Genomic DNA, 57,671 nt, shown 5'->3' with positions numbered 1-57,671 from the left:
GTTGCATCCGAACAACAAGCAGTACGTGCAGAAGTAATTGCTAAATCTGATGCTTTTATTGGCGGCGTAGATATCGATACTTGGATTGTGGAACATTATTTACATAGAATCGGTTCCTCTCGTAGCGAAGTGGGAGAAATCGGTTTTATGAATTTATTGGAAGTAGCAGAAAGGGTGAAAATTCAACTTTCGACAACCAATGAAGCGAAAGAATCTTGGTTTGATGATGAAAATTTTATGTCCCATGAATTGCATTTACATCGGGACGAGTTAGGCGAGATATTAGAAAATCAACAATTATTAGAACAGTTAAGAGAAACACTAGATGAAGTATTAGCGATCGCACTTTCCAAAGGAATCGGTAAATCTGCTATTGAACAGGTTTTATTAGTCGGCGGTACTTGTCAGATTCCCGCAATTCAACAACTAGTAATTTCCTATTTTGGACGACAAAAAGTAAAGTTAGATAAACCTTTTGAAGCCGTCGCACATGGCGCATTAGCTTTAGGCGAAATGACAGCAGTCGATGATTACCTGCGCCACAGTTACGCAATTCGGCTTTGGGAACCCCACAGTAAAAGTTATTCTTTTTTAACTTTGATTGCCAAAGGAGCAAAATATCCAGGGGCGCGTTCAGAAGCTTTAACTTTGCAAGTAGCCAGCGATGGACAGCGAGAAATTCGCCTCGATATTGGCGAAGTTGCAGAAGTTTCCCAAGCAGAAGTTGCTTATGATGCGCAAGGAAGAATGACGAGTAGCCAATTAGTAAAACAAGATAGCTATCGTTCTTTAGAAACCCATCATCAACAAGTATGTGTTGCCCATCTCGAACCCCCTGGACAAACAGGCATAGACCGAATTCAAGCACAATTTGAAGTCAACGAACAACGGGTATTAGTAGTCACAGTCAAAGATTTACTAACGGGGAAGATGTTAGTAAATAAAAGTGCGATCGCTAAACTCAAATAATCTTTTCTTTGCGGACTCTGCGTCTTCTCTGCGAGACGCTGCGCGAAGGCGGTTTATTTAAAAAACAAGCGTAAAAAAAGTGGAAATACTACTATTAGTAGATTGGTAAAAATCCAATGGCAAAGAAACAGAACAAACCTAAACAATATGATGTTGTTTTAGGAACGCAAAATTCTGCCCCAATTGGCAGCGTAATTTTAGGGGGACTGGAAGGTGTTAAAAGCCGCTTGAAAAGCGTAGATTTCTACGCAGCCTATCAGATTCATCTGGCGCTTACTCCGTTGTCTTCAGCCCTGATGCGCAAACAATTGTTAGTGGTTGCTATGACAAAACTATCAAAGTATGGGATTTAAATACAGGATTTAAAAAAACTCTCAAAGGGCATACATCTTGTGTTTTTTGTGTAGCCATTAGCCCAGATGGTAAGAGGATTGTTAGTTGTAGTCAAGACACGACTGTTAAAGTTTGGGGATTACCCGATCCAGAGTAAAATCAGTTCTAAAAGTAGTAGTTCTTAAATTAAGTGATTACAGCGATCGCACTACATTTATACATTCACTTAAAGTATGCGATTGGGAATACTAAGTAGTAGGCTCAAAAGTAAAAACCTGATGAAAGAAAATACCAATCGCCCCAGAGTTTATGATGCTGTCCTTGGTGGTCAAGAAAAAGCCCCTCCCGGTAGCTGTAGTCTTAGGAGGGCTGGAAGGTGTTAAAAGACGCTTGGCAAATCCGGTAGTTGAACAAAAAATCGCTGCTTTAGAAGAAGCGCTGAAGTATGGCGAAGCTGGTTTGGAATTGCTAATCTGGGCGTTAGAAGATAAATTATGGAAAGTACGCCAAGCAGCTTATGCACTATTAGCTACTCGACAAGAACCTATAGTACAAGAAATACTTCAGGAGTATGGTAATAAAATTGACAGATATGATGCTTTCGTGGCGATGGCGCGTACTGGCGGAGTGTCCGATGTTGATACACTGATGGATAATTTGGAAAGCGATCGCACTAGTGCCACTTGTAAGTTAGTTGACTATACACTGGGTTTAGTCAATACTCATGAAGGTAAAGACCGAATTCGATATTACCTATTCAACGGCACGCAGATACAACGTAATTATGCAGGACTTTACTTTAAACGAAGAGGTGAAAAATCTATTTTAATCGAAGCAGTAAAGCAGGGCTGTATTGATAAATTGCAAGCATTTTCCAAATAAAAACAGCAATGTCAGAAAATTTCAATCAACCGCGAGAATATGATGCAGTACTTGGTGGACAAGTACCGCCGCCAAAAGATGGTGTGGTTTTAGGTGGTATTGCAGGTGTTAAACGGCGGTTGATTAGCGCCACATCTGTAGAACAACAAATTTTCGCTGTTGCAGAAGCCTTAAAGTATGGTGAAGCTGGTACAAAGTTGGTGTTTGAGATTGTCAATCCCGAATCTGAAAAGGTGCAATTAACAGTATCATCACTGCTGGGACAACAAGCATTAGCAAAAGTACAATCCCATCTACACAGCGATCGCCCATTAATCTCTGCGGTTGGTGTAGACTACAGTCATTTGCAGAATTTACTCGCATCTGAAAACTGGCAAGATGCAGACAAAGAAACTGCAACGATTATGCTACAGGTATGCGATCGCGCACAAGCAGGATTTTTAGATCCATCAAACATTGAACAATTCCCCTGTGCAGACTTAAGCACCATTGAAACTCTCTGGCAAAAATATAGCAACGGGCGCTTTGGCTTTGTTGTCCAAACCCATATCTGGCAAAATGTTGGCGGTACATCCAATCCTGATTGGGAAGCTTGGTGTCGCTTTGGTAAAGGTGTGGGATGGTTTTCTCAAGGTGCTTGGCGATATTGGAATGATTTAAAATTCGATTTGAGTGCTAACGTCGGACACTTACCCCGTGGTGGTGCATTTATGGGTTGGGGATTAGGTGACTTTTGGACAGGTTGCAGAACCCTGTCTGCGATCGCCGAGAAATTAGCCAGCTGCAAAATAGCCTAAATTTGGGAACACTGATATTAGCCCCAGGTAAAAAGCGATGCCAGAAAATACCAATCAACCCAGAGAATATGATGCAGTACTTGGTGGACAAAATTCTCCGCCAGTTGATGGTTTAGTTTTAGGCGGATTGGAAGGTGCAAAACAGCGTTTCGCTAGCAGTGATGAAAATGGCCGCATTTTAGGACTTTCCCAACTCATTCACCATAGACAGGAAGGATGGGATTTAGTAATTCAGGCTTTAAAAGATCCATCGCAACGGGTACAACTAGCAGCATATAAATTATTGCGAGATATCCCAGAATTAAAAGTAAAACAAGCAATATTAGAATTTAATCCCTATCGTTTTTTTGAGTGTATTTATACAATTGAACTTAATAGGAATGATGCTGCGATCGCCATTCATCCCGATGGCAAAACCCTAGTGTGTTGCGATACTGGTGGTAGTTCTTATGAAGAACCTCAAAGCGATGGCAGTATTATCGGTGGGACTTATATAGACTTTAAAAAATGGGATTTGAAAACAGGAAAAAAGCTTCGCGCTGTCTATAAAAAGTTTGGTACGAGAATGAATGACCACCCAACACATTTAACTTTCAGTTTCGATGCTCAAACTTTAGCGATAGGTGGTTCTCAGCATGATAGTACTATTAGAACTGAAATTTGGAATCTTAATACTGAGCAATTAACTCATGTTATTAGCGGACAAGCAGTATGGGAGAACAGAAAGCGAAATATTATTACTGCTATTGCTCTGAGTTCTGATGGCAAAATCTTAGCTAGCGGTAATGAAGCTGGTAATATTCTCATCTGGGATTTAGACACAGCACAAAATATTTACATTCTCAAAGGGCATTTAAAATATATAACTTCCGTCGCTGTTCATGCAGATACAAAAATATTAGCAAGTGCTAGTTATTATGAAAATATTAAAGTGTGGGATTTAAGAAATGGAACTGAAATTTACACATTAAAAGGGTATGATGGGAGTGGCTATGATGCTAATATTGTATCGTTATCTATTAGTCCTGATGGAAAAACTTTAATAACTGGCGATGATAATTTGCCAAGATGCGTCAGAATATGGGATTTGAGAAATGGTGAAGAAACTTATAAATCATTTCTTCCTAATGGAAACTTGAGCTTTTTAACTTTCAACGCAGATGGAAAAATCTTTGTTAATTGTGGCGGTGGTATTAAAATCTGGAATTTCCAGACAAAAGAATTACTTGCTGAACTTCCTTATGATGCAACCAGTGTTGCTATTAGCCCAGATGGACAGACTATTGTCAGTTACACTAGGAAATTAATTCAAGTATGGCGGGTTCCATAGAATAAGATATAGATGTGATTCTAAATAAGTGCGATCGCATTTCCTCAATTGGGAACACTGGTATTAGTATCGAGGAAGAAAATGATACCAAATAATCCCAATCAATTTTTAGTTACTCCTCCCTCTCCTTGTAGGAGAGGGAGGCTGGGTGGGTGAGGTTTTTATTCAGTCTAAATTATGCCCACCTTGCTACCACAACCCTAACTGTTCCATCTTCCATGATTTCATCTTCTTCAATCGTAAACCCTTGTTCCTGTGCTGATGCCATCAAAGTGTGATAACCATAGCGCTGCATCAATTTATTTAACCACGGTTGATCGTATTTTCTTCGATCATACTCGGAGATAATCGCTTTAAATTCGCCATTGTCTTGACGCTGAAAGCCGATATCATTACTCATAGAACCAATATATTTTTTGCGAATAATCACTTCCGCACTCTCAGGACGCACATCACCTTGATAACCATATAGGTGCTGGGCTGTTTCGTGATATTCAACATTTTTAAAGCCGATATCTGCCAAAGCTTTTATTAATGCGTCTGTATTCTTAATTTGAGTTTTGATGCTGGTAAAGTGTGACATATTTTGGTAATGAATAACTTAATATCTAGGCTGGGCAAGATGCCCAGCACACACAATTTTTTATACCCAACGCCCTACAACTACTCGGACTGTTCCATCTGCTAATACTTCTTCATCCTCAACATTAAAGCCTTGTTCTTGCACTGTTGCCATCAAGGTTTTATGAGCATATTTTTGACTGATGGAGTTAACAAACTGCTGTTGATTAATTTTCGCTCCCCAAAAGTCTGCAACTATTTCGTAATTTTCACCACTGCGGCGAAAACCCAAGTCATAACCGTTTTTCTGCCGAATTACATACTCAGCTTGAGTTGTATTACCTTGATAGCCGCGTACATTGGTGTTGCACTCAACTTTATAGCCCAATTCTTGCAAAACTTCATGGAGAATTTCACCGCGTTTGATTTGAACTTTGATAGTTGTGAAATGTGACATAAATGATTTTGTGTTTGAGATTTTGGATAAAAAAAGAACCGCAAAGTTTTTCTATTTTAATCAACTTCTAAAGGCCCTATGTCTTGTTGGTTTGAGTATTGTTTTAATTCCTCTACTAATTGGATATCATTAGAAGCCGCCCTGGCGCCTGCTTCAGCAGCCCATTGCTTTAAGGCTTCAATTTGATCGCGGGCGATCGCAGCTAAGGGCACTGTCTGCCCAACAGCCTGTAAAATATCTTCTGTATTGAAGTCTCGCCGCTGTCCTTCAATCCTTGTGGAAAATGCTTGGTGCATGGCATCAACTATTACTTGCTCAATTTCCGCACCGCTGAAGTTAGCAGTTTTTTGCGCTAACAAAGCTAAGTTGAATTCTCGCAGGCGATTGGGGCGTAACCGTTGCAAATGTACTTTAAATATCTCTTTGCGTTCGACTTCGTTAGGTAAATTCAAAAAGAATATCTCATCAAATCTTCCTTTACGTAACAACTCGGCTGGTAATATTTGCACATTATTGGCGGTGGCGACAATAAATACTGGACTAGTTTTCTCTTGCATCCAGGTAATTAAACTGCCAAACACCCGGCGCGATGTTCCCGAATCCCCATCAATCCCACTGGTAATATTACCAAAGGCTTTGTCAATTTCATCAATCCACAATACGCAAGGTGCCATTGCTTCGGTTAGCTGAATCATTTGGCGTACCCGGCTTTCGCTTTCCCCAACAATCCCACCAAATAACCGCCCGGAATCTAATCTCAACAAAGGTAAGCGCCATTCATGGGCTATGGTTTTGGCGGAGAGGGATTTACCTGTTCCCTGTATCCCCACCAGCAACATCCCTTTGGGGTTAGGAATACCGTAGCGTCTGGCTTCTTCGGTAAAAGCATCCTGTCGCATCAGTACCCACTGTTTGAGTTGATCTAATCCCCCAACTCGTTTGAGTGATTCTTGGGGTGTGAAAAATTCTAAAATCCCGGTTTGGCGGATTGCTTGCTTCTTTTCTGCTAACACACCGTCAATGTCAGACTCGTTTACCTGCTGTTTAGCTGCTAAGGCTTTGGCTAACACCCGAGAAATCCGAGTGCGGCTTAAACCTTGGCAGGCTTTAACTAACTGTTCCCGCGCCAAGCCGGCTACATTTAATTTATCTGGTACTACTAACTGTGCAATCAAATGATTGATTTCGCTCACACTAGGTAAGGGAAAATCAACCACTGTCACCTCTTGCAGTAACTCGTCGGGAAGTTCTAAAGTATGACTGGTGGTAATGATAACTTTCCGCGATCGCTTTAACTCCCGCGTCAAGTTGCGTAACTCCCTAACTATAGGTGCGTTCCTGTCGTTAGTCGGATTTTTGATAAATGGATGCAAATCCCGCAGTACAAACATTGCAGGTGTTTGTCCATCAGCTTTGCCAATCCGTGCTAATGCAGCCATCACCGAACCCTTATCTGCACCATTGTCACTCCAACCCCGCACAATATCCCAAAATAATACCTGTCGTTGGGGCGCAGAACGGGATGCAACTTGCCGCAGCACTTCTTCTACAGGTTCTTCTTCTACGGAAATCACATATAATAATGGATACCTTGCCCGAATCATCAAATCTAATTCCTCTATCAACGAGGCGTATTGCTGATTCTGGCTGCTATCGGTTGCATCTCCTGTTCCATGTTGATGAAAATTGCTCATCTCTATTCAAAATGGGTGTAAGGGTAGAGGAGAAATAATTTTTACTGTTGCTGAATTGAAATCTGAAATGCCCAAATGAACAAGGGAAAAGTCAGTGAGTATAGGAAGATAACATTAGATACAAATACATTTGTTCTATATTATTGTAGCGCATTCAAGCGATAGATACCAGCGATCGCGCTCAACAATTTCGGGTAAGATTCAAAGATGCGATCGCCCTTGGTTTCAAAAGTACAGTAATGTTGGCACAGTTAAAAGCATTTGCTGCGATCGGCTGCTGGTAGAGGATCGGGGGCGATCGCAAATCGTGCCAGATACAGCGGATTTCATTTGAGTAAGCTACACTCGTAGCGGGCTAGAGAGCCATCACCACAAGGCATCTGGTGTAGAAAGTACAGTAACTTTGGTCAAGGGTGCGATGTCTACGACAAGCCATCCATAGAGAACGTTAACGCATTTGTGACCAACGCTTTAAGGTTTGTTATTAACGTTACCTCATCCATAGAGAACGTTAACGCATTTGTGACCAACGCTTTAAGGTTTGTTATTAACGTTACCTCATCCATAGAGAACGTTAACGCATTTGTGACCAACGTGTTAACGTTCCTTATTGATATCTGACGCTAGTAAAGGTTGGCGTAAATCAATGCAGGTTCTATGGCTGCTGTTTAGAGTTAGGTTCGCCAACTTCGCCGCCGACTTCTCTAGCAAAGGCTTCTGCTTTTTGGCGATCGCTAAAACTAGCAATTTGTACACAAGACTTACTCTAGCTTAACTGAACTTTTTACTGAGCCATAAGTGAGCTTTTTTGTGAGCAATTATGAGTCTTATTTGCAGCTTGCAAACTACTTCTTGTTTTCGCTACTCTACCAACATAGAGGTTTCCTAATCTTGCTGGTAACAAATAGCAGTTTATTAGTTTTGCTTGAACTACACAGGACATTGCAGACATAGAATTTTGTTGCAATAAAAATCTACACAATTCAGACAGCAAAGGAGAAGAAGTGATGCAACTTAACAAGATGCTACCTACTCTGATTAATCTTATCATGTTTGTCGCCATACCTGTAGGAATACAGAACTCAGCAACAGCGCTAGATAGCAATCAAAAATATCCAGATAATTTAACGTTGCTGAATAAAAATCAGATTGCTCTCAATGATACTTACATCGGACCAAATCGCGATTTTGAAATTATGATGCCAGGAATCATCACCAAAAATGAAATTTATGAATTGACATCTGTAAGCTCCAATAAAACTGTTTACACGATGATTAATACAGATTTTCCCGAAGCCTCCAGAATCCCGATTCCACAGATTCGGCAAATCTTGCAAAGTGCAATGCGAGAAACCATTGGTTTGACCGGCAAGGTGATTAAAAGTACCAATCTTGAAATTGATAATTATCCAGGATTAGAGCTACTAATGCAACACTCTGACGGTAGTTTAGGACAATATCGCGCATTTGTCGTCAACCAACGCCTTTACTTTATGGGAGCTTTAACACCAGATGAGTTAACCACCGAATCTGTTAATTTCTTTGATTCTTTCCGCGTTTATCCAGAGTAAATTGGTTACTCAAATTGAAGTAATTTATTAATTGCTCAACCAATAAGTCTCACTCCAAAAAATTTTGATAAACTTAAGAATTTTGCACCTCCAAGTGAGACTTATTAAAACTTTGAAGCCATGAGAGTAGGAGAATTGCCTGAAATTACCATATTGAAAATATATTTTTTGGACTTGATGCTACTCCTCACTCTTAAAGAATAGACCTCTTGCACAAGTGTTAATTTTCGTGTTCTTCTTTGCGTCTTTGTGTGAAGCTCTTAACGCCAATACTAAACAACACGAAAAGATTTATGCAAGAAGTCTAATACTCCAATCTAGTGCAATACCAAATAGAGGATTATTATTATGTCATCTCCAACAAAGCAAAAATTTATTCGCAAAACTTTAGTTATTAGCGCCAGCCTCCTGTCATTATTTACATACCCAAGTCTTGTATTGAGCGCACCACCAACAGCAACCCAGACTCAAAGCTCATCTGAATCAGATCAAGAAGTAATTGCCGATGAAAAGTCGATTTATCCAATCGCCGAAAGAATTATTCGGGCTAATGGACTTGATGAATATCCCTGGCGAATTAAAATAGAAGAAGACTATGATGATAATGCTTTTGCTAGGGATCTTAACCAAATTATCATTCTCAAAGGTTTGCTCGACAAAGTAGCTGGTGATCAAGCCGCTATTGCTTTCATTATTGGTCATGAAATAGCTCACCACACACAACTTCATACTTACAATCTCACTGCTTTTGAAGAGAAGTTGGCGAAAAGATTGCAAGCAGAAGCAGATACGGAAGTGCAAAATTTAATCGCCACAGAAACGAAAAAATTCCATGCTTATCAAAATACCAATCGTCGCAGAAAATCATTGTGTAAAAAAGAAGATAATGCACAAAATACATCCTTAGCTAGCTCAGAATATCGTGTTCTCAACTGCCAAGGAAAGCCAGATGCTGATAAACTTGAGCTAATCAAACAAGAAATCTTGACTGAAAAACGAGAACAACTTGAAAGCGCAGTTAAAAAATTGAGTCGCCAGCAAGAGTTGGAAGCTGATAAATTTGGCTATATGTATATGGTACGGGCTGGCTACGATCCAAAAGGTGCATTGCGAATTTTCAATCTCATGGCACGTGGACCTTATGTTGATGATAATAATAGTAGTCATCCATCTTTCATGGAGAGAATTAGTGCTGTCAAAGAGTTAATGAAAAAATATCCTGCATCAAATCTAGCAGATGAAGGCGCAATTCGCTTGCGTCAAAATCCCACACCTCTGACATTTGATGTTTCCAGAGATGGGGAATCTTTGCGAATTAACTCTCGGTTTAGTTCGCAGCCCAATTCCAGTCAAACTGATAATTAGCAGCCCAGATACCCGACTTCTCTTAGAAGTCGGGTATCTAAATCCGCTTTAAATAAAAGTTTATTAGCCAGCAGAAATTAGGTGAGAAATATTTCGGTGTCCGTACCCAAAAGACAATTTTTTATCTTCTAATAGGGACAGAACATTCCTGAGTTTATCTTCCAGTTGTTGCTGACTAAGCCACTCAGCCAAAAGCATTTTTTTAATAGGTTGTACAATCCGCCGCATTTGCTGTTGATTGAGTTCCTCATCTTCTGGTTGTTCTGTGATAAAATTATGAGTAATAAACAGTTCTGAACCCTGAATATCTTGATTTACAACTACTTGGTTAATCTCTTGAAAACTGCTTTCCACAAATTTATTAGTAGTATACTTTAAAATCACTGGTTCTAGTATATAGCGTATGGGGATATCTTCGGAATTTATAGTTAGTAAAGAACGCCTTTCCAGTAAATCCTTTAATGTTTGAAATAGCTGATTGTAGGATAAAAATTGCTCATGATCTTGTACTAATTGATGCCATGAAGCTAAATTGCGTCTGATAGCTACCCAATAAATCAGATTTATTTCTGCTTTTTTGAGTTTTTCAAATTGCCTATCTAAAAAGTTAGTAATTTCATCATTCACAAGAATTGAGTTAGCCATAAATGGCGATATATCACCAGCAAATACAGTACGAACGTCCGGTGCAATTTTCTCCAGTATCCACGGATTGCTATAACGCCTGCTAAATTCCTCAAGCTCACTATCTTGTCCAGAAAGACCTTCTGCTATTAAAATTTGTTTTGCTTCTTCATAAGTTAAAGCTCCCAATCTTTGGCAGCGAACTAATTTTCCTTCTAATAATGCAATATTTTGAGGTTTTTCTCTACTAAGTAATAATAAACTGCTTTTGTGTGCTTCTTTCGCAATTTTTTCTCCAAATACCTTATAATTTGTATAATCTTCGCTGCGATCGCCAATTATTTCTTGCCAACCATCCAGCACTATTAAACATCTTTGAGCCTTTAAATACTGCATGAGTTCAGAAATATTACCTTCTTCTTTCTCACCTTTAGATAAAAATTGCACCAGCCTGATGAGGATTTGTGTAAATGGCGGTGCTGATTCCAAAGAAAGCCAGATGATGTAATCATATTTGTCAGCAATTTTGTCTACTAAATTGCGAACTAAGGCGCTTTTCCCAATTCCCGCCATTCCATAAACAACAACTAACCGACAGCGTTCTTTAATTAGCCATTGCTGAAGTTCAGTTAACTGTTGGATGCGACCAAAAAAATTAGCAACATTTGGTGCTTCCCTCAAATTCCTCTTAGCATCTACTTCATTTTCTGCTACATCTTCCCAGTTCAAGCCCAATACTTGGCAACACACTATAAATTTCTGAGCGTTGATATATTCTTTACCATCCTTGAAACGCTTCCACATCGCTGGACTAAGTGCATATTGTTGCAGTGATTCGACCTTATCCCAATTTTTATCCCGTTCTAAAATTTCACTTGCTTTCCTCAGAAATATTTCATCAATATACTCATCCTTTTCAATCGGTTCTTTTGCCTCAATTCTTTCCCTTGTGGCTTTTTTAATTTCGTTATTCCTAGCATCCTTGATAAGTTTTTTTCCCAGTTCAGAAGCTTTGAGAGATAAGCGGTTTCTTTTACGCATAAGTTCAAGGGTTTAAAAAAATTAGATTGTTATAGCAGGGGTTTAGCACATTCCTTGACACCTACCACTTACAAACACTCTGCTTTGTGGATGGAATTTTTTATTCTTGACGTTGTGGTATGGGTCGCACAAGAGTAAAGTTATATTCATCGCTATTATTCTCATTATTTCTATCAACTTGCACTAAAACACCAACCTTTGTGATTAGTTTGCGATCGCCGTACTCAAATCTTACTTTCGTAGTAGCACCTGTAGCAGAAAAATTATTATTCTTTAACCGCTCGTATACAAGTTGGCGAGTTGGATCGAGATTTTTTTCCCGAATATCAGTCACAGCTGTAACAAATGCTTGTGCTGCATCATAGGAAGTAAGTGTTCTCCAACTCACCTTTGTTGTCCACCAAAGTTCTTGGGCTTTCTTAGTAAACTCTTGGCTAGCAAGATTTGCGTGGGAAGACACAGCAACCACCATGCCATTAGCATAGTTTTCAAGCTTCTCCAGCGTCTTTCTGCTATAAAAAACATCTCCTCCTAAGAGGAGTGGTAACTGTTGATTTCTCAATTCATGATTTTGCTTTGCAAACTTAGCAATTTTTAGTGCTTCATCCAGGTTTTTACGACTGGTAGCCAACATCAAAGCCTTTGCTGTTCGTGCTTTTTCAGAGCAAATTCCTTGGTTTTCTGGCAGCGATAAATTACACTCTTCAATATATTGCCGATTTACCCTTCGCTCATGTATCAGCGTGTTTTTAAATTGTTCTTTCAAAGATTTGCTATACTCATCTTCGTCAAAAAGTATCAGTACTTTTTCTCCTTGAAGCTTATCCGCTACGTAGTTCGCTAAGTCCCCAGCTGCAATAAAGTCATCAGAAGCTGTGCGGAAAACATATTCGTAACCGTTCCTAACAGCAGTACTTGTGGGTGAAATTAAAACAAGTTGTTTTTTTTCATAAATACTTCCTGCTAACCATGTATTGCTACTTGTGATGTGACCAATAACTCCTAATATTTTACTATTTTCAAAATACTTAAAATCTCCAGGAATTTCGTTGATTTCACTATAAATAAAATTAGCTATTTTTTTAACTTCTTCTTTGTCGTCACTATTCTCCTTTGCTATTAGCACTTGGAATGGCATATCTTGATTTTGTTCAATAACTTGGGCAACACCACGCAGCATTTCTAGAGCAATATCCCTATGTTCTTCTAAGCTGGGAATCACAACTGCAATAGTTGGAAGGCTAATCTTGGATGTAGTTATAGCTGCTTTGGAGTTGTAGTAATAAATCCATGTTTCTGGATCGACTTCACACTTATTATTAGGAGGAGAATTTCTAAAAGCGCTTCTAAATTCATTTGTAGCTTGCTTGAAATATTTTTCAGCTTCTCTGAATTTATCTGGAGACTTTGAAGAACTAGCTTGTTTAAAAGCATCTATCCCGGTTTGCTTTGAATTATAAGCTTTTCTACATTCGTTAAGGGATAAAGTTTCTTTTTTTTGCTGAATTAGAGCTTCTTCTCCCCTGCTAAAGTATTCTGCAAAAGGTGGTGGTGGCGTTGAAGTTTGTGTTTGTGTTGGTGTTGCTGTCGATTTTGGGTCTAGTGATCTTGGGTATTTAAGATGTGGAAGAATTGCGATCGCCGCTACGAACAAAGCCAAAAAGCCAAAACTTATCCAACGCCAGCGTTTAGGAATTTTTGTAAGCGATTTCAGCCCATCAAAAAATTTCTGCCAAAAAGGTTGTTGTGCAGTAGAAAGAGCATCCAGAACTTCTTGAGCAGACTGAGGTCTGTCTTCTTGTCTGTATTTGAGCATCCAGTCTAAAACGGTTGCAAAACGCTCGTTTCTCACAGTCGTATGATTCTTCCAATTTGAATTCCAGATCAGCGAACTGGGATTGCTACCTGTCAGCAAACGCAGACAGGTAGCGGCTAAGGCGAATAAATCTGATGCTGGAGATACCATTTCGCCAGCGGATTGCTCAGGTGGCGCAAACCCTGGAGTTATAACTTTAGATGATGTCTCAGTGGGCGCTCTTTCAATTACTACCTGTTTAACTGCACCAAAATCTATCAGATATAGCCTGCCATCGCTACTACGGCGCATTATATTGGCAGGTTTAATATCCCTATGTATAGTTGTTGAATTGTCATCGTAATGATGAACATACCTGAGTATTGTCAGAATTTCTTTGAGAATATTGATAACTTCATCTTCTGAAAATTGTTTTCCAGCCTGGACTCGCTCCTTTAGTTCCTGCTCTAAATTTTGACCTTCGATATAATCCTGGACTAAGTAAAAAAATCTTTGTTGATGGCTGATTTGGTGTTCAACTTCCACTACAAAAAATGCCCAAGCCCTGGGAATTTGTTGATGACTTAGTTCTGCTAAAATCATCGCTTCCCGGTGAAACAATTCTTCTATCTTTCCCAGAACTGATGAATCGAGTTTATTTCCAGGAGTATTTTTAGGGTACAACTGTTTGATTACGCGCCGTGGTCTTTGGGGAAAGTTAATATCCTGTGCTAGGAAAGTTCTACCAAATCCGCCTCTTTCTTCATCTGGAACTAATAACCTTAGCGGTAAGAAATGACCATCTAAAATCAAAGGCATTTCACAATTAGCACAACGTATTTCTGTTCTAGCACTTGAATTAAGAGATGCTTCTGAAATAGAATTTATAGGGCGATCGCAACTTGGACGAGTGCAGTAAACTTGAATAGAGGGAGTGCTACTAACCATTTATTAACCTTGAGAGTTACTTTAGATACACACTGGATCATAAAAAAAGAAATAATTATTAGATTTTTATAGATATATTTATCTTCAGCACATACAAGCCTGAGAATTAGCCCAGTTCTAATTTCTACACTTCTTTGAGCAAACGTCAGGTCAAATAACTCTCAGACCATCTAGACTGTAAACTTGTCCGGTTTCAGCCCTATATGCGATCGCACACCGTAAATTAACTAACCAATAATTACTTTGTTAATAAAAGTACATTTGCTTTATGAAATTCTTATCTCAGTAAATATTCTTAAATAAAAACGTGATTTTTGCAATATCATTAAAGTAAAGTTTTTGTAATGAAGTTGCACTCTCCCCAAAAATTAGGGAAGAGTGTAGGCGATTAATATGCACAGTACTGTCTGCTCGAATTACAGCATATTTCAGTTAAAAGAGTTAGACAGGTAGGGGAACAACATTGTTGTACCCCTAGAATTATCTGTACCTCACCAAGCAATCTGCTGTATTTTTTAAAACTCCAAGGTAGTCCTAACTACTCCTAAAAAAATGTCACCATTTTGCTCGTTATGATTTGGTGCTGTCAGCCAAATAAAACCAGGAGTAATGCTGATGTTATCGTTGATTTTATACCGATAAAACCCTTCAATGTGAAATCCAGTATCGGGATCGCGACGAGGTAAGCCTGATAGAGGTGCTGAAGTACCAGTCAATTTAGGCTGCATCCCGATGATAATCCCTCCTAAATTACGCACTTTACCGTCTTTGTCTAAATCAGGGAAGGCTAGAGTGACAGCCCAACTCCAGATATCAGCATCGCCTCTGACTTCTCCAGTCAGCGCCCGCGCATTGGTATAGCTTACCCATCCACCCAGTTGAAAACCATTGCTAATATTTACATTTGTTTCAATTCCAAACGAATCAGAGTCAACTTTTCTCCCTCCCAAATTGGATGCTAAACTGCCAGTATTATGTCCTAAACCGTTGTCGTTATAGGCTTTGACATAGGAGAAGGCAATCTTAGTAACTTTGTCTTCATCAATTTTGCAATTGTTATTTTGGTCTTTTATACACATACCATCGGGATAGTATATAATCTGCCCCAATGCACCATAGTTACCGTTCAACAAGCCGCTAGCAGGATTGTTGGCACTTTTTGCCAGATAAGCCATCTGTATTTTGATATTTTCATTCGGCTTATAAGTCACACCTGCACCCGTATCTCCACCCAAACGAAATATTAGACTGTATCGACCAAAGCGGGAAATGGCAGCTTTTGAATCGCTTTGTAGAGGGTTAACAACATCCCAATCATCGAAGTAAGTGTTAAAGCCTGTAGCAACTAGAACAGTCACTTGCTCGCCTATAGGAAAACGATATTGCAGCTTACTAAGCAAAATATCATTAGTTGTATTACTACCAGATGCGAAACTGAAGCGAGCCTCATTACCAGGTGCAATTGGATTAATCACACTGCTTGCTTGAAAGCGTACAAGTAGCTCATCCTTGTCAAAAAAGCAGGTTTTGATGTTGAGGCGTAGGCGATCGGAAACTGTAAGATTGCTATTATCTCCATTCCCGCTACGGTTAGCATCTCCAAAGCCATCTGTAACTGCAATTATTAGCTGACCGTCTAGTTTCGGTGTTTTAGAGCATTTCGGTTTTTCTTTCTCTAGCTTTTCGATATGTGCTTCCAAAGCACCAACTCTTCCTCGTAAGGTAGCGAGTTCTGTTTTGAATTCCTCTTGCAGCTTTTGCAAAGTTGCCACATTTTCTCTAGTAACTATGTCTGTGGTATCAGCACTAATTCGTTGGTTAACTTTGTCTAAGCAGGCGTTTAATGCAGCTGCAAACTCAAAGCGACTCATAGCGCGATTTCCTTTGAAACTAGCATCAGGGTATCCAGCAATACAGCCATAGCGCTCAACTAGAGATTGCAGCGCTTGAAATGCCCAATCATTCGGTTGCACATCAGAAAGCTGAGAAACTGAAGTGATTGACGCAGAATCTGGTTGAACATCTTGACTAACTTGTTCAAGCAAATCAGTGCTGTTGTCTGTTATCGAAACTCCTGGAGAATTATTACTAGATTTTAAATCTTCAGCCTTAACTATGGCATTGGGAGTTATCATCAAAATCGAAATTAATCCAGCAGTAACTAATCCCAGAGAATCTCTAAGAGAGCTAAACATATCTTGCTCCTGACGATAGGTTTTTTCAAAAAATTTAATGAGAATTCACTTAATTCTTATTATTGATGTGTATTTCTCAATAAGAATTGATTGTGTATTTCAAAAGTTAATTAGCAAAAATTAAAATTAATACCCAAGGAATCAATGAAACAATATATTGTTTCATTGATTAATAACTCAATAAAATTAATGAATGAATACGTCAGGATAAACCCGCTAGAAACTCAAATAAGTTAACAGCTTTTGTATTTATAACTCATTCTATGTGTTAAATTTATATATTTATGTTGAACTACAATTAAAGATTTACCACTAAAGCAAATATGAGTCCAATCTCAGTTTTAGCTCAGAGAATGGTTCAGAAAAAAGTTCATTTAATGCTCAGAGAAAAGTTCAGTTAACGTGAATTATCAAGACCTCACCCACCCAGCCTCCCTCTCCTAATAGGAGAATGAGGAGTAAGAAAAATTAAGCTTTTCACTCCCCCCACAGCGAGGGGCTGGGGGTCTAAGATTCCTAACGCGGTCAATTATCCGCTAGTAGCGATCGCCTGTGCCAGTTGGGTAAGTCCTGTTTTATTGAGGGCTTTCAAAATCAGCTTTCGTTACCAACACAAAGCCATCCATAGAAAACATCAAGGTATTTGTGACCAATATCTTGATGTTTCGTATTAACGTGAACTTATTTATATAGCAATTCATGTATGAGTTACGAACAAAAAGATACCCGACTTCTTCAAGAAGTCGGGTATCTGAGCTTTCCTAACATAGTTTGAATTATTAGCGCCAACTTACTTATAGTCACAGAAAATCATCAAAATTAAACAGACAGACCACTACCAACTCTAGCGATTCTTTAAGCAGCAATATTTACAAAAAAACAAAGCCTGCTTTTGCAGGCTGCAACTTAAACTTATTGGAAGGATTGACGTAAAATTGCAGAATGTCTTAGGATTAAAAGTTAGAACGTGAAGAACCTACTACATCACGGTTGCTATAAGCGGTGTCATCATGTCTGCGGCTTTTGCGGCCAAATAGACCAAACAAACCGAGTAAACCGAGCAAACCCCAATCACCATCTGCATAATTGCCGTCGGTAAGAGGGCGGTCTGTAGTGGTAGTATCTGTAGTCGTGCCATCAGGACTAGTATTCGTTTGGGCAGAAGCCGGTAATACTGTAGGCACAATAGCTAAACTCAGCGCTAGAACAGTACTCCCGACAATTTTGGATACATTAAAGCGTTTCATAATTAAGTCCCCACTTGAATTTCTGTAAGCAATAGTTACAGTTTATGAAGTTCTACAGGAACTAGAATCATTCGTTAGCTGGAGATGCATATCTTCTGGAAGTCGCATTTTTGATTACGCTTTGGTGTCAGTTGTTAGTAGTGAGCAAGTGGCGTTGCGGTTTTTACATATAGAAAGCCAATATACTTATTTCTCTCTAGCACTTCCTCATAAAAGTACCGATTTGCTTCTTCACTCAAACCATCTTCATTACGTGCTGACAAAAATCTCGCTCCAGCGATCGCTAATGCTTTAGCGTCTTTAGTCAAAGCAGCCTATCACGACCTTTCTCAAAAAGATGGCGAATAGAAGCAAGAATTATAACTATGTCATTGATTGAAAAATTATCGCCTGAGTTTCGACAACGCTGTGAGGTGATCGCAACTGAACAAAGAAGCTTGCTGGGAGTGCGAGCATTTGAAGCATTACCAGCAGACACTCTAGCAGCCAAGTTAGGCGCAAAACTTTTTACACCGGATCAGGTTCCCAATTTAGAAGCAGAGCAAATTACATTATTACTAGCTAGCGATGAATGGTCAGCGGCGATTATAAGCTATAGCCCACTGTGGATTGTATGCAACCCACGTCATGCACTTACAAGGAGGGAATCTAATTTGATGCATGAGATAGCCCATCTATTGCTTAAGCACCAACCTGTTGGCTTTGATACCGTAACCGGACAACCAAAACGTCAACAAAATAACGAAGATGAAGCAACTTTTCTGGGGGGATGCCTGCAAATTCCCAAACGTGGTTTACTGTGGGCGACACAGAGAAAAATGCTCTTACCTGAAATTGCTGTACATTTTGGTGCTAGTGAAGCGATGGTACAGTTTCGCAGCAATGTCACTGGTGTGCCTATCTAAATGTTAATAGTCGAATATTATTTGTTCTTTCTACTCTTGCTTAATTAATGATTAAGGCTAGGATTTTATGTTGCAATTATGCTGATGAAAGAATCAGGATTTTAGATAGTGTATTAGTCAACTATCAGTTGTTGTCGCCGAAAATATCAATATTTATTACAAAAAATTTGTAATAATACATACTATGAGATGAAATTTTTAGAAAGTAAAAAACTTTATATATTTTAAAAAATTCCCACAGGAGGTTATTATGTCATAAATTTTATAATCATCAGGGATATTTGGGCTAGCTTAGCTTTGAGCATAGCCCAAATTGTTTAAATAAAAAATTTCCCATTCGCCTCCTCAGCTAACAATATATCAAGGCATATACATCAGCGCAGGAGGCGATCGCGATATCGTAAAACAGCAGAATTGATAGTCTATATAGTGAGACTAATAACGTGAAGTATTTTTTCCTATCTGAAGGATGGACAGTGTCCAGAGTCTGGGCATCTGATGGACTCTGGCAGATCACCGCATGGCGACGCCAACCAGATATTCAGAAACTGAATATTTGTTTGGTGGAAAATAACGAATTTTTGTGGCTTTATCGAGTTGAAGAGGCGGTTTTAACCGTAGAAGTGAAGCCAACAACAGCAGCACTGACAAATAACAGCATCGGACAAGTAGTGCTGAAGCGTTTGATGACAGCGGAACAGGTAATCGAACGCTTGGGTACGGCCGAGGCCAAGTGTCACCTGCAAAACATTCAATTGCTGGCGCAGTAGAGCATGGGGCATGGGGCATGGGGCATAGGGCTTGTGGCGAGACATGGGCATTGGGAACAGATGGGGGACTCGGGGTCCCCTCTGGGGATTGGGGGTGGATGGGTAAGAAAACTCCCCACACTCCCCACACTCCCCACACTTCCCACACTCCCTCATCCCCCCTGCTCCCCTGCCCCTGATCTTCCCTAAGAATACGCAAACTGTATGTATGACAGGGATTGGTAGCGAAAAATATCACAGATGCTACGCGATCGCATCTATTTACACGCTTGCAAAGCGTTCCATCAATAGTTACACTTTTTAAAATATTCTCATTTTTGCTTGGCACTTGCCTAGCACGCTGAACTACCCAAATGTCTTTAGAGACATTTAGCTAATTCCACAAGAATAAGGGAGAGTTTTTCGTCAGAAAATTTTCCGGTAGTTCAAAACCAAAGCGATCGCTACTCAATCGGGTAAAGAGCGCTCAGCGTGTTAGCACTGCCAAAGCAGCCACACTGTTTGTCTGAGAAGACTAGGCTGTGGTCAGAAATACCCTGGCAATAAGAAAAACAACAGAGAAGTAAGAGTGGTAAATTTTGCCGCGCATAACTTCCGTAAGAAAATTGCTTTGTAAACTAACTCATCGAGGAGGAGCGTAGTCGATGGGACTACCCTGGTACCGAGTACACACAGTCGTTCTGAACGATCCAGGACGACTGATTTCTGTACACTTGATGCACACAGCTCTAGTGGCAGGCTGGGCTGGTTCGATGGCATTGTACGAACTAGCTATTTATGACCCCAGCGATCCCGTTCTCAATCCCATGTGGCGTCAAGGGATGTTCGTGTTGCCCTTCATGTCCCGTTTGGGCGTGACTCAATCTTGGGGTGGTTGGAGCGTTACTGGTTCTCCAGCAACCGATCCTGGTTTCTGGTCATTTGAAGGCGTTGCTGCTGCTCACATCGTTCTTTCTGGTTTATTGTTTTTAGCCGCTGTTTGGCACTGGGTTTACTGGGATTTGGAACTCTTTAGAGATCCTCGTACTGGTGAACCTGCTCTAGACTTGCCAAAAATGTTTGGCATTCACCTATTTTTATCTGGTCTACTCTGTTTTGGCTTCGGTGCTTTTCACCTCACTGGACTATTTGGGCCAGGGTTGTGGGTTTCCGATGCCTTTGGAGTTACAGGTAGCGTCCAACCAGTAGCACCCGAATGGGGGCCAGATGGCTTTAACCCATTTAATCCTGGTGGTATTGTTGCTCACCATATAGCCGCTGGGATTGTCGGTATTATTGCAGGCTTATTCCACCTCACAGTCAGACCACCCGAACGGCTTTACAAAGCTTTACGGATGGGTAACATTGAAACTGTACTTTCTAGCAGTATTGCTGCGGTATTCTTTGCTGCCTTCGTGGTCGCTGGTACTATGTGGTACGGTAACGCAGCCACACCAATTGAACTGTTTGGCCCTACCCGTTACCAATGGGATCAAGGCTATTTCCGTCAAGAAATTAATCGCCGCGTCCAAAGCAGCGTTGCCAATGGTGCAAGCCTAACGGAAGCTTGGTCACAAATTCCGGAAAAACTTGCCTTCTACGATTACGTAGGTAATAGCCCTGCTAAAGGCGGTTTATTCCGTACAGGCCCAATGGTCAAGGGTGATGGTATTGCCCAATCTTGGCAAGGTCACGCAGTATTCAAAGATTCTGAAGGCAGAGAATTGACCGTGCGTCGTCTGCCCAACTTCTTTGAAACCTTCCCAGTTATCTTGACCGACAAAGATGGTATTGTCCGCGCTGACATTCCTTTCCGTCGGGCAGAATCCAAATATAGCTTTGAACAATCTGGTGTGACTGTTAGCTTCTACGGTGGCGATTTGAATGGTCAGACCTTTACAGATCCAGCCGAAGTTAAGAAATACGCCCGTAAGGCTCAAGGCGGTGAAATATTTGAATTTGACCGGGAAACCTTGAACTCTGATGGTGTATTCCGCACCAGTCCTAGAGGTTGGTTTACCTTTGGGCACGCTGTATTTGCTCTCTTATTCTTCTTTGGTCACTTATGGCATGGTTCGCGCACTATCTACCGCGATGTATTTGCCGGTGTGGAAGCAGATCTAGAAGAGCAAGTTGAATGGGGTCTATTCCAGAAAGTGGGTGACAAGACAACCCGCCGTAAGGAAGCGCTCTAATTTTTAGGGACTAGGGACTAGGGGCTAAGGGAACCAAGGCTAGAAAAGTTTTTTCTAAATACCTAATACTTAGTTCCCAGTCCCCAGTACCAAATCCCCTCGCTTGGTACAATATTATTACTGGCTGGATAGGCAGGAACTTGTAATATGGAAAGCGTTGCGTACATCTTAATTTTCACTCTGTGTATAGGAGTTCTCTTCTTTGCGATCGCATTTCGCGAACCCCCCCGGATTGCGAAAAAAGATGATTAGATCGCTATTACCAGACTTTTAAGGTCATATAAACCTAAATATCCGCTGATAACTTTGTCTTATCAGCGGATATTTAGGTTTACACTCTGAACGAATCAGTTTGCTTGGCAAAAATTACACCATCTAGCATCACTTTGATAGTGATAAATCCTGATGATGTTCAAGAATCAGGGAAGACTTTGGTGTAAGCTAGAGGCTGGGTCAAATACTTTAATTATGAGTAATTTGATAACGAATTATGAATACTTAGGGTTGACACCCTTGGTGATAAACACCAACTTCTGAATAAATGACTTGTCATAAGAGATTATGATATAATCTTCTATCTGGAAGTTAATATGTGTTGTTACTAGCTTTTCTACGCTAGGATGAAATAGGTTTAGACTAGCATGATAGCGCTTGTCTAATAATTCCACTTGCGACAAAAAATTACGGAGACTAGAACCAGGAACAAATTAGCATGGTCAATCAGAATTTAACCGCTACAGAAATTGGATTTACGCACGAAGATTTCGCAGCTCTACTTGATAAGTACGATTATCACTTTAGCCCTGGCGATGTAGTACCAGGAACCGTTTTCAGTATAGAGCCGCGCGGCGCTCTGATTGACATAGGTGCTAAGACCGCAGCATATATACCTATACAAGAAATGTCAATTAACCGGGTCGATGCCCCGGAAGAAGTATTACAGTCTAACGAAACGCGCGAATTTTTCATTCTCACTGACGAAAACGAAGATGGTCAGCTGACTCTCTCAATTCGTCGGATTGAATATATGCGCGCTTGGGAGCGTGTGCGTCAGCTGCAAGCTGAAGATGCTACAGTTCGTTCTGGTGTCTTTGCTACTAACCGTGGTGGCGCATTAGTGCGGATTGAGGGATTGCGTGGCTTTATTCCCGGTTCCCACATCAGCACTCGTAAACCCAAAGAAGAATTGGTAGGTGAAGAACTACCATTAAAATTCCTAGAAGTAGACGAAGAACGTAATCGCTTAGTTCTATCTCACCGTCGGGCGCTAGTTGAGCGGAAGATGAACCGCCTCGAAGTTGGTGAAGTTGTAATTGGTACAGTGCGCGGGATTAAGCCCTACGGTGCATTCATTGATATCGGTGGTGTTAGCGGTCTGTTACACATCTCCGAGATTTCTCATGAGCATATTGATACACCTCACAGTGTATTTAATGTCAATGATGAAGTGAAAGTTATGATCATTGACCTAGATGCAGAAAGAGGTCGGATCTCCTTGTCAACCAAACAGCTGGAACCCGAACCAGGTGACATGATTAAAAACCGTGATTTGGTTTACGATAAGGCAGAAGAAATGGCAGCTAAGTATCGGGAACAAATGCTAGCCAAACAACAAGGTGCTACTGCTGTTGCTGTTGAAGCTGTAGCTGAAGAAGATATCCCATCTGCAATTGAAGAAGATATTCCATCTGCAATTGAAGAAGATATTCCATCTGCAATTGAAGACATTTCAGCAGCTATTGAAGAAGAAATTCCAGCAGCTATTGAAGAAGAAATTCCAGCAGCTATTGAAGAATAAGACACTGGTATTTGTCTGTAATTAAAAACATGAAAGTTTTTCAAAAAGGGGGATTTTCCCTCTTTTTTTATGGGACTTATTGGCAAAATTTTGAATTTTTTATTGAGATCAAGGGGTGAAAGATTTTGGTAACTATTAAATGTAGAAATATCACATTTGCGAATATTCAAGCGATTTTGTTTGATAAAAACGGTACTCTAGAAGATTCAGAAGCGTATTTGCGATCGCTCGCCCAAAGAACAGCACGGTTAATAGACGCCCAATTCCCTGGTATTGGCGAACCCTTGCTCATGGCATTTGGAGTCAATGGTAATAGCCTCGATCCAGCAGGTATAATGTCAGTAGCCAGTCGCCGCGAGACAGAAATCGCCACCGCTGCATATATTGCGGAAACTGGTAAGGGATGGTTTGAGTCTTTAAAAATCGCCCGTCAAGCTTTGGATGAAGCCGAAAAATATATTGGTCAAACTCCTTCGCCACTATTTGCAGGTAGCGTGGAAGTCTTAAAGTCACTTTCAGAAGCTGGATTAAAACTGGGTATCCTCTCAGCAGCTACAACTCAAGAAGTCCAAAGCTTTGTCGCAAATCACCAGTTAAGCGATTATATCCAGCTAACAAAGGGAGTAGATGAAGGGCCGAGTAAACCAGATCCAGTGTTATTTTTGCAAGCTTGCCAAGCTTTGGGAGTAGAACCCAGCGCTACATTAATGGTAGGTGATTCTGTGGGTGATATGCAAATGGCAAAGAATGCTAAAGCCGCAGGTTGTATAGGGATCACCTGGATTAATAAATTAGATCATGTCCAAGGTGCAGATGTGGTGATTAATCGGCTGGATGAAATTCAAATTGTTGAGGTTTAAGTAGGAGGACGCAAATCAAGCTAACTGGTGGGGATTGTCAATAGTCAATAGTCATTTGTCAGAGTTTCAAGGGTATTTACTTTCTGATTTAATTGCTGAAATGGGGTTGATGAGATTGCTGGCAAAAGTTCGCTAAACTTATATTAAGGCTCATCATGAGAGACTATGATGCTACCAGTTAAACATCAATTTCAAACCTTTGAAGAATACCTATCTTATGATGATGGCACAGACAAACTCTATGAGTTGTTTAACGGAGAGTTAATCGAAACGCCTCCAGAATCAGGGATTAATGTTCAGATTGCGACATTTTTACTGATTCAATTTGCTTTGCTCTTAGATTATAGAAGAGTTCGGGGGCACGGCTTAGAACTAGAAGTGAGAGGAGAACCCAGAAACCGTTATCCTGACCTGACTATTATTCGGGAAGAGCATATTCAGCAGTTAGCAAAACGTAATACTATCCGCCTATCAATGCTACCTCCATTACTAGTAATTGAGATAGTAAGTCCAGGAGAATTACAACGGGATAGAGATTTTATCGCCAAGCGTGGACAATATCAAGATTGTGGGATTTCTGAATATTGGATTATTGACCCCGAAAACAAAACTGTATTGGTTTTAGAACTCACTGGCAATGTTTACACTGAGGTAGGTAACTTTTATGGTGAGGATTTGATTTTATCTCCACAATTTAGTCAAATGAATCTCAAAGTATCGCAACTATTTGAGGCAGTAACTCAGGATTAAAATAGGATATTAATTAACCTTCAGCTTTGCTAAACAAATTATGCAAAACACAGACACAACATTACAGCTTCGCCTGTGGACTGTGGAAGAATACCACCGGATGGCTGAGGCTGGGATTTTTGCTGATGATGAACGTGTAGAACTTTTAGAAGGAAAGATTATTTGGATGATTGCAAAAGGGACAGCCCATCGTTCATCTGTGGGGAGGACAGACTATTTATTAAAAAATAGATTAGGAAATCGGGCTTGGGTATCGATTCAAGACCCAGTAAAGTTAAATGAACGGTCTGAACCAGAACCTGATATTGCTGTAGTTAAAGTAGATCCTCTGTACTATGCAGACCATCATCCTACACCTTCAGAAGTTTATCTAATTATTGAAGTAGCAGATAGCAGTCTTAAACTAGATTGTGAAACTAAAGGAAAAGCTTATTCAAAAGCAGGAATTGCAGATTATTGGGTATTAGATGTAATTGGTCGTCAATTGCACGTATTTCGAGAACCAACTGTAGATGGTTATCAAAGTGAAGTAATTTTGGCAGAACATGAGACTATTTCCCCTCTACAGTTTCCTGATTTGCAGATTGCGATAAGTGAGATGTTACCGCTTTTGAGAGGAGCTTAATAAAGAGCGATCGCACTCTTAAGCACTCTACATGAAAAATCGCTCTTTCATACCCATCTCAATATTATTCACACCTCCAAATTTTAATTGTTTTGTCCTCGCTACCAGTAACAATCGTTTTCCCATCAGGGCTAAAGGCTATAGAGTATATATTCAATGAGTGCCCAGAAAGAGTAGTTATCAACTCTTTTGTACCTAAATGCCAAAGTTTAGACGTATACGCTGATCTTGCCTAATTTCTTGAACTTTTACAGGTAGATTACGTTTATCTTCCTTGCTAAATTTGTGATCAATAAATGCTGAAACAATTCGTTCAGCAGCAGGAATAACAAAGCCGATAACTGCACCAATGATATTAAATCCCATAGAATTTTCAAGACTGAGAAAATTAATACTTGTATCTGTTTTAACCTTTAATTCTCTCAATGTCTCTTCAAATTGGTGGGTAGTGGCGATTTATCTTGAATTTACAGCCATTTTCAGGTCAAAAGTAGATAACGCCCGCAGTAACCAGTAGCCCGAATCGTTACCCATATCTTTTTAATTTCCCGCTTCGTTCTGATTCCGGCTAGGAATGAATTCCCAGCCTCATAGCTCAAGTCTACTGAAGTAGACTCAGCGTTTTTCCAGTCCACTTAAGTGGACTTCAGCTATGAGCCAAGAACTTCAGTTCTTGGCGGAATATCGCTCAGTGCAATAGTTTGACTGTTACAAAAATGTGGGTAATGACAATGGTATGAACAATCCAAAAATATGGGAATTAAAGGTAAATCTCTTTAAATCGAATAAGTCAAAGGGAAAGACTTGGCATCCTTGGGCTTGACATACACCCGTTGTTGTGGTTCTAACTCTAATTCTTTAAAGCGATCGCGTGTTAAATGCGCCATCACCACTTGCCCTTCGTCTAAACTTAATTCTACTTGAATTTCCCAACCCAAATGTATCACTCGGCTCACGGTTGCAGGTGTAGTTGCACCATTAGCATGTTTCTCGACAATTACATCTTGTGGGCGTAAAAATACTTCTGGATGGGGAACTTCAAATTCACTGCTTTTGAAAATCCTCGAAGAACTAGGTAACACGTTTACCGGGCCGATAAAACTCATCACAAAGGAACTAGCAGGATGATCGTAAATTTGCTCTGGAGTTCCTACTTGTTCTACACGCCCTTTATTCATCACCACAATTTCGTCGGAGACTTCCATTGCCTCTTCTTGGTCGTGGGTAACGAAAACTGTGGTAACATGTACTTCATCATGGAGGCGGCGTAACCATGCCCGTAAATCTTTCCGCACTTTCGCATCAAGTGCGCCAAAGGGTTCATCGAGCAATAATACCTCTGGTTCCACAGCCAACGCCCTAGCTAAAGCTACCCGCTGTCTTTGTCCACCAGAAAGTTGTGAAGGATAGCGATCGCCTAATCCAGTCAATTGCACTAGCTCTAGTAACTGTTCTACCCGCCCTTGGATTTTCTTGACTGGGGCTTTGCGAATTTCTAAACCAAAAGCGATATTCTGGCGTACAGTCCTATGCTTAAATAAAGCATAGTGCTGAAACACAAACCCAATATTGCGCTCCTGCACACTTTGATAGGTAGCATCTTTACCAGTCAGGAATATTTTGCCACTATTTGGTAACTCTAAGCCCGCAATTAACCTTAGCAGCGTGGATTTTCCAGAGCCTGATGGGCCAAGCAAGGCAACTAGAGAACCTGTCTTCACCTCTAAATTTACCTGATCAACAGCTTGGAAACTTCCAAAATTCTTGGATACATTCTCAACTAATATGCCCACAGTTTTTCTTCCCCTGCCAATAATCTACGAATAATTGCTAGGATTACCGTATTACATATATACCATAAGACTATGATTTTTGAACTACTAAAAAATAATTAAAAATAAAAAAAAATTAGTTATCCACAGCCACCACAGTCAAGGAAGCTACAATCAGCACCACTACAATCTAGGGCACTACAATCCACTGCATGACAATCAAGGACGCTACAATCAGGAGTCATGCTCACAAGTTCAGCGCAATTGCAGCCCAGATCCGCACAATCAAAGCATTGAGTCCCGTCACCACCGCTTAAGGAAGATTTTTCTGCATTCCTACCTAGGGCTTTTTTTTGTGAATGCAGATTTGATTCTGACTCATCCTCACTTGCTTCTGAGTTATCAGCTTGCGATCGTAAAATCCGGTTGGCTTGCTTGCAAGCTTGAAATCGCTGACGGGATTTAGTAAGTAGTGCTTTAAATCCATCTGATGCAATTACCCGCTTAATATATTGAGAACAAGATTCGCCACCATATAAAACTCGGTGAGCGCAAACAAAACCTTTATGAGGAGAAACGTATTTTTGATATCCAGTAATTGCAACGATACCAGCTTTTCTGCCAAGAGAATCTAATAGTGAAATTTCCATTATTAATACTTATTAATCTAGAGTAGAAGTTCAAATTACTGATTATGGCTAGGTCAAATTTAACTCATACTCCAAATAAAGTCTGAGGGATTTCGCGCAATTTTATGGAATCACCATTGACAAATGACCAATTACTACTAACAACTGACAACTAACGACTGACCACTATCATTATTCGTGTCGAAATATTAAGGAATATTGCATTTCTGTCAAAACCAGAAGCAAGAGCGAGAAATGAGCCAAAAGTCCGTGGTACGATGCTTTCGGTAAATGTCAAGATTGGGGGAAAACCTTTGACACTACGGGTTGCTGTTGTTGGTTCGGGCCCAGCTGGTTCATCTGCCGCTGAAACACTGGCAAAAGCTGGGATTGAAACTTACCTAATTGAGCGGAAGCTGGATAATGCCAAGCCTTGCGGGGGTGCAATTCCCCTGTGTATGGTGAGTGAGTTTGACTTACCACCAGAAATTATCGATCGCCGCGTGCGCAAGATGAAGATGATATCACCCTCCAATCGGGAAGTTGATATCAATCTGATAAATCAAGATGAATATATAGGAATGTGCCGCCGTGAGGTTTTGGATGGTTTCCTCCGGGATCGTGCGGCAAAACTAGGTGCAATTTTAATTAATGCCACCGTTCATAAACTGGATATACCTACCAACAATACCGACCCATATACCATTCATTATGTAGACCATACAGAAGGTGGGGCACAAGGTATTGCCAAAACTTTGAAAGTGGATTTAGTAATTGGGGCTGATGGGGCTAATTCCCGGATTGCTAAAGAAATTGATGCAGGGGATTACAATTATGCGATCGCTTTCCAAGAGCGCATTCGTCTCCCCCAAGACAAAATGGCCTATTACAACGATCTAGCCGAAATGTACGTCGGTGATGACGTTTCTACTGACTTCTACGCTTGGGTATTCCCCAAATATGACCACGTAGCTGTCGGTACTGGCACAATGCAGGTGAATAAAGCCAGCATTAAGCAGTTACAAGCCGGCATTCGCGCCCGTGCTAGCGAGAAGTTAGCAGGCGGTAAAATCATCAAAGTAGAAGCCCACCCCATCCCCGAACATCCCCGTCCTCGCCGCGTTGTCGGTAGAGTCGCCTTAGTTGGAGATGCAGCCGGCTATGTCACCAAATCCTCTGGTGAAGGTATTTACTTTGCGGCGAAATCTGGACGGATGTGTGCCGAAACAATTGTGGAAATATCCAACAACGGCAAATCAATCCCCACAGAAAATGACCTCAAGGTTTATTTGAAGCGCTGGGATAAAAAATACGGACTCACCTACAAGGTGTTAGACATTCTGCAAACGGTATTTTATCGTTCCGACGCTACCCGCGAGGCGTTTGTAGAAATGTGTGCTGATCTGGATGTGCAAAAGCTCACATTCGACAGCTATCTGTATAAAACAGTTGTCCCCGCTAACCCCATTACGCAACTGAAAATTACAGCCAAGACAATTGGTAGCCTCATTCGTGGTAACGCCTTAGCTCCCTAACAGCTGTTGGTGGATAGCACTGTTGAGTAGCAGCAGAGGAGATGAGGGGCAAGGTTCACTTTTTGAGTGTATTGGCCTCTCCGCTCCTCTGCAATATTTTTACTTTCTCTATAATTTAATTTGAACAAAATTTAACTTTTACTTTACCCAAGTAAATACTGTAGTATATTTAGACAAAATATATACTTAAGTATGAATTTCTTAAGTAGTAATATAAAGTTTGTGTAAAAATTCAATTAAGTTTGCGGAAACTTCTTGGTTTATTTCCGCATCTTTACTAAGGTGTATAGGTTAGGTATCAGGTAGGAGTCGAAACCTGACATATGAACATTAGTTTGGTTTTTGCCACTGCTTTATCTGGTTGTTCGATGCTAGCCCTAGCAGCATTGGGGTTTTCCAGTCCAGCCCAAGCTTTCACTATTTCCGGTAACGCGAATGGTGTATGGAGCAACCCGATTCCAGATGACGATAATAAATTTTGCTCAAATATCAGTAGTCCTACTTGCTTTATTAGCGGTGTGGGAACCAATTCATTTAGCTGGGGTGAAGTCGCGAAGAGCGCGTCTGTCAAGAAACCCAATCAACTTACATTTACTGGAACTAATTTCTCAGCAAAAGATGGCTCTTGGTTTAAAATCGGTAGTCTAGACTACTACAATGGACTAATATACGCAGATACAAATGTAAAAAAGATAACCTTGAATCTAGATTTATCTTTTGGTAATGACAGTCAGGTAAATACGTTACCAGTAACCTTTAATTTAGTAAATACAACTAATATAGGCAATATTAAAGATATAGCCAATGCTGACCGTGTTGAATTCGCTACACCATTACCTTCAACCAGTTTCAAATATAATCTAGATTCATATCAATTTGAGATACGTGGCTTTAGTCCTTCATTGTTTCAACCTAAGACAAGTATCAGTGCTATTGAAGAAGAGTCCGCTAGTCCTGGCGATATTTACGCCAAAATTAGTTATCTTCCTCCACCTAATAACGTTCCACCAAAAAACGATGTTCCCGAACCCTCAACGATTGCTGGCTCATGTCTAGCAGGTATTTATCTAGCCTCCCGCAAAAAGTTCTCCAAACAAAAAGCTAAATCTTCATGTGGTTGAAATTAGCCCTGTAATCAGGACTAAAGTCCTGGATTGGCAGAAGGCAGAAGGTTGTACCTCTTCTTCCTCCTGCCTTTTTTCATGTGTGAACTACTTAAACTGACCTTGCGGTACAGTGTAGGCTTCCGGCGTCATTGACAGATGCCTTTCTACCTTTGTTTATTGGTCTTACTCTGCCTCAGCACGGCAATAACGGGGTTCCCTCCGCCATTGTTTTGCAATATCCGAATTCCTTCATTCCTGATTGGTAAGTTTTGCACTTCTTGCAATCCCATTCACGGATATCGAGCGTTAACTCGCCAAGAACCTAAAATTTGACCCATATTCATCAGATATTGTAGTGGCTGCTTTTAGAAAAATATTTCCGTGACTGAACGCTGTATTGAACTCAACCGGGAACTGCTATATTTGTAGCGACCTGGAAGCGATCGCGATCCTTCCCAAACCTTGCCTCTAAAAGCCAAAATAAAGTAGGAAGGTAATATTCACGGTGAATGTATCAGATTGAGTTACGATCTTGTCACACAGACAAGTTTAAAAAGTTCTAATTCCAGAATTTTCTGGTTAAAATAGTATATCTGTTCTACTCAGACTCAAACTCCAATCCCAACAATCCTGAAATCATATATTTAGAGGCTCTAATGGCTATCAATACCGATACTTCTGGCAAGCAAAAAGCGCTGAATATTGTACTCAGCCAAATTGAGCGCAGCTTTGGTAAGGGAGCAATCATGCGCCTAGGCGATGCTACTCGGATGCGGGTAGAGACAATTTCCACCGGCGCACTCACCTTGGATTTAGCATTGGGTGGGGGTTTACCGAAGGGGCGCGTGATTGAGATTTATGGGCCGGAAAGTTCCGGTAAAACAACAGTAGCACTACACGCGATCGCGGAAGTGCAAAAAGAAGGCGGTATTGCTGCCTTTGTTGACGCAGAACACGCCCTTGATCCCACTTACGCAGCAGCATTAGGTGTAGATATTGAAAATCTTCTGGTTTCCCAGCCCGATACAGGAGAATCTGCGTTAGAAATTGTCGATCAGTTGGTTCGCTCTGCTGCTGTTGACATTGTAGTTATTGACTCAGTCGCAGCACTTGTTCCCAGAGCCGAAATAGAAGGCGATATGGGTGATACTCACGTCGGTCTCCAAGCCCGGTTAATGAGCCAAGCTTTACGTAAAATTACTGGTAATATTGGTAAATCTGGTTGCACAGTAATTTTTATCAACCAATTGCGGCAAAAAATCGGTGTTACCTACGGTAGCCCAGAAACTACAACTGGTGGTAATGCCTTAAAATTCTACGCTTCGGTGCGCTTGGATATTCGCCGCATTCAAACCTTGAAAAAAGGTACAGATGAATTTGGTAACCGCGTTAAAGTGAAGGTAGCAAAAAATAAAGTAGCACCACCCTTTAGAATTGCGGAATTTGACATTATTTTTGGCAAAGGAGTTTCTACTATAGGTTGTCTTGTTGACCTAGCTGAAGAAACAGGCATTTTGCTCCGTAAAGGTGCTTGGTATAGCTTCAATGGCGAAAATATTTCTCAAGGCCGGGACAACGCCATCAAATACCTAGAAGAAAAGCCAGACTTTGCTGGGCAAATTAAGCAGTTAGTACGTGAAAAGCTAGACAAAGGAGCAGTGGTTTCTGCTAACTCTGTCACCAAAGTCAGCGAAGAAGACGAAGAAGAAGAAGTTGATTTAGAAGAAGAGGAATAAAGGCAAAAAGATGGGATATATAGCAAATTTGACTGTATATCCCCTACAGACTATCGGAATCCGGTTTGATTATTGAAAAAATTGATAAAGTCATTCCTACTTGCCGCTGTTGTCCTTACCCTCCATGCTGCCCCGTTGTCCAGCATTTACGTCTTCGAGTCCGAAACTATTTCCGGCGCTGGTGACTTACACCGTGACGATTCCAGCGATCGCGGCCGAGCCTACGCAAGCAATCACCGGGCGTGGCAACCCCTCGAAGACTCGACTGCGGTTTCAACCACGCCTGCGGCCTCCGCACGCTCTCCAATCACTGTTCCTACCAATGGCTGGTTTCCTCCAGGCTGGGTGTCCCGCCGCACCGCCTTCCGCGACAGCCTTGCTGCCGATCAGGGTGCAGTCGTCTTTTTCGGCGACTCAATCACCGAGGGATTCAAGCAGGACAAAGCATTTCCGGGTTTGAAGACCGCCAATCGCGGAATCTCCGGCGACCTTGCTCGAAATATCTCCTATCGTCTTAATGAAGATGTCATCGCCGTCCACCCGAAAGCGGTAATCCTCCTCATAGGCTGCAACGATTCCAAAGACGGCAGGCCAGCAGAAAAAATCGTCGCCGACCTCCGGACTGCCGTGGAAACAATCCATGCCACTCTGCCTGACACGACGGTGATCATCTCCCGCCTTATGCCGCGCGCCCCGCGTCCAGAGCAACCGCAAGAGGCAAAATTCCTGCCGGGCGCGATCCTCAAAATCAACAAGCTCATTGATGCCATGCCCGCGCAGCTGCCGTGGCTCCGTCTTGCTGATCCGTTCACCCCCATGGCCCAGGCTGACGGAATGCCAATCCGCAAATTCTTCGTTGATGGAGTCCATCCCAACTCCGCAGGCTACGCGAAATTCACTGAGGCTCTCACCCCAGTCCTGCGTGCCGCAGATGTTCTGCCAAAATAATCAGCTTGCCGTGAATTCCACCCGCTTATCAGGCTTTGGGAGAGTTTTTGCACTTTGCGATCGCCATCTCGCAAAACGATTATCGAAGAAAGGCAGAGGGCAGAGGGCAGAAGGCAGAAGGGATTTATCCATTCTCTTCTTGCCCGATAGCGAAGCGTTAGCGACGCAGGAGCGTCACCATCTGTTGCACCGACATTGCAAGGCGAAACACCGCACCAAATTTTCAATTTCGTGGCTCTCGTCATGGTTGGTTTTGAATCCCCATCGCAAACGTTACCTTCTGCCCTCTGCCTCCAGCATAGCTGCCTTCTTCAATCAACCACAAAACCAGTCAGGCTCTAGGTTCGGTAACCTTTTACCAATTTGTGCTGAAAAATCCACCGACTGAAGTCCTGACTACGAACTTATTTTTCATGGCAAATTAATGCCATATGATGCTGATAAGTTGGCATAAAAAAACCGAACTATATTACGAAACGTAAACACCATTCAAAACCTTACCAATGACCAATGACAAATGACGACCCTAGCTAGTTATATTTAATTACGCCGACCTGCTTACTAATTTACAGATGATCGGGCTTGTGTCTGCTAAAAAAGCGATCTAAAATGTCTGACTTTTCTTCTAAAGTAAAACTGCTGTGCTGATATCTCAAATTATCAATTAAGTCTGAGCCAAAGTTCTGCTCTCGATATTTGTATTGCTCGTGGGAATTAAGTATATTCATTGAATTGTCATCCATTCCTGGCACAAGCTGCATCAGTAACTCCATAGCCACAGTCGGTAAAGTGCGGCTAGTATGATTGACAAAAAAATCAAAACTTACCATACCTAGCCGGATGCGATCGCCATCATCAAGTTTAGTTGGCTGGTAGACTGGTTCACCATTGACAAATGAGCCATTCGCACTTTTAAAGTCAATCAAGTAGAAGCCTTGATGGTCTATATATTGAATCGCAGCGTGGCGCTCGGATAGATATTTATCAGCAATATAGATACCATTGCTATCATCTCGACCTATAGTCCAGATTCCCTGTGGCTGTTGTAAACTTTGGGTTTGGCGATCGCACAGATTCGTAATTATATAAACCGTAGAACCATCTAAGACACCTTGTATATAACTTTGATTAACTGCAAATGATGGTTGAGTTAGGTTTTCTAGCTCAAGGATGTCATCTAGAACGTTGCTATGTTGTTCATATAACTTAAGAAATACTTGAAATAAACTTAATCGCCGTTCTAGTTCCTTGTGTTGCAACTCAGCCATCATAGATAAGCCTTTGACTGGCAAAAAATGTGATTTGCTGATTTCGGTCATTAATATTTCTTCTCAGCCTACTATCAGGAATAATTTACTTGCCGCTACTACTTAAAAAAAGCAGCAAATTAGAGCTTTAAGTGGTTCACCTTTGAGGTAAAAGTTTTCCTGGTATTAGCAACCATAAATAGATTTCATCAGAAGTTTTTATCAAAAATTATTGTGACAGTTTATTTTTTATTGTAAAGTATGATTGTTAAATTGTAACAGATCATAAATATAAAAGTTTTATTAAAATTTTCAGATAATAGTCCAAATAACGATATCACTACGACATATCATTGCTAAAAAATTTCCGCTTGGGCAATTGTGCTCCTAGCAAGGATAACTACCACACCATCAACCCTAGAGTTTTGTCACAGCGGTTTTAGCTGCCAGTATTTAGCATTCCCATCTGGGGGAGTTTGCTTTAGGTGTTAAATTACAATATGCCTCTTTTGCCATTAGGGCGCACTGTCATCCAATTCGTCTTTGCCAGTACCAGCTGCTCATCGGTAATTTTGGCACCAGTGAGATTAGCTCCACAAAGATTAGCGCCTCTGAGATTAGCATTGCTGAAATAAGCATGGCTCAGGTCCGCGCCGCGTAAATCTGCTCCTTCTAAATCAGCGCTGCTGAAGTAAGCTTTGCTCAGGTTAGCGTCCCTCAGATTAGCCTCAGTCAAGCTAGCTCTGCCAAAGTCACTATCGTGGAGATTGGCTCCCTGAAGGTTAGTTTTCTGCAATTGAGCAGAATGGAAATTTGTCCCTGATAAATCAGCACCTTGCAAGTTGAGCATACTCAAATTGTGGAGAGCAAAATCCCTTCTGCCTTTAAGATAGGCAGTTAGTAAACCTTGGGTATTTAATTTACGTACAACGTGAGAATTTTGACTTTGCGAGCCATTACTGTTGTTGCTCTCCATAAACGTTGGTTTTGCCATGACTACCCCTGGGCGCATTCCCCGAGGATGCAATCCCACGCTTTCAGCTGTCTTAGCTCGTCTAGCTCGAATTGCTGCTGCTACCTGTGCTACCCCTGTATTAGTAGGATTACTGGCGGGATTATTACACAAAATAGCAGAATCTGCTATTTGGTTATGTGTCTGTTCTTTAACAGCTACATCTGACTTAACAAGCAGTCCCTTAGCTAAACTTTCCAGATAGGGTTCCATTTCCAACCCTCTGAGTACTTCTTGGGCTGACTTGTAGCGGTTGCGTACCGACACTTCTAACATTTTCCGCAGCACACTCGCTAAGTGATCGCTCACTTGGACAAGTGGCTCCCAGATCATTTCACCTGTTGAGGGATTGTATTCTAAATCTTTAGGAGTTTTACCAGTCAATAGATAAATACATGTTACCCCTAGTGCGTAGATATCACTGGCGTAAACTGGACGCATTGCCATTTGCTCTGGCGGTGCAAAACCCGGAGTGCCGATTGCGTATGCCGTTAATGCTGTTTGCTCAGATTGCCCGGCTATACTTTGGGTGACTTGGTTTTTGACTGCACCAAAGTCAATCAGCACCATTCTCGCATCTTGAGTGCGGCGAATCAAGTTGGCAGGTTTAATATCACGGTGAATCACCTTTTGCTCGTGGATATATTGCAGCAAAGGTAAGGTTTCACTTAAAAACTGCTTGACTCCGGCTTCTGTAAAGTTACCACGACGTTGAACTTCCTGTTGCAGGGTAGCACCGCTAATATATTCTTGAACTAAGTAAAATTGTTGTTGAGCTTCAAAGTAGTCTAGTAACCTAGGCACTTGAGGATGATTGCCAATCCTACCTAAAGTTCTAGCTTCTCGCTCAAAAAGTTCACGCGCCATCTGTAAAACATGTGGGACGGTTGTTGAAGGACGCAGTTGCTTAATCACACAACTTGGTTCTCCAGGTAAACCTTGATCGTGGGCTAAGAAGGTTGCACCAAAGCCACCCTGACCTAATGGTTTGACCACCTGATAGCGATCGCTCAACAGTAGTTGTGAGCCACAAGATTGACACCTTAGGCTATGTGCCAAATTTTCTGGCTCTCGACAAGTAGGATTTAAGCAGTAGCTCATGCACTGTCAACTCGCTGCACGAATATGGGTAGCGTTACACTTTCTCTTCATTATTGTGATTTAAAATCAACTTGTGCCAGGTAATTTTTGCTGGAAAACCTTTGAAGAGTTCCTAAAGTTTGAATTTGGTTGACTGAAAAACCTCGTAAATTTACTAACCTTAGTCCTACTGAACTTTTACTGCGCAAAGTGTGTGAAAAGTCAATTGTTTTTGATCTGGTTTCCTGAATTCTTTTGACACGCGCAGCGAGTAAATTTACTGATGAATGTGAAATTTATATGGGGAATCTTGGTGTTAAAGAGGGAGAAAAATCAGGATTTTGCAAAGATCTGGTAATCCTACTAGCATGAAAGTGCCTTTATCGTTAAATTAAAGGCATGAGTAGCCGTTTAACCATGAATCGATTTCCTCCACAATTAACGCCGATTCACGAGTGGATTTTGCAGGAAACTCCACTCGGTCGCATGTGTGGCTCTCAAGAGAGATTTCGCGATCGCTATGAAATTATCAAAATTTTAGGTAGAGGTGGGTTTGGGATCACCTTTTTAGCCAAAAATGCTGTGTTACCTGGCAAGCCTTTGTGTGTAATTAAACAACTTTGTCCTCAGGTCACTAGTATCAAAAGTTGGGAAAGAGCTTGTCAGCGCTTTGAAAAAGAAGCAAGAGCTTTGGGTCAACTAGGTAATCATCCGCAAATACCCATGCTCTTAGACTACTTTGAAGTTAAAGGAGAGTTTTATTTAGTTCAAGAATATGTGCGTGGTTATACTTTAGGGCGGGAAGTGAGAAAATCCGGCGTTAAGAATGAAGCCGCAGTTAAACAGTTTTTGCAGGAATTATTACCAGTCTTAAAGTATCTTCATCAACATGGGGTGATTCATCGCGATATTAAGCCCCATAACTTGTTGCGTTGTGAAGAGGATCAGCGAGTGGTGCTGATTGATTTCGGTGCAGTCAAAGAGGAATTGCTTGATGCTGGTGAAAACGCTATCAATAGAAATCAGATGACTAATTTTGTCGGGACGATGGGATATGCACCACCAGAACAGTTTTCCCTAAGTCCAGTTTATGCTAGTGATATTTATGCGGTTGGTGTGACTTGTCTTTATTTATTAACTGGCAAAAGCCCTTTAGAATTTGAATATGACCAGAATACTGGTGAGATTTATTGGCAAAAAGAGGTAAATGTGAGTGATAGTTTTGCGCAAATTTTGGGCAAAATGGTCAAATTTTCCTTAAAGGAGCGGTATAAGTCTGCTGGGGATGTACTCAGGGCTTTGGATTTGGAAAACTATGTGCCAACTTTAACTAACTGTTTAACTATCCAACCACCGAGAAGTCAGACTAATAATACCAAAAAAGAAATTCCGCAAATTTACATGTCACCTGTCCAAAGAACTGCGATCGCTATTCGCGAATGGAAAGCCAAACACCAGAGAAAGTCAGTAGACCAAAAACTTCTGTGATTTGCCTTTAAAATTTACAAGGACCAGATTTACCATTAGGACAAATAGTTGAAGTATCAGTCTTCACCTCGTACAAAGTAGCACCCCTTAAATCGACATCCTTCAAATTAGCACCTTTTAAATTAGTACCTGTTAAATCTGCTTTAGATAAAGTCGCACCTTCAAGATTTGCTTTGCTTAAGTCAACCCAAGTTAGACTAGCGCGATATAAATCAGCATTTTTCAAATTTGCATAGCTGAGGTTGTAACGATCCAACTTTTTACTTTCTAGGTTTCTTCCTGTTTTAGGTTCGTTTACAATTTGCCAAATTAATTTAGCATTTTGATCGAGTTTGGCTGTAATCTCACCTGTTTTTGGATCGGTAATTTTTACTTTTCTTAAATTAGCACCTAGTAAATTAGCACCTAGTAAATTAGCTCGATTTAAATTTGTTTCTGTCAAGTCTGCACGGTAGAAGTTTACACCTCTCAAGTCAGCTCCTGCTAGACTAGCTTTATTAAGTCTTGCATTACTTAAATTAGCCTGACTCAAACGGGCGCCGTTAAGATTGGCACCCACCATATTTACGTTAGTGAGGTTGGCTGCTTCTAAGAAGGCTTTATTTAAGTTTTTACCCTGGGCATTCTTTGTTATTCCTAAACTCATGCCCCAAATAGTTCTAGTATATTCTAACTCTGGATTCGACAAAAATTGTGTAATTACAAATCCTGTAGACAAAAATATTGCTGGCTTAATTAAAGACTTTTTATTTATATTTTGAAAATTTTGGTTTTTAATAAAAATGCTTGTGTTTTGAATTGATAATAATAATATTTTCTTTGTTTTCTTAAATACTGTTAAAGATAAAATTTTTGATTTTTTTATTATATTTGGGATTTTTCCTATTCTCTTAGGGCTATAAATATCAGGCTCAGAGTTACTAGATTTGATTTCTGGTTCCATAACAACTGGAGGGACATGGACAACAAAATACCCTTGAGCATTCTTTTTGTCCCAAACATCCTGTGGATATAACATTATCCTATCGTTTTGTTGAATGCCTGCTTCTTCCAGTGTGCAATCATCCTCTAATGTAGACGAGGTTCTATATAGAACAAGTCGGCAAGGTGGCTTTTCTGGCAATCCTAGTAGTGTTTGTGCTGCTTCACGGACTTCACTTAACTTCACTTTCAGTGAAATATTTTCTTTCCGTTCAGCAGTACCGTCATATCTTTTTAAGGTTACTATAATTTCCAGCATTACTAACCTTTAATTGTAAACTGTTTACTGTTTTTGATTTTTTAGCAATACCTTTTGAGGTAATGATTATGAAATTATTAGTTTTAGGACTTATGCTAATCCAAGCTTATTTAGTTTCTAGCATAAGCCCTATTTTGTTTACTAATCACTTGCTATTATATTTTTCCACCTGGAGTATCTGTGTCATCACCAGAACTGATTTCTAGATTTGCTTTATTGTTTAGTAAATTCATTTTTTCGGCTACTTCACTAAAACCTTTACCTTTTTGTTTTTTGGGTTGCAAACGATTCAGGGTAATTCTGGCATCTTCTAAAGAAGCATTAATAGATTCTGCTTCCAGTTCTCTAATTCTCTCATTCACATATACGAGTTCAGCTTCATTTTCCTCATCTCCTGTGAGTTGCAAGCGTCGTTGATAAAGTTTATCGAGTTCTAAAGATTTTACTTCTTCTCTTTTAAATGAGTTTTCTAGCTGTTGAAGACGCTGTTTTTTTCTAGCTTCAAAAATTGCTCTAGATTCTTCTAATTCTTCCTGGTACAATTTTCTTTGGGCATCATATAGACTTTGTTCTTCTTCTGTATGTTCACGAGTAAGATTACTTATGTAAATTTCTAAACCGAATTGCTCGATAATATTATTCCTTGCCCACTGGTTAACAACACGCTCTATTAAAGACAAGTCATCCAAATCGTCATATTGCAAATGCTCTTTGTCGAAAGTATTCAATTTCGCTTTCAAACTTCTTTCGATTGACTCTTTGAGATCATTGATTTTTGGCTGCCTATCTCGAAATATGTACCAGCTATCTTTTTCAACGCTTAAAACCTGAAAGTCTCCCTGAAACTTAATTGTTACCCCTCCCTTTAAAGAAAATACTTCAAATTCAATAGACCCTATTTGTCGTCGCAATTCTTGGAAACACTTAGCAATATCTGTATCTAAGTATTTAGGGACTATACTGCTAACTTGAGCAGCAAAACTTTCTTCTAGTAATTTTCTGATTTTATCTTCTAATTCTTGTTCAACTGATTGTTTTTCTCCTAGTTGTTTATCATAGTGAGCAAAGCGCATATAAAAACGTTCTGGTTCTGTTTGAGTCAAATATTCTCTTGTAGCATCATAAATAGCTGACTTGATTAAATCTTTGACATCATCTTGTCGATTGAGATGATGCTTAATACTTGCAAGATTAGGAATTTTTGCTGTAACAGAGATACTCAGCTTGACATCAACCCTAGCATCTTTCGTAGGAAAAGTATCTTCTATTCCCAGAAGGAATTTGTCTTTTAGTTTCAGAGGTTCTAAGTCGGGAACAGAAACAATTTGGTCTACATGATATCCAAGCGCATTGGCTGCCTCTTCTATTTTGGCTTTAATAATATTTTCAATTGGATGAAAATCAAGTAGAATATCGATATATTCTTTTTGCAATAACAAAGGTTTAATAATACTTTCTAATTTACTCTTCACCCAAGTTTCCAAATTCGGAGATTGAGCAGCCCTATACTTACCAATGTCTTTTGGTATCATGTACAACTTGTTTTGTACTACTATTGGCTGCGGATAGCCTTTAACTGTACATACAATGTCGTAGGAACGGTCATTTAAAAGTTCTTGAGCAGGAGTAACTGAATTACTAGCAAGAGACAGATACTCTAATTTTCGACCATAATTGATGAGAATTCTGTTTAAATGCTGCAAAATTTCTTGACGAACAGTATCTTTTAAGTGATAGCAGAACTTGTGTAGAGTAACATTGTTACTCAAGTAATTTTTAACTTCTGCTTTAACTACATTCGCTAATAACAACTCTCGCCCATAGTTCAATATGGCTTGCACCTTATTTTGTTCATCAACTATAAGCTCAGTTGAAAGCTGAAGGGATAACTCATCATTACAATCATTAACATATACAGAAAATTGAATGTTATCTATGGGGAAAGTTCTCAGCTGTTCTTCTTTGTCTAAGGAAATCTTCAAATCAAGCTTTATACCAACCTCTTCTTGTACATTTTTTTTAATATATTCTCTTAAATGTTCTACTTGGAAAAAGTAATTCTCAATAAAACTTGCAGCATTATTTTGGGAAAACCTAGCAATCCATTTTTGAATTTTATTATCAAGTTCACTGCTGGGAGATTGACCATGATAGAGAGCTTCAGCGACTCTCTCTTCATTACCAGGGTTGCAACTAGCACGATAAGTTAGAGAAATCCTGATTTCACTGTCGTTAGCAAAATCAATCACGTTGCAAATTAGACTTTTGCGTTCGGCGATATTCGCTGCATCCTCATTATTAGCTACAAGATAAAATTTGAAATTACCACCAAATAATGGCTTTTTTGGTATTGCTTTTCCTTTATTGTTGTCAATAATTACTACTTTTTCTGTAGAGGAATTAGCTTTGGTAGTTTCATCTACTTTACGAATGACTCTATCTAGGAAATTGCCTTGATTCATCTTCATCTCCGGATATCGTTACTTAAGCTGTTTTTTGCAAAACCTTGAACTGTCTACTCAATTCTTTAACTAGATTCCTTTTACGAAAAGCTTGTTTTCTTAATTGATTGTCACCAGATTTTTCATAACCTTCCGCTTCTATAAGTAAATGCTCTGTATAATCACTCCAATATTGAACAAGTTCTTTTTGTAGAGAACGGTCAATAGTCAAAATTATTTTGTGAAGAAAGTCATTAAATACCGCAGCTACTTGTTGATTAGGTTCTTTCTTCTCTAACCCCCACAAAATGATGAACCATTGTGCAATCAAAAAGCTAACTAGCTGTGTAGCGTTAACACCTTCATCAACAATATGCCTGAGAGCAAGCTTGCCTTCATGATCTAAATGAAAGAGCCAACTGACTAAAGTCTCTAGCTTGCTATCGATTGAGCTACTCTGTAGAACCGAGAATAATGGATACTTAGATGGGTAGTAGCCATAATACGTAGAATCTAGATTCGATGTAGTTTCCAAGCAGTATTCAATAAACAGCTGTAGTGCATATTTATTAGAAGGAGAATAGCTATTTGGCGATCGCTCTCGTCCAGGTAACCATCCCTTTAACACCTCTAACAGCTCGTAAATACGATAACCGCTTTGCTTTAGCCAGTTGTACAAGAATTTATAAGCCTCAGACTTTATTTCTCCATTACCCCGATCTAATAGTTGCTTCAACCAGTAAAGTCCATTAAATTTTGGTGCGGAGCGCAAATTTTTGATAATTGCTAGCACAGCATCATATCGTTGCACTAACATCAAGCGATCGAGAAAGCTTTTAACTATATCCACAAGCTGAGAGCATTCCAGCATTTGGTAGAGTAAAGCAGAGATACGTGTAAATATAAACTCTCTTTTTGTGTTTGTTGAAAGTCTTTGCAATTGCTGCACTAAGTCAAAATTTATGGCAATATCACTATTAGCAGCATCGGTTGAAGCTAACACAATATCAAAAAGCCAATCTTCTCCATAAATCTTAGGATAAGAAGTAGCCATATTAACTGTTAAATCAATTGCATTACGACCCACTTTCAGCGAAGCATCAAACAGTAACAGTTTGGTACGATTAAACTGCTCTAACAAATATAAAGATTTTTGTTCCTCAAAATAGATTTTAAATTCACTTCTTAAATAAGGTAGATAAAAATCAATTACCTGGGACGAATCTTTCAAATGCACTGCTTTCAAATAGCATTTTTCTAGAAATTTATCGCGTTGAGTCAGGCTACTTCGCCAAATAGCAAGAAGTTGTTCTTTTTCTATACTTTGAATGATTTTGGGTTCTCCTTGCTCTGTAATTATTTGCGACTGTACGGTAATATTTAAAAATCGCTCTTCTAATAAAAAAGCAATAATTCGATCAAAATCATAAGGACTTAATTCAGGAAAAAAAGTTGCTGTAAATATTACTGTGTTTTCAATAGGTTCATCATCTTTAAATAGTGAGTCAGCATGAACTTGTTGATTTTCATCGCCTTGATTATTTGTCGCTGACCAATTGCGATCTAATTTCTGCTCATTAAAATCTTCAGTAAGAGTATAGAAGTCTGAATTAAGGCTGGAAGATTCAGTCTGATTATTTACTGAATAATTGTCATTTTGCTCTTGTGAAATAACATTCGAGTATTCATATATAGATTGTTGATTTTGAATGCTTTTACTTTCTTCAATATCTTTTTCAAGACACTCAATTTTGTTTTGCAATGATTCAAGCTGAGTTTCATAATCCTTTAGTTTTTCTTGATCTCGGATAATTTGCCTATCTAGTTCTAGCCTTTGTGTACTGCTAGCAGCATAATCCCTATCACTTTCCAATTCATGCAATTTTTTAAATAATTCCTGCCGCCTAACTTCTGTAAAGCTATAATCTTGCTTGAGCGTATCCAGTTTATTTTGTTTGAATAAAGACATAAATCATATTTTTTAAAATTTAAAAACTTTTTTCTACAATCCTTGAACTTCGCTTTCAAGTAACTCTATTTTTTGTGCTAATGATTCAAGCTGAGTGTCATAATCCTTTAGCTTCTCTTTATCTAGGGTAATTTGTCTTTCTATTTCAATTCGCTGGGTAGTGCTTGCCGTATAATTTCTATCTCCTTCCAGTTCGTGCAATTTTTTTAAGAGTTCGCGACACCGTATTTCTATCAAGCTATAATCTTCCTTAAAACGAGTTAGCTGCTTCTGTTTAAATGGAGATGAGGACGCAGAAGGCTTTTGTCGGCGATGATTTAGCAATAGTCTTTTGGCAACAGCCCTCAGTCGTTGGTTTCCAGGGTTTGAATTACACGCAGCACGAACTAAATCCTCGACCCATTCCTGAGAATTTGCTGTTTGTATTAATTGAAAAACAATATCTTGTAAATTCCCTTCGCCTGCAATTACTCTAAGATTTTTATTTAATTTAAATGACAACATCCGCTCTAAAGATGCTGTATCGGGAAAAGCATCAATCAAAGCGTCTTGTAGTTCTTCACGTTGTTGACCGGCTAAACCCATATTTATCAATCACTCATATTTTCACTAAAAGTTAGAAACCGTTGAGGATGGTTTCAAGCGATCGCGCTCATTGCCCCATTACTACTTCTGATATTTTTCGCACTTACCTCAGCCATCAAGAATCCTGGCAGAAAATTTCTCAGAGGTTTTGCTTTATCTGGTATGCCCTCTACAGGTACTTGTACACGTCCTACTGTTTCAAACTCATCTACTTGTTTCATCTCATCCAGGATGTATACAGTTTCATTTTCTAACTTTTCAACATCTGGATTTATCCAAGAAATGGTGAGACTAACTGTTGATTCGTTAATCATACTGAAGTTTCAGGCAAGTTTACTTGAACTTATGACGATTATTACGCATTTTTACTTATCATATCAGGACAAGTTTTATATTTTGTCAAAGAAAATTCTCTATGACAAAGATGAGGAGAATTAGTGACTTTAAGAATAAAGCGTATTTTGTCAATCAGCTAAAATACTTAAAATAGTTTTCATGAAAATGATAATCGTGCGTAGGGGTGGGGGAAGGATCACCTGTGTCAACTTAAGCTAAAAATAGCCTCTGTACAAGCGTCGCCCACCTAAGAATGAATTAAGAGGCTCATAGCCAAAGTAGGGGCGGGTTAAGCGAGATAGTCGTGAATTATTGGAGCATATCTGTGAACCCGCCCCTACTGAAGTAGACTCAAGATTTTGAGGATATTTAGTCATATTCAGATTACTTTGGCTATGAGCAAGGAACTTCAGTTCCTTGCGGTAACCGGGTTTCGCGTTAAGTTGACACCAATGGGGAAGGATGCGAGCGTCTCTCGCATCCTTATTATGGATAAAAGTTCCTGGGGTACAAGAGTTAACTCGTTTTTTAGCCAGAGCGCTGACGATAAAGGTAACGCGGATGAACCAGTTAAATATTTCGCTGTAAAAGAAAATGTGGCATACGGATTGTCGCCAAGCCGGGGGTTACCCGTAGCCGAAAGATGCATCTGTCTCATTCTCTTTTTCAATTGGTATAAATATTTTTATGCAATAGAAGTTTAAGTATTTACTGGGTGATGTTCTTCTGCTTAATTTAGCGTTAGTTGCATTTTACACAGATTAGAAAATCTGATTATTATATAATCAAAAAATAATTTTTCTGACTCTTGTAATTTTCCCCTAATTGAGGAAAATTGACTATAATCTACAAACGCTGACTATATTAAGTAATTCCCCATTCCCAACACAGGGATTATCTACCATCATTAAACAAGAGCCAGTTTGTCAACTAGGGAAATTTCGGGTAAAACTTAGCATAATTTGTCATGCAGTAGCGCCTGTCATCTCATGATCTGCTGCTTAAATCCTGATTGCTCAAATCCACTAAATGCTGATGAAAATAAGTTTTGCCAAGCTTGTAATACCCCACTCATAGGACTTCTAAGAAATCGCTTCCGTGTGATTCGCGTGCTTTCGGATGAGGGGGGATTTGGCAGAACCTATTTATCACAAGATGTCGATAAACTACATGAACGCTGTGTCGTCAAGCAATTAGCTCCAAAGTTCCAAGGAACTTGGTCGCAGAAAAAGGCGATGGAGTTATTTGCTGAGGAAGCTAAACGACTGCAACAACTCGGAGAACATCCGCAAATTCCGACTCTATTGGCTTACTTTGAACAAGACCACTGTCTGTATTTAGTGCAGCAGTTTATCAATGGGCAGAATTTGTTAATGGAGTTGCAGCAAGGTAAAACCTATAAGGATAGGGACATTCAAATACTTTTGCTCGATTTATTACCCATCCTCAAATTCATTCACGATCGCGGAGTAATTCACCGAGACCTCAAGCCAGAAAATATTATCCGCCGTCACATTGATGGACGCTTATGTTTGATAGATTTTGGCTCTGCTAAGCAATTAACAGCAAGAGTACAGAATAAAATTGGCACATCTATTGGTTCTCATGGCTACTCCCCCATTGAACAAATTAGAGATGGTAAAGCTTATCCAGCTAGCGATTTGTTTGGGTTGGGAACTACTTGCTTTCATTTGCTCACCGGAATTTCTCCGTTTCAGTTGTGGACAGAACATGGATATTCTTGGGTGACAAATTGGCGACAATATTTGCGCAAATCCCTGAATCCAGAATTGGAGCGGGTACTGGATAAATTGTTACAAAAAGATATCCGCAACCGCTACCAATCAGCAGATGAAGTTATCAAGGATTTGTCACAAAAACAATCACTGCGACTGCTACCTTCAGGGAAATTGTCTGCTAAATTAACCAAAACTCAGACACAATATTTACCTAAAAAATATAATTTTTTGCGACTGGTTGTCTTGGTAGCTTCTACTACCCTATTATTTGGATTTGGTGAATCTTGGTATCAACAATTTCAACAATTGCAAAGCAGCTTATTTTCTCGCCTGAGTCAACAAAATAATCGTCCTAGTAACACAGAAGCAGTTTTGACTCAGCAGTCAAAAATATCATGGGGGAAAATTTCTTTAACTAATACCCTACAAGCACAGGAAAATGGGGTTTTGTCTGTTGCTATCAGTCCTGATGGTCGGTTGTTTGCTAGCAACAGCGATCGCACCATCAAATTATGGAATATCGCCACAGGAAAACAAATCTCTACCCTGGAGGGTCATTCCCAGAGAGTGAATGTTGTCAGTATTAGCCCCAATGGCGAGACTTTGGTCAGTGGTAGTGATGATAACACCATCAAAGTTTGGAATTTAGCCACAGGTAAACTAATTCGCACTTTGCTGGGACATTCCGACTCAATTCATGCCCTAACTATTAGCCAAGATGGTAAAACCTTGGTCAGTGGTAGTGATGATAATACCATCAAAGTTTGGAATTTGGTAACAGGACAGGAAATTTCCACATTGGTAGGACATAAATTCTGGGTACGCTCTCTGGCTATTAGCCCAAATGGGAAGATTCTCGCTAGTGGTAGTTTTGACAAAACTATCAAACTGTGGAACTTATCTAAAGGATACGCGATTCGCACTTTGAGAGGGGATGATAAAACGATTACTTCTCTAGCTATCAGTCCCGATGGTCAGACCCTTGCTAGCGCCAACCGCGATGTCTACGACGGGCTACGCCTACGCACAATTAAACTGTGGAATTTATCTACAGGTCAAGAAATTCGGACAATAGTCGGTCATGACAATACTGTAACATCCCTCGCCATCAGCCCAGATGGTCAGATTCTTGCTAGTGGTAGTCGCGATCGCACAATCAAACTCTGGAATTTCACCACAGGAGAAGAACTTTTTACATTGGCTGGACATACCAACATCGTCACATCCCTCAGTTTTAGCCACGATGGTAAAACTCTCATCAGTGGTAGTGAGGACAAAACTATTAAGATTTGGCACGTCTCTAACTAGACCGAATCCCAGTAGCTAATATAACTTTCCTTTAAAAAATCTGGTAATATTTACTTTATAATATTCCGTAATTTTATTGATGTGCTTGCTATGTTGTTATGCAGCGTTCGGATATTGCTACTGGGAGAGCTGCGATGTCTGTAAATTTCACTTATGCCAAAATTAAACTTTTAACACCCACAGTTTTCCTGGTGTTGGGAGTTGGGGGAGTTTTGTCTTCGCAATTTCCTTTAGCTGCAAGTAGTGGAACAGCTGCTCCCAATAAACCTGTATCCGATATCTTAACTCTCAAAGAAGATTCTGGCTCGGTCAAGGCTGTAGCCATTAGCCCGGATGGCAATACCATTGCCAGTGCCAGTACAGACAACACTATCAAATTGTGGAATTTGAATACTGGGCAGAAACTCCGTACCCTAGTAGGTCACACCAATTGGGTAAATTCCATAGCTTTTAGCCCAGATGGTAATACTCTGGCTAGTGGAAGTATAGACAAAACTGTCAAATTGTGGAATCTATCTACAGGAGAGGAAATTCGTACTCTCAAAGGTCATTCACTTTCGGTTCAGTCTGTAGCCTTCAGCCCCGATGGCAATACTCTAGCTAGTGGTAGTTGGGATCAGACTATCAAACTGTGGGATTTGACCACTGGAGAAGTGATCCGCACCCTGGAAGGGGAGTGTGATATTATTAATTCCTTAGCTTTTAGCCCAGATGGCAACACGCTTGCTAGTAGCAATCATTTTGAAAAGAATATTAAAGTGTGGAATGTTTCTACCGGAACAGTCACACGCACCCTCAAAGGGCATACTGATATAGTTAATTCCGTAGCTATTAGTCCCGATGGTAAAACCTTAGCCAGTGGAAGCTGGGATGGCACAATCAAACTTTGGAATTTGAGTACAGGTCGGGAAAATAGTACTCTCAAGGGAGATACCAACAGAGTTTGGTCTGTAGCTTTCAGCCCTGATGGTAAATCCTTAGTCAGTGGCGGTTGGGATGGAACTGTCAGACTGTGGAATGTGTCCCAAAAACAGGAAATCCACAGTTTCACAGGTCATACCAATAAAATTTGGGCTGTGGCTTTTAACCCCAATGGCAAAACAATTGTCAGTGCTGGTAAGGACAGTACGATCAAGGTCTGGCCAGTGGAGCAGTGAAAGTGGATGGGGGGCTAGGAGCTAGGGGGACAAGAAAGACAAGGGAGACGAATGACAAATGACCATTGACCATTGACTAGTATAGAGTCAATCGATATCTACCGCGTTGTTGTGGATTAGCTGAAGTCACTACTACATAGTAAGTATCATCCCCAGGTAACCTGGCTCGGTCAATGAGAGCGCTGTACTTACCATCTTGAGCATTATCCGCAGCGATAATCTGACCTTGAGAATTTAGTAAGACTATGTAAGGAGAAAATTCTTCAAACACACTATCTGCACGAATACTAATCAGCTGATCCTTTTTGCCCTCAAACTTGGAAACATCGTAGGGGCTTTTATTTTGTTTTAAAGTCAGACTTTGGGCGGTTAGTTCGGCAGATTCGTCTAGGGCATAGCTGGCTCTGTCATTTCTGAGTGCTAGACTATAACGACCTGTATCGCCTGAGTTCTTACTAGTGACTGCAATCGTGTAAGTACCTTGAACAGGTAGCCTCACAAAGACAAATGCATCTTTAATCCCATTTGTTGTCTGTGTACTGCCTCGCTTGACAATCACGTTATTATCGGGGTCAAGCAGAAACATGTAAGGATTAAGGCTGAGGTTATTTGATTGGCGTGTATCTGTACTACCACCGAGTCTAATTTGAATTAGTTGATTTTCTCTACCTTCAAATTGGTAGAAGTGATAATACCTACCTTGAGATTTGAAATCTTTTTTGCTGAGAATACCAAAGGCAAAATCTACAAAGTTAATGGGTTTGTAATTCAAATTTGTAGTTGCAGGAACAGGTGACCCTTCACGAGTTGGCTGGTTACCTGTAGGTGGTTTAATTGTTGGTTGATAACCTCCTTGCGGTGGACGAATAGAACCATTATTGAGCGGTTGCGGCACTGGTATTGTTTGTACAGGTTGCGATCGCACTGGCGTTGGTGCTGGTGTGGTTTGTACTGGTTGCGATCGCACTGGCGTTGGTGCTGGTGTGGTTTGTACTGGTTGCGATCGCACTGGTGTTGGTGCTGGTGTGGGTTGTACTGGTTGCGATCGCACTGGCGTTGGTGCTGGTTGAGTATTTGTAGTTGTGGGCGGTACACGAGGAGGTAAAGGTGAATCAATAGGTTGGCTGGGTTGTGGCGCTACAGGCGTTTGAGATGTGGGAATTTGCTCAATTCCTTGCTCTACTGCTTCTGGTTGTCGTTCATCTGGTGTTTTGGCAATTATGAATTTTCCCAAAAATTGGGGGATTTCTAAAGCACTGATAGGTAGAGCATAACTACTTATCAAAACACTGCTACCCATCGCTATAATAAAAGCTAATTTAGCTCTAAAATGGGATTTTTTAGGGTTTTTTACTGGCATTATCTGACTCCTCTATAGTTTTTCTTAGGTGAACAAATTCGCAGAATAATTACTAATTAGTAATTCGTAATTAAAAAATAGTGGAACACTCAACCTCTACAAGTCGCCCCGTTCTGGTTGTTGTACTGTCCCTAACCTAATTACGAATTGTTAACTTATGTACATTAACAGTAAGATGCGATCGCTGCGCCAAAGCCTTAAGCTAACGCAGTTTTTTGACCCTGAATTATAAAAAGTAGATAGCTCATAGAGAAAGAACGCCATCAGCAGGAAGAATGCTGTAGGCGATCGCTCTCCAACGAATTTATTTTTAATTTTAAATTGTTGAGTTACCTATAGATTATTTTCCGAATGCAAAATAATTAGTCATGGCAACTTTATAGCAAAATTATGTGTCATGAATTAATATATACACAACCTGCATATGGATTCCCAGTATGCGCTGCTGCCTGAATCCCGATTGTCTCAATCCTCAAAATACTGACAATAAAAAAGTCTGCCAAAGTTGCAATACACCATTGATAGAACTTTTGCGGAGTCGTTATCGTGTCATTAAAGTGCTTTCTGATGAAGGTGGATTTGGTAGAACCTATCTAGCGGAAGATGCGGATAAACTCAATGAATGGTGTGTAGTTAAACAATTCGCACCAAAAGTCCAGGGAACTTCTGCATTAAAAAAGGCTGTAGAACTGTTTAAAGAAGAAGCTAAACAACTGCAAAAGTTAGGAGAACATCCACAAATTCCTACGCTTTTAGCTTACTTTGAACAAGACAATTATTTGTTTTTAGTACAGCAATATATCGAAGGGCAGAATTTACTCCAAGAATTACGCAAAGGCATAATATATGATGAAAATAAAATCATCCAACTTTTGTTAGATTTACTTCCTATCCTCAAATTTATCCACGAGCGCGGAGTCATTCATCGAGATATTAAACCACAAAATATTATTCGCCGTCAAAGTGATGGGCGATTAGTCTTGATTGATTTTGGTTCCTCGAAGCAGCTAACAGCAGCCGTACATACTCAAATCGGGACAACCATTGGCTCACATGGTTATACTCCTATGGAACAAATGCAGGATGGTAAAGCATATCCATCCAGTGATTTATTCAGTTTAGGTGCAACTTGCTTTCATTTATTGACAAAGATTCGTCCATCTCAACTGTTGATGCAAAAAGGCTATGATTGGGTTAACTCTTGGCAGCAATATTTACATCATGAGAATAGGCATAAAGTTCCCTTAGATGTAAATTTGGATCGGATTCTGAACAAGCTATTAACAACAGACATCGACAAGCGTTATCAATCTGCTGAAGAAGTCATCAAGGACTTGACAGGAGAGAGAGTACTAGCAGCATCTCTCCCAACTTTAATTTCAGGCACGACAATTACCCAGAAACCACATGTTAAAAATCTATTTTTGTTAGGTGCTGGTATTTTGCTGTTGCTATTAGGAGGAATTTGGTATTTACAATCTCGCCCGCAGCCAGTAATTAGATTATCTAACCCCAGTCAGCCTACAAACATTACAGAAAATTCCGATCAACCCAACACTCTTAAAGGACATTCCAGCGATGTGAATTCTGTTGCCTTCGCTGCTGATGGTATTACTCTAGCAAGTGGCAGTGATGACAATACAATCAAACTGTGGAATCTAGCAACCAAAAAAGAAATCCAGACTCTCAAAGGTCATTCTCAATGGATTTGGACTGTCGCTTTTAGTCCCGATGGTAAAACCTTGGCTAGTGGTAGTGCAGATAAAAATATTAAACTATGGAATATCTCTACTGGGGAAGAAATTCTTACCTTAAAAGGACATAAGGATGGAATTTCATCTGTTGCTTTTAGTCCTGACGGTAAAACCCTAGCTAGTAGTAGCTTAGACAAAACGATTAAACTGTGGAATCTCTCAACTGGACAAATAATTCGCAGCTTGGGGGGACATAATAAGGCGGTTTCTGCTATTGCTTTCAGTCCGGATGGACAGACTCTTGCTAGTGGGAGTTGGGATAAGAAAATTAAACTTTGGAATGTGGCGACAGGAAAAGAAATTCGTACTTTTATCGGACATTCTGAATTAATTCTTTCTGTTGCTTTTAGCCCCGATGGTGTAACTATTGCTAGTGGGAGTAAGGACAAAACAATCAAATTATGGAATCTGGTAACAGGCGAGACAATTCGGACATTAAAAGGTCATACTGACAAAGTGAATTCTGTTGCCTATTTACCCAAAGTAGCAGCTAGCAAAAAATTAAATAATCTGATTCTTGTTAGTGGCAGTAGTGACAATACAATCAAACTATGGGATACAACAACAGGAAAAGAAATCCGCACTTTAAAGCGAGATTCTGGTTACATTTATTCCGTAGCTACTAGCCCAGATGGTAAGACTATTGCTAGTGGTGGGAGCGCTGAGAATATTATCAAGATTTGGCATTTGTCTGATTAAAAATTGCTCTAATACCAATTCGACCAGATGATGCACTTAATATTAAGAAACTAACCGCCCTACCCTTCGGGAACGCTTTCAGCGAACGGGTTCAGCAGTTCCTCATGGGGGAAACCACGCCACTTGCTCCACTTGGGGAAACCCCAAGACCGCAGTGGCTCCCCAAGACCGGACTGCTTCACCAAGGACGCAAAGAACGCCTTCTCTACGAGACACTACGTGAACGCGGAGCGTCTCGTAGAGAAGGAAAACAGAGGTAATCAGAAGAGTGCAAGTTTATAGAGAATCGGCATAACGTACTTGTTATGCTGAATTAACATTCAGTCATAGGGAACGGTATCAACTCGTAAGGCAGGGGTTTACCCCAGGCCTACCATTTGGGATATTTTATCTTTTGGTATTCCCTTATTTGTTCGCTGAACCTGGCTCAGTAAGCTGACGGTGCTGCTCAGCATTGACGGTATCAGGCAAAATCTTACTCACAGTTCCCTGAATCTTCGTCTTCAGTGACCCAGCGATCGCATCATCCTTGTCAGCCATCAATGCTTCAAAATCTTGCTTGGCGACTAGAGCCGGATCATCTTTCTTGTTTGCACCTACCTTGGTGTCGTCCATACCTGCACGGTGGAAAAAGTTGGTATCGGTGGGACCTGGCATAAGTGCCGTAACGGTAATTCCTGTATCCTTTAATTCGTTGCGTAATCCTTCTGTGAAGGAATGTATAAATGCTTTAGAAGCTGCGTAGACCGCCTCAAATGGCCCAGGCATAATAGCAGCAGTGTAATTTCCTCAGGAGAAAGACAGCAAGAAATCCAGTGGCGTAAGGTGCAAGACGCGATCGCAATTATCTCAAAACAGTTCAGTTAAAGGGAATAGATTTAGCAAAATTTGCTGCGGATGCGATCGCGCAAGTAGGTAAACGGCCTACTGTTGTGTTGATTGAAGCTGATGTATGGCGTAATGAACGTGGCGAAGAAAATGGAGGTCAAGTTTGGTTTCAACTCAAAAATGAAAATCTCCTTGCAAAGCGGGATGTCTTGGATTTCCAACACGTTCCAGGTCATGCTTGTATATATAATCGTGACCATAGCCAACTCAGCAATTTACTGGGAATTATTCGCTTCCGCACTGGTGACGAGACAAACCAATACATTACTAATCGAAAAGCTTGGCATGAAAAATCCCCAGCGAGAGATCTAATTCGCTTAAGTGGCTTTTACGATAAATCTATACCTGAGTTGCTACATTACTTCTCTATTGGCAGATTACCAACAACACAAAAAGCACAAGATACGCCAACAGTACGCGAATTCTACATCCTCGACTCTCAAAATGAAGAATACAGTGCCAATATTGCATTCAAGCACCAGCAGATATTAGAAATCGTACCCTTTTTTGTTCATCCGGATTTTCAAAAAACCGCAGAAAGCCTCAAATCTCTTTGCCGAGTGCCACACTACTTAAGATACTCCCCAGCATGGTCTATGGGTAATATTCTCTTTCCATATCCGATGCACTTAGGTAAACAACTAATAGAGGATCACTTATGCATCCTTGGTGTAGAAGTCTAATTTTTCTTTAGAAAATTCACCAACCTATAGTAAAATGACTCACCATTGTTCTCAATACTTTTATTTCTATGACCAGGTTTGCCATATCAGTTAAACGATGGAGAGGGATGACACAATTTCTCTCTTTATTCTGTCTATGTTTATTGTTGGTTGTGAGTTGTACGCCTCGTTCACAGACAACTACCTCAACTAGTTCTGGGAATTCTGCTACAGGGGATGGACGGATAACTATCGGGACGACAGCCAAGCCAAGAACTCTAGATCCGGCTGATGCTTATGAGTTGGCATCGTTGGGTTTAGTATTTAATATGAGCGATCGCCTCTATACTTATGAGCCTGGTAGCACAGAAATTAAACCTCAACTGGCGACAGCATTACCCAAAGTCAGTCCAGATGGTTTAACTTATACCATCCCCTTACGTCAGGGAGTAGTTTTTCATGATGATACTCCTTTTAATGCGGAGGCGATGGTATTTACTATTAAACGCTTTATTGAAAATAAAGGTAAACCCTCATTTTTACTAGCAGATACTGTAGATTCAGTAAAAGCTACGGGTGAGTACGAGTTAACTATCAAGTTGAAAAAACCTTTTGCGGCGTTTCCCTCTTTACTGGCGTTTTCTGGGGTTTGTCCACTTTCGCCGAAAGCTTACGAACTGGGTGCGGGGAAATTTAAGCCAGAAACATTTGTGGGAACTGGCCCTTATAAATTAGCTCAATATGGTACTGATTCCCTGCGATTGGATGTGTTTGATAAATATTGGGGAGAAAAACCAGCAAATAAAGGTATTAACGTCCAAATTCAGACTAGTCCAGTGAACTTGTTTAACGCCTTCCGGACAGGCGCACTAGATGTAGCCTATCTTTCTTTGCAACCAGATCAAATCCGTAGCTTAGAAGAACGAGGAAAAAAAGGAGATTGGCAAGCGATTAGCGCTCAAGGTAGTGTAGTAAGTTATATGGTGTTGAACCGGAATCAGAAACCGTTGGATAAACCAGAGGTAAGACAAGCGATCGCTTCCCTAATTGACCGTCAACTATTAAATCAGCGAGTCTTGTTTAATCAAGCTGATGCACTCTACAGCATGATTCCGACCACATTTAATGTTTCCCAGCCCTTATTTAAAGATAAATATGGTGATGCTAACTTTGATAAGGCGAAACAACTATTAACTGGCGCTGGTTTTTCTAAAGAAAATCCGGCAAAAATTCAAGTTTGGTATCCTGCGAGTTCGCCTACTCGAAGTTTAGTAGCACAAACACTCAAATCACTGGTCGATCAAAAAATGGATGGGATCTTGCAATTGGAAATCAGCACTGTAGAAGGTGCTACCTTCTTTAAAGATATTGGTAAGGGTTTATATCCAGCCGCTTTACTTGATTGGTATCCCGACTTTTTAGATCCTGATAATTACGTGCAACCATTTTTAGCGTGTCAGAAAGGTTCTGTTGCCAAAGGATGTGAAGATGGTGGGAGTCAAAGTCAAGGTTCTTTTTATTACAATGAAGCCGTCAATAAGCTGATCGATCAACAACGCAAAGAACAAAATCCAGAAACACGTAAGCAGATATTTACCCAAATTCAAGAACAAGTAACAAATGATGTGCCTTATGTTCCCTTATGGCAAAATAAAGACTATGTTTTTGCTCAAAAAGGTGTCACCAACGTCCAACTTGACCCCACGCAAAATTTAGTTTATAAACCGATTAAAAAGTAGTTTTTGTCCTCTCTTGCAAAGTTCTGTTCGCCGGAAGCCGGCGCTCAGACTTTGCGCTTTGTCATTAGTCATTTGTCTTGTGTAAATGGCTAATGACTAATCACTAATGACCAATGACTAAATAAATATGTCTCGCTCCAAAGCTCTACAATATTACATTGTCTCGCGTTTACTTTTAGCACCACTTCAGCTATTAACAATTATCACCATTGTATTTCTCTTACTGAGAGCCACACCAGGAGATCCCGCCGATGCAATTCTCGGTGGACGTGCGCCAGAAAGTGCGAAAGCGGAACTACGGAAACAACTGGGTTTAGACTTACCTTTGTGGTTACAGTATTTAAATTATTTGGGAAACTTGCTGCGTTTTGATTTGGGAACTTCTTTAACCAGTCGGGGACAGCATATTGGAGACATCATTGGACAATATTTTCCGGCGACAGTAGAGTTAGCTGTGTGTAGTATGGCAGTTGCACTCATTGTCGGAATTGTAGTTGGGACGCTTTCAGCTTCTCGTCCTGGTACAGTTGTTGATGCTGGGGGGCGTTTATTTGGAATTATTACCTATGCACTCCCAATGTTTTGGGCGGGGATGATTCTCCAGTTAATTTTTTCAGTACAACTGGGTTGGTTTCCCAATTCCAACCGCTTCCCCCCAAATCTTCCTGCTCCGGCTCATATTACTGGGTTATATACCATTGATAGTTTACTAGCTGGTAACTTCAGCCAATTTTTAATATCATTGCACCATATCGCCCTTCCTAGCTTGACTCTAGGAATTTTGCTGAGTGGAATTTTTGAGCGGATTGTGCGCGTTAATTTAAAGCAAACTCTCCAAGCAGATTATATAGAAGCTGCTAGGGCTAGAGGTATTCCCGAAGGCAAGATTTTAGTTTCCCATGCTTTAAAAAATGCTCTAATTCCAGTAATTACAGTTTTGGGATTAACCTTTGCTTCGCTGTTGGGTGGGGCGATTTTAACTGAGGTAACATTTTCTTGGCCTGGGTTAGCTAATAGATTGTATCAAGCGATTTCCGATCGCGATTATCCCACTGTCCAAGGAGTACTGGTGTTTTTTGGTGCGATCGTCGTCAGCGCCAGTATTTTGATTGATATTTTAAATGCTTACGTCGATCCGCGAATTCGTTATTAAGACAGAGAATTTCGTGAAAATCAGTAAGTCCTCAGATCCCCGACTTCTGAAAGAAGTCGGGGATCTTGTTATTCACGAATGATTTACAATTGCTATAAATAATATTAGTTACAAGCGCTGTTACCAGTAAATTATTAGTGTAATCGCAACTTACTGTCTGATAATCAGAAAAAAGAAGTGCGATCGCCTATTTTGAGTGTTCTACTCTATTGTCTAGAAAAATAGTTGTTGTTTAGGCGAAAATCTCCACCCCCAAGGCGATGGAGATTTTTCATAAAATTTATCTGGGATAGTCAACTAATTGAATTGTGGAACCAGATAAAGATTTAAATTGATATCTTTTACCTGGTTGCAGCTGGCGAGGTGAAGTTGTTGGACTACAGCCACTTGCGCAAGT

The 57,671-nt window shown here is 40.3% G+C and carries 51 protein-coding genes (2 of these 51 running past the window's edge); 28 read left to right on the top strand and 23 right to left on the bottom strand.

Features of this window, described 5'->3' with window-relative positions:
• From AACU32_RS19945 to AACU32_RS19925, 5 genes are all read left to right on the top strand, one after another.
• Positions 1 to 969 carry the 3' portion of an Hsp70 family protein gene (locus tag AACU32_RS19945; protein ID WP_096602590.1) on the top strand. The gene continues 591 nt to the left of window position 1, outside the view, so only the last 969 of its 1,560 coding nucleotides appear in the window; the start codon falls outside the window, past its left edge; it ends in the stop codon at positions 967 to 969.
• Between the two features lie 307 nt (positions 970 to 1,276).
• The gene (locus tag AACU32_RS40770) at positions 1,277 to 1,459 is read left to right on the top strand and encodes a WD40 repeat domain-containing protein (RefSeq protein WP_445223230.1); all 183 of its coding nucleotides are present in this window, start codon (positions 1,277 to 1,279) and stop codon (positions 1,457 to 1,459) included.
• Positions 1,460 to 1,611: 152 nt separating this feature from the next.
• Positions 1,612 to 2,184 (top strand): hypothetical protein, encoded by a 573-nt coding sequence (locus AACU32_RS19935; RefSeq protein WP_339378108.1) that lies wholly within the window; start codon positions 1,612 to 1,614, stop codon positions 2,182 to 2,184.
• A gap of 8 nt (positions 2,185 to 2,192) precedes the next feature.
• On the top strand, positions 2,193 to 2,981 hold the full coding sequence (locus tag AACU32_RS19930; RefSeq protein ID WP_096602584.1) for a GUN4 domain-containing protein: 789 nt from the start codon (positions 2,193 to 2,195) through the stop codon (positions 2,979 to 2,981).
• A 37-nt stretch (positions 2,982 to 3,018) separates the two neighbouring features.
• Complete coding sequence (locus AACU32_RS19925) at positions 3,019 to 4,311, top strand: WD40 repeat domain-containing protein (RefSeq protein ID WP_096602582.1); 1,293 nt, start codon at positions 3,019 to 3,021, stop codon at positions 4,309 to 4,311.
• A gap of 175 nt (positions 4,312 to 4,486) precedes the next feature.
• Here AACU32_RS19925 and AACU32_RS19920 read toward each other — a convergent pair whose 3' ends face one another.
• The 3 genes from AACU32_RS19920 to AACU32_RS19910 are packed head-to-tail and all read right to left on the bottom strand — an operon-like array spanning position 4,487 to position 7,023.
• On the bottom strand, positions 4,487 to 4,894 hold the full coding sequence (locus tag AACU32_RS19920; RefSeq protein ID WP_096602580.1) for a DUF1257 domain-containing protein: 408 nt from the start codon (positions 4,892 to 4,894) through the stop codon (positions 4,487 to 4,489).
• 60 nt (positions 4,895 to 4,954) lie between these two features.
• Entirely contained in the window at positions 4,955 to 5,329 is a 375-nt protein-coding gene (locus tag AACU32_RS19915) for a DUF1257 domain-containing protein (protein ID WP_096602578.1), read from the bottom strand.
• A gap of 56 nt (positions 5,330 to 5,385) precedes the next feature.
• Positions 5,386 to 7,023: an AAA family ATPase gene (locus AACU32_RS19910; RefSeq protein ID WP_096602576.1), complete on the bottom strand. Its 1,638-nt coding sequence runs from the start codon at positions 7,021 to 7,023 to the stop codon at positions 5,386 to 5,388.
• Between the two features lie 130 nt (positions 7,024 to 7,153).
• Here AACU32_RS19910 and AACU32_RS19905 point away from each other — a divergent pair, with 130 nt between their 5' ends.
• Positions 7,154 to 7,357, top strand: coding sequence for a hypothetical protein (locus AACU32_RS19905; protein WP_339378107.1), 204 nt, complete (start codon positions 7,154 to 7,156; stop codon positions 7,355 to 7,357).
• A 263-nt stretch (positions 7,358 to 7,620) separates the two neighbouring features.
• On the opposite strand, the gene AACU32_RS19900 is transcribed toward AACU32_RS19905, so the two are convergent.
• Complete coding sequence (locus AACU32_RS19900) at positions 7,621 to 7,779, bottom strand: hypothetical protein (RefSeq protein WP_339378106.1); 159 nt, start codon at positions 7,777 to 7,779, stop codon at positions 7,621 to 7,623.
• Between the two features lie 251 nt (positions 7,780 to 8,030).
• Here AACU32_RS19900 and AACU32_RS19895 point away from each other — a divergent pair, with 251 nt between their 5' ends.
• Both AACU32_RS19895 and AACU32_RS19890 read left to right on the top strand, forming a co-directional pair.
• Entirely contained in the window at positions 8,031 to 8,594 is a 564-nt protein-coding gene (locus AACU32_RS19895; RefSeq protein ID WP_339378105.1) for a hypothetical protein, read from the top strand.
• 348 nt (positions 8,595 to 8,942) lie between these two features.
• A complete protein-coding gene (locus AACU32_RS19890) occupies positions 8,943 to 9,959 on the top strand; it encodes a M48 family metallopeptidase (RefSeq protein WP_096602572.1) in 1,017 nt (338 codons plus the stop codon).
• A 63-nt stretch (positions 9,960 to 10,022) separates the two neighbouring features.
• On the opposite strand, the gene AACU32_RS19885 is transcribed toward AACU32_RS19890, so the two are convergent.
• The 5 genes from AACU32_RS19885 to AACU32_RS19865 all read right to left on the bottom strand — a co-directional run bounded on the left by AACU32_RS19885 (position 10,023) and on the right by AACU32_RS19865 (position 18,117).
• Positions 10,023 to 11,624, bottom strand: a complete 1,602-nt coding sequence (locus tag AACU32_RS19885; RefSeq protein ID WP_096602570.1) for an NB-ARC domain-containing protein — start codon at positions 11,622 to 11,624, stop codon at positions 10,023 to 10,025.
• Positions 11,625 to 11,724: 100 nt separating this feature from the next.
• On the bottom strand, positions 11,725 to 14,367 hold the full coding sequence (locus tag AACU32_RS19880; RefSeq protein WP_096602568.1) for a bifunctional serine/threonine-protein kinase/ABC transporter substrate-binding protein: 2,643 nt from the start codon (positions 14,365 to 14,367) through the stop codon (positions 11,725 to 11,727).
• A 515-nt stretch (positions 14,368 to 14,882) separates the two neighbouring features.
• Positions 14,883 to 16,562, bottom strand: coding sequence for an iron uptake porin (locus AACU32_RS19875; RefSeq protein WP_096602566.1), 1,680 nt, complete (start codon positions 16,560 to 16,562; stop codon positions 14,883 to 14,885).
• Between the two features lie 953 nt (positions 16,563 to 17,515).
• The gene (locus tag AACU32_RS19870; RefSeq protein ID WP_096602564.1) at positions 17,516 to 17,809 is read right to left on the bottom strand and encodes a WGxxGxxG family protein; all 294 of its coding nucleotides are present in this window, start codon (positions 17,807 to 17,809) and stop codon (positions 17,516 to 17,518) included.
• Positions 17,810 to 17,943: 134 nt separating this feature from the next.
• Positions 17,944 to 18,117 carry a hypothetical protein gene (locus tag AACU32_RS19865; RefSeq protein ID WP_339378104.1) on the bottom strand — a complete coding sequence of 58 codons (174 nt, stop codon included), beginning with the start codon at positions 18,115 to 18,117 and terminating at the stop codon, positions 17,944 to 17,946.
• A 57-nt stretch (positions 18,118 to 18,174) separates the two neighbouring features.
• Between AACU32_RS19865 and AACU32_RS19860 the strand changes: the two genes are divergently transcribed.
• The 8 genes from AACU32_RS19860 (at position 18,175) to AACU32_RS19825 (ending at position 25,691) form a co-directional block, all read left to right on the top strand.
• Positions 18,175 to 18,714, top strand: coding sequence for an ImmA/IrrE family metallo-endopeptidase (locus tag AACU32_RS19860; protein WP_096602562.1), 540 nt, complete (start codon positions 18,175 to 18,177; stop codon positions 18,712 to 18,714).
• A 443-nt stretch (positions 18,715 to 19,157) separates the two neighbouring features.
• Positions 19,158 to 19,484, top strand: a complete 327-nt coding sequence (locus tag AACU32_RS19855; protein ID WP_096602560.1) for a hypothetical protein — start codon at positions 19,158 to 19,160, stop codon at positions 19,482 to 19,484.
• Positions 19,485 to 20,128: 644 nt separating this feature from the next.
• Entirely contained in the window at positions 20,129 to 21,658 is a 1,530-nt protein-coding gene (gene psbB / locus AACU32_RS19850; RefSeq protein WP_096602558.1) for a photosystem II chlorophyll-binding protein CP47, read from the top strand.
• Between the two features lie 147 nt (positions 21,659 to 21,805).
• Positions 21,806 to 21,910: a photosystem II reaction center protein T gene (locus AACU32_RS19845; RefSeq protein ID WP_071989499.1), complete on the top strand. Its 105-nt coding sequence runs from the start codon at positions 21,806 to 21,808 to the stop codon at positions 21,908 to 21,910.
• 460 nt (positions 21,911 to 22,370) lie between these two features.
• A complete protein-coding gene (locus tag AACU32_RS19840; RefSeq protein WP_096602556.1) occupies positions 22,371 to 23,456 on the top strand; it encodes a 30S ribosomal protein S1 in 1,086 nt (361 codons plus the stop codon).
• Positions 23,457 to 23,581: 125 nt separating this feature from the next.
• Positions 23,582 to 24,316: an HAD family hydrolase gene (locus tag AACU32_RS19835; protein ID WP_096602554.1), complete on the top strand. Its 735-nt coding sequence runs from the start codon at positions 23,582 to 23,584 to the stop codon at positions 24,314 to 24,316.
• Positions 24,317 to 24,484: 168 nt separating this feature from the next.
• A complete protein-coding gene (locus AACU32_RS19830) occupies positions 24,485 to 25,066 on the top strand; it encodes a Uma2 family endonuclease (protein ID WP_096602552.1) in 582 nt (193 codons plus the stop codon).
• Positions 25,067 to 25,106: 40 nt separating this feature from the next.
• Positions 25,107 to 25,691, top strand: coding sequence for a Uma2 family endonuclease (locus AACU32_RS19825; protein ID WP_096602550.1), 585 nt, complete (start codon positions 25,107 to 25,109; stop codon positions 25,689 to 25,691).
• A 64-nt stretch (positions 25,692 to 25,755) separates the two neighbouring features.
• Here AACU32_RS19825 and AACU32_RS19820 read toward each other — a convergent pair whose 3' ends face one another.
• The 4 genes from AACU32_RS19820 to yidD all read right to left on the bottom strand — a co-directional run bounded on the left by AACU32_RS19820 (position 25,756) and on the right by yidD (position 28,113).
• Positions 25,756 to 25,875, bottom strand: coding sequence for a WD40 repeat domain-containing protein (locus AACU32_RS19820; protein ID WP_096602548.1), 120 nt, complete (start codon positions 25,873 to 25,875; stop codon positions 25,756 to 25,758).
• A gap of 11 nt (positions 25,876 to 25,886) precedes the next feature.
• Positions 25,887 to 26,117 (bottom strand): hypothetical protein, encoded by a 231-nt coding sequence (locus AACU32_RS19815; protein WP_339378102.1) that lies wholly within the window; start codon positions 26,115 to 26,117, stop codon positions 25,887 to 25,889.
• A gap of 350 nt (positions 26,118 to 26,467) precedes the next feature.
• Positions 26,468 to 27,484: a sulfate/molybdate ABC transporter ATP-binding protein gene (locus AACU32_RS19810; protein ID WP_096602546.1), complete on the bottom strand. Its 1,017-nt coding sequence runs from the start codon at positions 27,482 to 27,484 to the stop codon at positions 26,468 to 26,470.
• Positions 27,485 to 27,603: 119 nt separating this feature from the next.
• Entirely contained in the window at positions 27,604 to 28,113 is a 510-nt protein-coding gene (yidD, locus tag AACU32_RS19805; protein ID WP_096602544.1) for a membrane protein insertion efficiency factor YidD, read from the bottom strand.
• Between the two features lie 257 nt (positions 28,114 to 28,370).
• Here yidD and chlP point away from each other — a divergent pair, with 257 nt between their 5' ends.
• The 4 genes from chlP to AACU32_RS19785 all read left to right on the top strand — a co-directional run bounded on the left by chlP (position 28,371) and on the right by AACU32_RS19785 (position 33,417).
• Positions 28,371 to 29,627 (top strand): geranylgeranyl reductase, encoded by a 1,257-nt coding sequence (gene chlP, locus AACU32_RS19800; protein ID WP_096602542.1) that lies wholly within the window; start codon positions 28,371 to 28,373, stop codon positions 29,625 to 29,627.
• Positions 29,628 to 29,950: 323 nt separating this feature from the next.
• Positions 29,951 to 30,748 carry a choice-of-anchor K domain-containing protein gene (locus AACU32_RS19795; RefSeq protein ID WP_096602540.1) on the top strand — a complete coding sequence of 266 codons (798 nt, stop codon included), beginning with the start codon at positions 29,951 to 29,953 and terminating at the stop codon, positions 30,746 to 30,748.
• 641 nt (positions 30,749 to 31,389) lie between these two features.
• Complete coding sequence (gene recA, locus AACU32_RS19790) at positions 31,390 to 32,469, top strand: recombinase RecA (RefSeq protein ID WP_096602538.1); 1,080 nt, start codon at positions 31,390 to 31,392, stop codon at positions 32,467 to 32,469.
• Between the two features lie 72 nt (positions 32,470 to 32,541).
• A complete protein-coding gene (locus tag AACU32_RS19785; RefSeq protein WP_096602536.1) occupies positions 32,542 to 33,417 on the top strand; it encodes a GDSL-type esterase/lipase family protein in 876 nt (291 codons plus the stop codon).
• Between the two features lie 566 nt (positions 33,418 to 33,983).
• On the opposite strand, the gene AACU32_RS19780 is transcribed toward AACU32_RS19785, so the two are convergent.
• Entirely contained in the window at positions 33,984 to 34,736 is a 753-nt protein-coding gene (locus AACU32_RS19780) for an FHA domain-containing protein (protein ID WP_339378101.1), read from the bottom strand.
• 421 nt (positions 34,737 to 35,157) lie between these two features.
• Positions 35,158 to 36,777: a serine/threonine-protein kinase gene (locus tag AACU32_RS19775; RefSeq protein WP_096602534.1), complete on the bottom strand. Its 1,620-nt coding sequence runs from the start codon at positions 36,775 to 36,777 to the stop codon at positions 35,158 to 35,160.
• A 396-nt stretch (positions 36,778 to 37,173) separates the two neighbouring features.
• Here AACU32_RS19775 and AACU32_RS19770 point away from each other — a divergent pair, with 396 nt between their 5' ends.
• Entirely contained in the window at positions 37,174 to 38,244 is a 1,071-nt protein-coding gene (locus AACU32_RS19770) for a protein kinase domain-containing protein (protein ID WP_096602533.1), read from the top strand.
• A gap of 7 nt (positions 38,245 to 38,251) precedes the next feature.
• Here AACU32_RS19770 and AACU32_RS19765 read toward each other — a convergent pair whose 3' ends face one another.
• The 5 genes from AACU32_RS19765 to AACU32_RS19745 form a co-directional block, all read right to left on the bottom strand.
• The gene (locus tag AACU32_RS19765; protein WP_096602531.1) at positions 38,252 to 39,484 is read right to left on the bottom strand and encodes a pentapeptide repeat-containing protein; all 1,233 of its coding nucleotides are present in this window, start codon (positions 39,482 to 39,484) and stop codon (positions 38,252 to 38,254) included.
• Between the two features lie 155 nt (positions 39,485 to 39,639).
• Complete coding sequence (locus AACU32_RS19760) at positions 39,640 to 41,946, bottom strand: hypothetical protein (RefSeq protein ID WP_096602529.1); 2,307 nt, start codon at positions 41,944 to 41,946, stop codon at positions 39,640 to 39,642.
• A gap of 22 nt (positions 41,947 to 41,968) precedes the next feature.
• Positions 41,969 to 43,894 carry a hypothetical protein gene (locus AACU32_RS19755; RefSeq protein ID WP_096602527.1) on the bottom strand — a complete coding sequence of 642 codons (1,926 nt, stop codon included), beginning with the start codon at positions 43,892 to 43,894 and terminating at the stop codon, positions 41,969 to 41,971.
• 33 nt (positions 43,895 to 43,927) lie between these two features.
• Complete coding sequence (locus AACU32_RS19750; RefSeq protein WP_339378100.1) at positions 43,928 to 44,479, bottom strand: effector-associated domain EAD1-containing protein; 552 nt, start codon at positions 44,477 to 44,479, stop codon at positions 43,928 to 43,930.
• A gap of 53 nt (positions 44,480 to 44,532) precedes the next feature.
• On the bottom strand, positions 44,533 to 44,793 hold the full coding sequence (locus AACU32_RS19745) for a hypothetical protein (protein WP_096602525.1): 261 nt from the start codon (positions 44,791 to 44,793) through the stop codon (positions 44,533 to 44,535).
• A gap of 484 nt (positions 44,794 to 45,277) precedes the next feature.
• On the opposite strand from AACU32_RS19745, the gene AACU32_RS19740 reads away from it, so the two are divergent.
• The 3 genes from AACU32_RS19740 to AACU32_RS19730 all read left to right on the top strand — a co-directional run bounded on the left by AACU32_RS19740 (position 45,278) and on the right by AACU32_RS19730 (position 49,019).
• The gene (locus AACU32_RS19740) at positions 45,278 to 45,403 is read left to right on the top strand and encodes a hypothetical protein (protein WP_339378099.1); all 126 of its coding nucleotides are present in this window, start codon (positions 45,278 to 45,280) and stop codon (positions 45,401 to 45,403) included.
• A 401-nt stretch (positions 45,404 to 45,804) separates the two neighbouring features.
• A complete protein-coding gene (locus tag AACU32_RS19735; RefSeq protein ID WP_096602521.1) occupies positions 45,805 to 47,862 on the top strand; it encodes a serine/threonine-protein kinase in 2,058 nt (685 codons plus the stop codon).
• Positions 47,863 to 47,996: 134 nt separating this feature from the next.
• Positions 47,997 to 49,019: a WD40 repeat domain-containing protein gene (locus AACU32_RS19730; RefSeq protein ID WP_096608082.1), complete on the top strand. Its 1,023-nt coding sequence runs from the start codon at positions 47,997 to 47,999 to the stop codon at positions 49,017 to 49,019.
• Between the two features lie 76 nt (positions 49,020 to 49,095).
• On the opposite strand, the gene AACU32_RS19725 is transcribed toward AACU32_RS19730, so the two are convergent.
• The gene (locus AACU32_RS19725) at positions 49,096 to 50,379 is read right to left on the bottom strand and encodes a PPC domain-containing protein (protein WP_096602519.1); all 1,284 of its coding nucleotides are present in this window, start codon (positions 50,377 to 50,379) and stop codon (positions 49,096 to 49,098) included.
• A gap of 437 nt (positions 50,380 to 50,816) precedes the next feature.
• Here AACU32_RS19725 and AACU32_RS19720 point away from each other — a divergent pair, with 437 nt between their 5' ends.
• Positions 50,817 to 52,832 carry a serine/threonine-protein kinase gene (locus tag AACU32_RS19720; protein WP_096602517.1) on the top strand — a complete coding sequence of 672 codons (2,016 nt, stop codon included), beginning with the start codon at positions 50,817 to 50,819 and terminating at the stop codon, positions 52,830 to 52,832.
• Positions 52,833 to 53,237: 405 nt separating this feature from the next.
• On the opposite strand, the gene AACU32_RS19715 is transcribed toward AACU32_RS19720, so the two are convergent.
• Positions 53,238 to 53,603, bottom strand: coding sequence for an SDR family NAD(P)-dependent oxidoreductase (locus AACU32_RS19715; protein ID WP_339378695.1), 366 nt, complete (start codon positions 53,601 to 53,603; stop codon positions 53,238 to 53,240).
• A 101-nt stretch (positions 53,604 to 53,704) separates the two neighbouring features.
• On the opposite strand from AACU32_RS19715, the gene AACU32_RS19710 reads away from it, so the two are divergent.
• From AACU32_RS19710 to AACU32_RS19700, 3 genes are all read left to right on the top strand, one after another.
• On the top strand, positions 53,705 to 54,403 hold the full coding sequence (locus AACU32_RS19710) for an RNaseH domain-containing protein (RefSeq protein ID WP_096602515.1): 699 nt from the start codon (positions 53,705 to 53,707) through the stop codon (positions 54,401 to 54,403).
• Positions 54,404 to 54,471: 68 nt separating this feature from the next.
• Positions 54,472 to 56,121: an ABC transporter substrate-binding protein gene (locus tag AACU32_RS19705; protein ID WP_096602513.1), complete on the top strand. Its 1,650-nt coding sequence runs from the start codon at positions 54,472 to 54,474 to the stop codon at positions 56,119 to 56,121.
• A gap of 127 nt (positions 56,122 to 56,248) precedes the next feature.
• Positions 56,249 to 57,274 (top strand): ABC transporter permease, encoded by a 1,026-nt coding sequence (locus AACU32_RS19700; protein WP_096602511.1) that lies wholly within the window; start codon positions 56,249 to 56,251, stop codon positions 57,272 to 57,274.
• Between the two features lie 280 nt (positions 57,275 to 57,554).
• On the opposite strand, the gene AACU32_RS19695 is transcribed toward AACU32_RS19700, so the two are convergent.
• Positions 57,555 to 57,671, bottom strand: the final stretch of a protein-coding gene (locus AACU32_RS19695; RefSeq protein WP_096602509.1) for a hypothetical protein. The gene runs 822 nt beyond the window's last position; only the last 117 of its 939 coding nucleotides appear in the window; the start codon falls outside the window, past its right edge — the gene reads right to left on this strand; it ends in the stop codon at positions 57,555 to 57,557.

This window comes from Calothrix sp. NIES-2100, from assembly GCF_963875285.1.
GTDB lineage: Bacteria > Cyanobacteriota > Cyanobacteriia > Cyanobacteriales > Nostocaceae > Aulosira.
This window is presented reverse-complemented; position numbering and strand designations above follow the sequence as displayed.

Bases quoted from the DNA above. Each gene is read 5' to 3' on its own strand.
- AACU32_RS19935 (WP_339378108.1), top strand. From the start codon at position 1,612: ATGATGCTGTCCTTGGTGGTCAAGAAAAAGCCCCTCCCGGTAGCTGTA.
- AACU32_RS19930 (WP_096602584.1), top strand. From the start codon at position 2,193: ATGTCAGAAAATTTCAATCAACCGCGAGAATATGATGCAGTACTTGGT.
- AACU32_RS19925 (WP_096602582.1), top strand. From the start codon at position 3,019: ATGCCAGAAAATACCAATCAACCCAGAGAATATGATGCAGTACTTGGT.
- AACU32_RS19920 (WP_096602580.1), bottom strand. From the start codon at position 4,894: ATGTCACACTTTACCAGCATCAAAACTCAAATTAAGAATACAGACGCA.
- AACU32_RS19915 (WP_096602578.1), bottom strand. From the start codon at position 5,329: ATGTCACATTTCACAACTATCAAAGTTCAAATCAAACGCGGTGAAATT.
- AACU32_RS19910 (WP_096602576.1), bottom strand. From the start codon at position 7,023: ATGAGCAATTTTCATCAACATGGAACAGGAGATGCAACCGATAGCAGC.
- AACU32_RS19895 (WP_339378105.1), top strand. From the start codon at position 8,031: ATGCAACTTAACAAGATGCTACCTACTCTGATTAATCTTATCATGTTT.
- AACU32_RS19890 (WP_096602572.1), top strand. From the start codon at position 8,943: ATGTCATCTCCAACAAAGCAAAAATTTATTCGCAAAACTTTAGTTATT.
- AACU32_RS19885 (WP_096602570.1), bottom strand. From the start codon at position 11,624: ATGCGTAAAAGAAACCGCTTATCTCTCAAAGCTTCTGAACTGGGAAAA.
- AACU32_RS19880 (WP_096602568.1), bottom strand. From the start codon at position 14,367: ATGGTTAGTAGCACTCCCTCTATTCAAGTTTACTGCACTCGTCCAAGT.
- AACU32_RS19875 (WP_096602566.1), bottom strand. From the start codon at position 16,562: ATGTTTAGCTCTCTTAGAGATTCTCTGGGATTAGTTACTGCTGGATTA.
- AACU32_RS19870 (WP_096602564.1), bottom strand. From the start codon at position 17,809: ATGAAACGCTTTAATGTATCCAAAATTGTCGGGAGTACTGTTCTAGCG.
- AACU32_RS19860 (WP_096602562.1), top strand. From the start codon at position 18,175: ATGTCATTGATTGAAAAATTATCGCCTGAGTTTCGACAACGCTGTGAG.
- psbB (WP_096602558.1), top strand. From the start codon at position 20,129: ATGGGACTACCCTGGTACCGAGTACACACAGTCGTTCTGAACGATCCA.
- AACU32_RS19845 (WP_071989499.1), top strand. From the start codon at position 21,806: ATGGAAAGCGTTGCGTACATCTTAATTTTCACTCTGTGTATAGGAGTT.
- AACU32_RS19840 (WP_096602556.1), top strand. From the start codon at position 22,371: ATGGTCAATCAGAATTTAACCGCTACAGAAATTGGATTTACGCACGAA.
- AACU32_RS19830 (WP_096602552.1), top strand. From the start codon at position 24,485: ATGCTACCAGTTAAACATCAATTTCAAACCTTTGAAGAATACCTATCT.
- AACU32_RS19825 (WP_096602550.1), top strand. From the start codon at position 25,107: ATGCAAAACACAGACACAACATTACAGCTTCGCCTGTGGACTGTGGAA.
- yidD (WP_096602544.1), bottom strand. From the start codon at position 28,113: ATGGAAATTTCACTATTAGATTCTCTTGGCAGAAAAGCTGGTATCGTT.
- chlP (WP_096602542.1), top strand. From the start codon at position 28,371: ATGCTTTCGGTAAATGTCAAGATTGGGGGAAAACCTTTGACACTACGG.
- AACU32_RS19795 (WP_096602540.1), top strand. From the start codon at position 29,951: ATGAACATTAGTTTGGTTTTTGCCACTGCTTTATCTGGTTGTTCGATG.
- recA (WP_096602538.1), top strand. From the start codon at position 31,390: ATGGCTATCAATACCGATACTTCTGGCAAGCAAAAAGCGCTGAATATT.
- AACU32_RS19780 (WP_339378101.1), bottom strand. From the start codon at position 34,736: ATGACCGAAATCAGCAAATCACATTTTTTGCCAGTCAAAGGCTTATCT.
- AACU32_RS19775 (WP_096602534.1), bottom strand. From the start codon at position 36,777: ATGAGCTACTGCTTAAATCCTACTTGTCGAGAGCCAGAAAATTTGGCA.
- AACU32_RS19770 (WP_096602533.1), top strand. From the start codon at position 37,174: ATGAATCGATTTCCTCCACAATTAACGCCGATTCACGAGTGGATTTTG.
- AACU32_RS19765 (WP_096602531.1), bottom strand. From the start codon at position 39,484: ATGCTGGAAATTATAGTAACCTTAAAAAGATATGACGGTACTGCTGAA.
- AACU32_RS19760 (WP_096602529.1), bottom strand. From the start codon at position 41,946: ATGAATCAAGGCAATTTCCTAGATAGAGTCATTCGTAAAGTAGATGAA.
- AACU32_RS19755 (WP_096602527.1), bottom strand. From the start codon at position 43,894: ATGTCTTTATTCAAACAAAATAAACTGGATACGCTCAAGCAAGATTAT.
- AACU32_RS19750 (WP_339378100.1), bottom strand. From the start codon at position 44,479: ATGGGTTTAGCCGGTCAACAACGTGAAGAACTACAAGACGCTTTGATT.
- AACU32_RS19745 (WP_096602525.1), bottom strand. From the start codon at position 44,793: ATGATTAACGAATCAACAGTTAGTCTCACCATTTCTTGGATAAATCCA.
- AACU32_RS19740 (WP_339378099.1), top strand. From the start codon at position 45,278: ATGCGAGCGTCTCTCGCATCCTTATTATGGATAAAAGTTCCTGGGGTA.
- AACU32_RS19735 (WP_096602521.1), top strand. From the start codon at position 45,805: ATGATCTGCTGCTTAAATCCTGATTGCTCAAATCCACTAAATGCTGAT.
- AACU32_RS19730 (WP_096608082.1), top strand. From the start codon at position 47,997: ATGTCTGTAAATTTCACTTATGCCAAAATTAAACTTTTAACACCCACA.
- AACU32_RS19725 (WP_096602519.1), bottom strand. From the start codon at position 50,379: ATGCCAGTAAAAAACCCTAAAAAATCCCATTTTAGAGCTAAATTAGCT.
- AACU32_RS19720 (WP_096602517.1), top strand. From the start codon at position 50,817: ATGCGCTGCTGCCTGAATCCCGATTGTCTCAATCCTCAAAATACTGAC.
- AACU32_RS19705 (WP_096602513.1), top strand. From the start codon at position 54,472: ATGACCAGGTTTGCCATATCAGTTAAACGATGGAGAGGGATGACACAA.
- AACU32_RS19700 (WP_096602511.1), top strand. From the start codon at position 56,249: ATGTCTCGCTCCAAAGCTCTACAATATTACATTGTCTCGCGTTTACTT.